This is a genomic window from Aureimonas ureilytica DSM 18598 = NBRC 106430 (assembly GCF_000382705.1).
Lineage (GTDB): Bacteria > Pseudomonadota > Alphaproteobacteria > Rhizobiales > Rhizobiaceae > Aureimonas > Aureimonas ureilytica.
The window spans coordinates 57672-113345 of record NZ_ARQE01000012.1 but is presented as its reverse complement, the minus strand read 5'-3'; the positions used below and the strand labels follow the sequence as shown (position 1 = coordinate 113345).

The following is a 55674-nucleotide window of genomic DNA, read 5'->3' as shown; positions in this document are numbered from 1 at the left end:
CCGGTCAGCGCTCGAAAGGGGAGGGCTCTCAGCCCTTGGCGGCGCCGGCGGGGGTGGCGGTGCGGTTTCCGATCATGCGCCAGTTCTTGTAGAACAGCGACTTCATCTGGTCGGCGATCATCGAGACGACCGACAGGAGCGCACTGATGAAGCCGGGCACCGGGGTCGGGCGGATCACGTCCATGAAGACATTGTAGCGGCGCGCGTCCACCTCGTTCACAGAGCGGTGGAACAGCGTGTCGTCGAAAATGTAGAGCGGGTTGTCGCGCCAGAGATGGCGCTCGCCGTTGCACTCGATGAAGACGCGGTCGCTGTCGGCGGGCTTCAGGTTGAGCAGGACGCGCAGCGTCAGGCGCAGCGGGCCGTAATGCCAGGTGGTGGATTCCTTGCCGGAAAAGACCGACACCGCGATGGTCTTCACATATTTGAACTCGCGGTTGAACTCCGGCACCGTGTCGATGTTCGGCTTGCCGTACCAGCGATAGACATACATGCCGCGCCGCCCGTCGTGGAACTTGGCGTCGATCTCGCTGGTGATCTCGTCGCGGCGAGTGCGGAACGTGTTCAGCACCGTCTCGATCTCCTCGCGCCATTCGGCGGGGAAATCATCGAGCGTGTAGATGCCCGGATTGCGGCGGCTGACGAGGTCGACGAAGAGGTTGAAGGGCGAGAGCAGCCAGGTCAGAATGCCGTTGCCCATGAAGTAGCGGCTGAGCAGCAGGCGGTTCTTGCCCTTGTTGCGCGCGACGTCGATCGCGCCGCAGACCAGCCAGAACAGGGTCAGCCAGGGCACGAACCACAGGAGCAGCGCAATCACCGGCAGCGCGATCGCCGTGCGCCGCAGCGCCTTCTTGGTGGCCTTGTTCATGGATGCAGCTCCGCCGCGCGATTCGATGCGGCATAACGCACATTTGATTTTGACATGCGCAAGGTCCCGCTCGCCACGGCGGCGAATTTTTCGCCGAGGGCACGAACGTGTCGCAGGCAGGCTGCGGAAACTCCGCGTGTTTCAACCGCTTAAGGAGGGATGCAAGACCGGCGCGAAGCCCGCCCGCAGCGCCGCCACGCTTGGTTCCGGCGTCAGCACCGCGACTGTTCGCCCGTCCAGCGGCTCGGCCTCGCGATAACCGGCGAGCGTCCATCGGTGCCGCCGCCCGGCATGGACCAGCCAGGGAGCGCCGTCGATCTCCACCATCGCGCCGTCCGGCAGGCTCGCGAGCGGGGCGGGGTGCCGGCGCTGTCGCCGGTCGTCGGTCAGCCGGGCGGCGTGCAGTTCGCGGTCGATCCGCCCGGCCGAGGGCGGCGCGTCCGCTCCTTGTGCCCCGCTGGCCGCCGCGCCCCAGGCCGCCGCGAAGCGCCGGAAGGCGGGCCGGCGGCAGAGCGCGCAGGGGCGGTGGCCGGCAGCGAGCGCCGTCGCCTCGTCCAGGAAGAAGAGTTCGGTATAGGCGCCGGGCGCCATCAGCGGGCGCGGCGTCGCGCGGTAATCGAGGCTGCAGACGATCCAGTTCGGATGTCGCCAGCGGCTGCGGCCGAGCCGCTTTTGGTCGTCGTGCAGGATGCCGCGATTGCCCATGAAGAGCCCGCGCGCGGAATCGGCGACGATCTCACCGAGCGGCGTCACGCGGTTCTGAAGCGGCATGGCTCGGCCTCCTCGCACTCCGGCTCTCGGTGAAAGGCGAGGAGACCATGCCCGCCGAAATGGGGCAAGGCGGGGCGCTCGGCGTGCTCTTAGTCCGGTGCGAGCAAACGCAATTCCGCAAGGGACTTGGCGAAGGCGCCCGCGAATTCCGCCGCGAAGTCGCCGGCGAGCGAGGAGATGGGCGAGAAGTTCGGCAGGATGATCGACCATTCGAACTCGATGGCCGGTCGGAAGGGGCGCACCTCCAGATGGCGCCAGGGCAGGCGCGAGGCGGTGAAGGGATCGACCACGGCACAGCCGAACCCGGCATCGACGAGGCTGCACAGGATCATGGTCAGCGGGCTTTCCATGCGGATCGTCGGCGCGCAGCGATGCGTCACCATCATCGCGTCGAAGGCGCGCCGCATGGAGGAGGAGGAGGCGAGGCCGACGAAGTCGCGCCCATGGAGGTCCTGCGGAATGACGACGTCCCGCTCCAGAAGCGGATGGCCCTTCGGCGCGATGAACACGGCCTCCATCGGGGGAAGTTCGTGGGTCGTGATCGCCGAATGGGGAATGCGCTCGTGGACGATGCCGAGATCGCAGCGTCCGGTGATGACCCAGTCGAGAACCGAGGGCGAGGTCATGCCGTAGAGCGTGATGTCGACGCCGGGCCGGGCGGCGGCGAAATCGGCGGTGACGCTCGGCAGGAGGCTCGTCGCCAGCGCGGGAAGCGCCGCGACGCGCAATTCGCCGCCCCGGCGCTCGCGAATGTCCTTAGCCGCCTTCTCGATCCGCTCCAGACCGACGAAGGAGCGCTCGACCTCGCGGTAGAAGGTGATCGCCTCGGCGGTCGGCATCAGCTTTCCGCCTTTGCGCTCAAAGAGTTGCAGGCCGACGGCATATTCCAGATCGCTAAGGAGCCGGCTGATCGCGGGCTGCGTGACGCCGAGAAACTGCGCCGCTTCCGTCGCCGATCCGGTCAGGATCACGGCCCGAAACGCCTCCACCTGCCTCGATTTCAACATCCCTGCCTATCCGTTCGCCAGCATAATATTTAGTTATGGAGTAGTGATGAAAACCGATTTGACGAATGGGCGCAAGTTTCGAAAGGTTACAGAATGATTGACCCCTAAACCGAGGACCTTCGATGAGCATCCCATTCCCTTCGCGTCTTCTCACGACGGTCGCCCTCGTGGCGGTGTCCGCATCGTCAGCTGCGGTGGCGCAGGAGAAGGTCCTTTACGTCGCGGCCTATGGCGGCTCCTACGAGCAGCTGATGCGCGAGCAGATCTTCCCGGCCTTCGAGAAGGAGCACGGGGTCCGCATCGAATACACGGCCGGCAATTCGACCGACACGCTGGCGCGTCTCGTCGCGACCCGCTCCGCCCCGCAGATCGACGTCGCCATCATGGACGACGGCCCGATGTATCAGGCGATCGCGCTCGGCCTGTGCAAGGAGGTCGAGGCCGCCCCGGTCTACGACGATCTCTACGACATGGCCAAGGTCAGCGGCGGCAAGGCGACGGGCCTCGGCGCGGTGGCGACCGGCCTCATGTACAACACCAAGTATTTCGCCGAGCAGGGCTGGCCCGCGCCGACCTCCTGGGCCGATCTGAAGGACCCCAAATACGCCGGCAAGCTCGTCGTGCCGCCGCTCTCCAACACCTACGGCCTCCATGCCCTGGTGATGGAAGCCGAGCTCGGCGGCGGCAACGAGCGCAACATCGATCCCGGCTTCACGGCCTTCAAGAGCGAGATCGATCCCAACGTCCTCGCCTACGAGGCCTCGCCCGGCCAGATGACCTCGCTCTTCCAGAGCGGGCAGGCCGTGCTGGGCGTCTGGGGCTCGGCGCGCATCAACTCGCTCGCCAACACCGGCTTCCCCGTGGAGATGGTCTATCCGAAGGAAGGCGCGGTCTCGCTCGGCATCATCGGCTGCCCGATCGCCGGCCGCGACACGCCGGAGGCGCAGGCGCTCCTGCAATATCTCCTGTCGCCCGAGGTGCAGGAAAAGGTGGCGCGCGGCTATGGCTACGGCCCGGTCAACAAGAAGGCCAAGCTCACCGACGAGGAAGCCAAGGGCATTCCCTACGGCCCCGAGCAGGTCGGCCAGCTGCGCGTGATCGACTGGGACTACGTGAACCCCGTCCGCGAGGAATGGAACACGCGCTGGACGCGCGAAGTGGAGCGTTGAGGGCTTAGAGCCCGTCCCGAAAGTCCGCCGGGTCGGCTCGCCGGGTCTTTTCGTCGCCCTCCTCGTTGCCGATCCTCGCCGATGCTGACCTCGCATCGACTGCGTTCGGCGCCTCGATCGCGACGATAATTCCTCGGCGATCCTCCGCCGGTGACGTTCCGGACGGGCTCAAGGACCTTTCGCCTTTTCACTCGTTCCGCCCGGCCGACGGGCGGAACCCGTCCCCCCGAGAGGTGTCGCCGATGAGCTTCCTGACGATCGAACGCCTGACCAAGACCTACGACCAGATCGTCGCCGTGGGCGGCATCTCGCTCGACATCGAGCAGGGCGAGTTCATCTCCCTGCTCGGCCCCTCCGGCTGCGGCAAGACCACGACGCTGCAGATGATCGCGGGTTTCGTGGAGGTCACGTCCGGCCGCATCGTGCTCGAGGGGCGGGATCTGGCCGAAGTGCCGCCGGCCAAGCGCGGGCTCGGCATGGTGTTCCAGAGCTACGCGCTCTTTCCGCACATGACGGTCGCGCAGAATGTCGGCTTCGGCCTCGAAATGCGCAAGGTCGGCCGGGCCGAGCGCGATCGCAAGGTCGCCGCCGCCCTGCAGCTCGTCGGCCTGTCCGCCATGGCGGACCGCTATCCCCGGCGCATGTCGGGCGGGCAGCAGCAGCGCGTGGCGCTGGCCCGGGCGCTGGTGATCGAGCCGAGCCTTCTTCTTCTGGACGAGCCCCTGTCCAATCTCGACGCCAAGCTGCGCGACGAGATGCAGGGCGAGCTGCGCGACATCCAGGAGCGCACCGGCCTCACCACGATCCTCGTGACGCACGACCAGTCCGAGGCCATGGCCCTGTCGGACCGTGTGGTGGTCATGAACCGGGGCGTGATCGAACAGGTCGGGCCGCCGGAAGCGGCCTACCAAACGCCGTCCTCGCATTTCGTCGCGAGCTTTCTTGGCCGCACCAACACGCTGGACGGCGTGCGCGCGGGCGAAACGGTGACGGTGCGCGACCAGCGCTGGACGGTGGCGGGCGAGGGCACGGGCGCGGGCGCGGCCGGGCCGATCGTCGTCGCCGTGCGCCCCGAGCGCGTGTCCTTCGGTGCCGGCGGGCTCCGGGGCGTCGTGCGCAAGCGCGTGTTCCAGGGCAGCCAATGGTTCTTCGACGTGGAAAGCGAGGCGGGGCAGGTCTTCGTTCTCGCCCCCAACGGAAGCGGCGCCCTGCCGGCCACGGGCGAAACGGTCGGCCTCGTCTGGAGCGCCGAGGACATGCGCGTTCTCGCGCGGGACGAGGCGGCGCCGCGATGAGCGCCGTGACCGCGCAAGCGCAGAAGCCGGTCGCCGCCACGACCGTTCGAAACCGGGCCTGGCTCGCCCCCTATCTCCTCAACCTGCCCGCGCTCGTCGTGGTCGGCACGCTTCTCGTCGTGCCGCTCGTGATGACGCTGATCCTGTCGCTGCATTCCTTCGGCATGTACACGGGCGTCACCGACGACATCTCGCTGAAGAACTATGCCGAGATCGTCTCCGACCCCTATTTCCACGAGATCTTCCTGCGCACGCTGCGCATCTCGCTCTTCACGACGCTCGCCGCCGCCGCGCTCGGCGCGCCGGAAGCCTATATCCTGCACAAGATGCGCGCGCCCTGGCGTTCGATCTTCCTTCTGGTGATGCTCGGGCCGCTTCTCATCTCGGTCGTGGCGCGCACGCTCGGCTGGGCCATGCTTCTCGGCTCCACCGGCGTCGTCAACCAGGCGCTGACCGGGCTCGGCCTTCTCTCCTCGCCGGTGCAGTTCATGTACACCGAGACCGGCGTCGTGATCGCGCTCGCCCATGTCCTCATGCCCTTCATGGTGATCTCGGTCTGGGCCGCGCTCCAGCGCCTCGACCCGCAGGTGGAGAACGCCGCCGTCTCGCTCGGCGCCTCGCCCTTCACCGTGGTGCGCCGGGTCGTGCTGCCGCAGATCATGCCGGGCATCCTGTCGGGCTCGATCATCGTCTTCGCGCTCGCGGCCTCCGCCTTCGCCACGCCCGCCATCATCGGCGGCCGGCGCCTCAAGGTCGCGGCGACGCTCGCCTATGACGAGTTCCTGTCGACCCTGAACTGGCCGCTCGGCGCCGCCATCGCCGTGCTTCTGCTTCTCGCCAACATCGTCATCATCATCGGCTGCAACCGGCTGGTGGAGCGGCGCTACGCGCAGGTGTTCCAATGAACCGCAACGGGCCTCTCGCTCTCGCCTTCCACACATTCGTGGTCCTGTTCACGGTGGCGCCGATCCTCGTCGTCTGCGTCGTCGCCTTCACGCCGAACGGCTATCTCTCGCTGCCGACCAATGGACTGTCGCTGCGCTGGTTCTATGCCATCGCCGACCGGCCGGAATTCCTCGCCTCGTTCCGCACCAGCCTCTGGCTCGCCGCGCTCGCCTCGACGCTCGCCGTGGGGCTGGCCATTCCGGCGGCGCTCGCCATCGGTCGGATGCAGTTCGCCGGGCGGGGCCTTCTCCTCAGCCTCTTCCTGTCGCCGCTGATGATCCCGCATCTCGTTCTCGGCATCGCGCTTCTGCGCTTCTTTTCCGAGGCCGGGCTCGGCATTTCCGGCTGGACGCTGGTGGCCGGCCACCTGATCGTGGTGTTTCCCTTCGCGATCCGGCTGATCCTCACGACCTCGGTCGGCCTCGACCGCCAGATCGAGAACGCGGCGGTCTCGCTCGGCGCCTCGCGCTGGACGACCTTCCGCCGGGTGACGCTGCCGCTCATCCTGCCGGGCGTCGTGTCGGGCTGGATTCTCTCCTTCATCCAGAGCTTCGACGAGGTGACGATGAGCGTCTTCATCTCGACGCCCCAGACCACGACGCTTCCGGTGCGGCTCTTCCTCTACATCCAGGACAATATCGACCCGCTCGTCGCCTCGGTCTCGGCCATCCTGATCGCGCTGACGGTGATCGTGATGGTGGTGCTCGACCGCCTCTTCGGAATGGAACGTCTGCTGGTCGGCCCCGGTCGCGGCTGAGTTCAGGGTGAAACACATGACAACAGAATACGACTTCGCCGTCCTCGGCGGCGGGCTGGTCGGTGCTGCCATCGGCTATGGCCTCGCCAAGCGCGGGCTCAAGGTCCTGATGCTGGACGAGGGGGACGTCGCCAAGCGCGCCTCGCGCGGCAATTTCGCGCTCGTCTGGGTCCAGAGCAAGGGGCTCGGCATGCCCGCCTACGCCACCTGGACGCGGCAATCCTCCGACCGCTGGGGGGCCTTCGCCAGCGAGCTCGAGAGCCATGCCGGCTTCTCGCTCCATTACCGCCGCCCCGGCGGCTACCATCTCTGCCTGTCGCAGGACGAGCTGGACCGGCGCGCGGCCAATATCAACCGCCTGCACAATCAGGCCGAGATCGAGCCCTACCGGATCGACGTCCTCGACGGCGACGAGGTGCGCCGGCACCTGCCCGAGGTCGGGCCGGAAGTGGTCGGCGGCACCTATTGCGCCCTCGACGGCGACGTGAACTCGCTGAAGCTGTTCCGCGCGCTCCATGCCGGCTTCGCGGCGGTGGGCGGCGCCTATCGCTCGGGGGCGCTGGTGGACGAGATCAGGGGCGGGGCCGACGGCTACGCGCTGAAGACGGCCGAAGGCACGTTCCAGGCCGGGCGGATCGTGCTCGCCGCCGGTCTCGACAATCTGCGCCTCGGCCGGATGATCGGGCTCGACGTGCCGGTCCGCCCGCTGCGCGGGCAGGTCATCGTCACCGAGAAGACCGAGCCCTTTCTCGACGTGCCGCTTTCCACCGTGCGCCAGACCGACGAAGGCGGCGTCATGATCGGCGACAGCCAGGAGGAGGCCGACGACCACGCCGTCATGCGCCACGGCATCAACGCCGTGATGGCGGATCGCGCGGTGCGCATGTTCCCGCGCCTCGGCCGGCTCAACGTCGTGCGCACCTGGTCGGCGCTGCGCGTCTACAGCCGCGACGGCTTCCCGATCTACGAGCAGTCGCCGACCCATCCCGGCGCCTTCGTCGCCACCTGCCACAGCGGCGTGACGCTCGCCGCCGCCCATGCCGAGCTTCTCGCCCCGGCCTTCGCCTCGGGCGGCCTCGCATCCGAGTTCGACGCCTTTTCCGCACGGAGGTTCCATGTTCCAGCGGCTTCCTGATCTTGCCGGCACGCCCCTGTCCTTCACGCTCGACGGGCGGACCGTCGAGGGACGCGAGGGCGATACGGTCGCCTCGGCGCTTCTCGCCGCCGGCGTCGAGACCTGCCGCACCAGCGCGGTCGGCGGCGAGCCGCGCGCGCCCTATTGCCTGATGGGCGTGTGCTTCGAATGCCTCGTCACGGTGGATGGGGTCGGCAACCAGCAGGGCTGCCTCGTGCCCCTGCGATCCGGCATGAGCGTCGAGACGCAGATCGGCCATGGCAAGCGGGAGTTGGCGCGATGAACCGGATCGCAACCGTCGGCGAACTCGCCGCAAGCTACGATCTCGTGGTGATCGGCGCGGGGCCGGCCGGCATGGCCGCCGCGACGCTCGCCTCGGCCAACGGCGCGCGCACGCTTCTCGTGGACGAGAATCCCGCCATCGGCGGCCAGATCTATCGCGGCATCGGCACGACGCCGCTGAAAAAGCGCGCGCTTCTGGGCGAGGACTACTGGAAGGGCGAGCGCATCGGCGCGGATTTCGCGGCGAGCGGGGCGAGCTACTTTCCCGGCGCGACGGTCTGGCAGCTTTCGGCCGATCTCGAACTCGGCCTGTCCTCGCGCGGGCGCACGGCGATGATCCGCGCCGGCCATGTCGTCATGGCGACCGGCGCCCTGGAGCGGCCCTTTCCGATCAAGGGCTGGACGCTGCCCGGCGTGATGACGGCGGGCGCGGCGCAGATCCTCCTGAAGACGTCGGGCGTCGCGGTGTCGGGCAAGGTCGTGCTCGCCGGCTGCGGCCCGCTCCTCTGGCTGATCGCCGCGCAGTATCTCGCCGCCGGCAAGCGCTTCGACGCTATTCTCGACACGACGCCGCGCGGCAACTGGCGGGCCGCGATCCGCGACCTGCCGCGCTTCCTCGCCTCGCCCTATCTCGCCAAGGGCCTGAAGCTCATGGCCAAGGTCCGTCGCGAGGCGGAGGTCATCACCGGCGTCACGGCGCTGGAGGCCGAAGGCGACAAGCACCTGTCCCGCGTGCGCTACACGGCCGGCGGGCAGGCCCATGTGATCGAGGCCGATCACCTGCTTCTGCACCAGGGCGTGACGCCCAACATCAACATGGCGAGCGCGGCAGGATGCGAGCTCGCCTATGACGAGACGCAGCTCGCCTGGAAGCCGAAGCTCGACGCCTGGGGCGCGACCAGCGTGCCGGGCATCGCGGTGGCCGGCGACGGCGCGGGCATTGCCGGCGCCGAGGCCGCCGCCGAACGGGGCCGCATCGCCGCGCTCGGCGCGCTGGAAGCGCTCGGGCGGCTTTCGGCGGCGGAGCGGGACCGGCAGGCCGAGCCGATCCGCACCGTCATCGCGCGCTACGACCGGGGCCGGGCCTTTCTCGACAAGCTCTATCGCCCGGCGCGGCAGTTCCGCGTCGCCGCCGAGGAAGCCATCGCCTGCCGCTGCGAGGAGGTGACGGGCGGCCAGATCCGCAAGGCGGTGACCACGCTGAACATCGCCGGTCCCAACCAGCTGAAGAGCTTCCTGCGCTGCGGCATGGGCCCGTGCCAGGGCCGGCTCTGCGGCCTCACCGTTTCGGAAACGATCGCCGAGGCGCGCGGCGTCACGCCCGAGGCGGTCGGCTATTACCGGCTCCGCGCGCCGGTGAAGCCGATCACGCTCGCCGAACTCGCCACGCTCGAGCGGAGCGAAACGGAAATCCGAACGGTGGCGCGGGGCTGAGCGTGGCGGGGAGCGACGTTCTCGTCATCGGCGGCGGCCTGCATGGCTGCTCGGCCGCCCTGCATCTGGCGATGCGCGGCGCATCCGTGACGCTGGTCGAGAAGGATTATCCGGGCCGCCATGCCTCGGGCGTCAATGCCGGGGGCGTGCGCCGGCTCGGCCGCGCCCTGCCGGAAATCCCGCTCTCCATCGCCTCGATGGAGCTTTGGCACCGCATCGCCGATCTCGTGGACGACGAGTGCGGCTTCGAAAGCCATGGGCAGGTGAAACTCGCCGAATCCGAAGCCGATCTCGCCACCTGCCGGGAGCGCGCCGAGACGCTCCGTGCCATGGGCTTCGACCACGAGGAGGTCATCGACGAGCGCGAGCTGCGCGATCTCGTGCCCGCCGCCGCGCCCCATGTGGTGGGCGGCCTCGTGTCGCGCGGCGACGGCGCGGCGCTGCCCTTTCGCACCGTGCAGGCCTTCCGCAACAAGGCCGAGCGGCTCGGCGCGCGGATCGTCGAGGGCGTCGCCGTCACCGATCTTCGGCGCGAGGGGCGGGACTTCGTGGCGCGGCTCGCCGACGGGCGCGAGCTGTCCGCGCCGATCCTCGTGAACGCGGCCGGCGCCTGGGCGGGCCGCGTCGCGGAACGCTTCGGCGAGCCGGTGCCGCTCGAGGTCGTCGCGCCCATGCTGATGATCACCGAGCGGCGCGCGCCGTTCCTGAAGCCCGTGGTCGGCGCGACCTCGCGCACCCTGTCCTTCAAGCAGTTCGCCAATGGCACGGTTCTCATCGGCGGCGGCTATTTGGGCCGCGCCGACCCCGACACCAACCGCACCGTGCTCGACTACGCCAAGCTCGGCGAGAACGCGCGCACGGTGCGCGATCTCTTTCCGGTCATGCGCGACGCGCGCGTCGTGCGCGCCTGGGCCGGCATCGAGGCGCGCATGAAGGACGGCATTCCGGTGATCGGGCCGAGCCGGACGGAGGAGGGGCTGTTCCACTCCTTCGGCTATTCGCTGCACGGCTTCCAGCTCGGGCCGATCTGCGGCGCGATCCTCGCCGAGCTCGTCACGACCGGGCGCACCAATCTTCCCGTCGAGCCCTTTTCCATCGCGCGCTTCGGCGCCCGGGCCGCCTGACCCTTTTCCGCAGCGCTCGCCCTTGTCAGGGCGGCGCACTCCCGTCCGCAGACCACAAGGAGTTCATCATGGTCCAGCGCATCCTTCAGACGCCGATCATGCATCGCATCGTCGAGCACAACGGCATCGTGTTTCTCGGCGGCCTCATCGCCGACGACCTGACGCAGACCATGGGCGGCCAGACCGCCGATATCTGCGCCAAGCTCGACAAGCTTCTGGCCGAAGCCGGCACCGACAAGACCAAGCTTCTGTCGGCCATGCTCTATGTCACCGACATGAGCCAGAAGGGCGAGATGAACGAGGCCTGGACCTCGTGGATCGCCGCCGCCGACCTGCCGACCCGCGCAACGATCGGCGTCGCCGATCTCGGCAAGAACGTCCTGATCGAAGTGGTCGTCACCGCCGCCAGGTAAGAGCCGGACGCGGGCGGGCGCGAGGCTGGAAACGGCCCGCGCCCGTCCGCGTCCTTCGCTTCGGTGCCGGACGAACGGCTCACCGTCCCATGTCATGCCGCGATCCGAGGCCGAAGCGGGCATTTCGGCACCCTTTCGAACGTTGGGACGATCCGGGCCATCCCTGGGACGAAAGCCACTTGAGGCCCTCGCGCAGGGCCCTTAAATCCCTCGCCGTCTTTCCCTCGAGTCGGGCGCGGTTTCCAGTATGCAGTCACGGGCGGCAACACGATGATCGGATCGACTATCCGTCGCGTCGCCGTTGGAATCGTAGGGGCTGGCATCCCGGGAGTTGGCATCCCGGGGTTTGGCATCCCTGGGTTTGGAAGGGGCACGGGGCGGAGCGTGCCCGGATCGCCCTGCCGGACGAAGGCCCGCCGCCCCGTGCGCGCGGATCGCGCCCGATGACGGGCACGCCCATCGCCACCACGATCGCCCTGCCGGACGGGCTGAATGCGGAGGAGACCTTCGAGCACTGGCGTCTCGCGGTCGCCAGCATCTTCGAGGCGCAGCCCGCCGCCACCGATTACCGCGAGAGCTTTCGCGGTCGGCTCCTCACCCACCATCTCGGGCGCTTCCTGATCGGCACGTCGAGCAACAGCCCGCTGCGGACGCGGCGCGACGAGGCGCTGGTCGGCGCGGTCGGCGTCGACCACATCCTGTTTCAGCTCTACGAGAAGGGCGAGGGCGAGTTCGAGGCGGAGGGGCGCGACGGACGGGTGAAGGCGGGCGATCTCGTCTGCTTCGACCTGTCGCGCCGCCACGCCGCCACGCTGTCGAAGCTCGACACGGTGAGCATCGTCATGCCCCGGACGCTGATCCATCTGCCGCCGCGCACCATCGACACGGCGCATGGCATGGTGATCGACGGCGCCTCGCCGATCGGAGCGCTGCTCGGCCAGCAGCTGACGGCGCTGGCCGCGACCGCCGCCCGCGTCACGGCCTCCGATCTCGACCCGATCACCAGTTTCGCCTCGACGCTCCTGAGCGTCGGCCTGTCCGTGGCGGGGCGGGGTAAGGTCGAGGACCCCGCGGGCGTGCTGGCGCTGACGCTGAGCTCGATCCGCGCCCATATCGAGAACAATCTCGCCGACCCCGCGCTGTCGATCGACTCGATCAGCCGGCATTTCGGCCTGTCGCGCTCGGCGCTCTATCGCATCTTCGAGCCGCTCGGCGGCATCGCCGACTATATTCGCGACCGCCGGCTGGAACGCGCCGCCCTGCGTCTGGCCTCCGTCGGCATGGGGCGCGGCGCGGTCGCGCGTCTGGGACTTGCCTGCGGCTTTCCGAGCGAGGCTTCCTTCTCCCGCGCGTTCCGCAATCGCTACGGTCTCACCCCGCGCGAGGCCATCCTCAAGGCGCGGCTGCGCATCGACGAAGCGGCCGCCGATGCGCTGGAGGCCGAGCAGAACTGGATTCAGGCCTGGCTCGAGGATCTGGCCTCCGGCCGCAACGGATAGGCCGGCGGTCGACGATCGCCGCATTGACCGGGACCGCACGCCCCTGCGACAAGCGCCGCCATGATCGTCCTCTCGACCCATGAGCGAAGCGGCGTCTTCCCGAACCGTTCAGCCGCGTGGCCTCTCGCCGCCGCCCTCGCGCCGATCTTCGAACTGGGTGAGTTGGGGGATGCGAGCTTTCCCGTGCGCTTCGCGGCGCGCCCGGTCGGCGGCGGGCTCCTGCTCAAGCTGGACGCGGGCGCGCTGCAACTTGGCCGGCCCGCGCAAGCCGAACGGCGGGGCGGCTGGGACCATCGCCTGATCCTTCATGCTCTTTCGGGGCGCTGCTCCGCCCGCGCCGAGGCGGACGACCGGACCCTTGAGGCCGGCGACACGATGCTGTTCGACATGACCCGCCCCTTCTCGATCCGCTGCGAAGCGGGGGCCGAGATCGCCTTCCTGTTCCTGCCGCGCGGCGAGCGTGGCGAGGGGGCGCCCGCGCATGGCCGCTGGCTCCGGGCGGAGGAGGGAGCGAATGCGCTGATCGGCGCGCCGATCCGCCTTCTCACCGAGGGCCCTCCCGATCTGTCTCCCATGGAGGCGCGGGCGGTCGTCGAGGCGATCGACCTCCTCGCCCGCCCCGAAGCGCGGAGCGCGGCGCAGCCTCTCGCCCGCGCTTCGGACCCTTCGTGCGATCTCGATGCCCATCTTAGTGCCGAACTCGACGTCGAACTCGCGCGGCGCGTCGAGGACGCCGATCTTTCGCCCGCCAAGCTCGCCTCGCTCCTCGGCCTTTCGCGCTCCGCGCTTTATCGCCTCGCGGCCCCGGACGGGGGCGTCGAGCGCCTGATCCAGGACGCAAGGCTGCGCCATGCGGCCGGACTCCTCGCCGGTGGCCCGGAAGCCGCGCCATCGGTCGGGGAGATCGCTCGAGCCTCGGGCTTCTCGTCGCCCGCCTTCTTCTCCCGCGCGTTCAAACGGCGCTTCGGCCTGTCTCCCGCAGCCTATCGCACGCTCTGGCAAGCCGGCGGCGAGGCGCGGATCGATCCCCGCTTTCTGCTTTGGCTCCGAGCGGAATGGGGGGAGGGCGACGCGGACGGCCCGCAGGCCCGCGGCGCGCGATGAGTTTGCCGCATGTGACGATCGTCCCTTCGCGGTCTATAAGACGGCTATCGGTCCTCCGACGGACGTTTGAATGCAGCGGCTCGACCTCAACCATCTTCCCGAACAGCAGCGCTTCGACGCGTGGAAGGATATCACCGAGCCGTTCTTCGCCGTGTCCAGAGCCGAGCCTGCCGGCGGGGCCTTCCAGTGCCGCATGGCGACGCGCCAGTGGGGCGATGCGCTGCTGATCGAAACCGATGTGTCGGGGCAGCGCTACGATCACACGGCGCAGCACGCGCGCAGCGGCGGCTGGGATCAGATCGCCTTCCAGATGTATCGGAAAGGGACCTTCAAGGGGCTCTATGGCGAGGCCATCGTGCAGGCCGGGCCGGGCGACATCAACGTCATCGACATGAGCCAGCCCTACGCCAAGGAAAGCAGCGACGAACAGGATCTCAACCTGATCCTGCCCCGAGACACGGTCGAGACGCGCTTGTCCACCCTGCGGCATGGAACGGTGCTGCGCGGCGACGGGGCCTTGGGGCGCCTTGCGGCCGCCCATCTCGCGGGCCTGTCGAATGCGGCCGAGCGCCTCGGCGAGGCGGACGCCACGAAGGCCATCGCCGCCTTTCTCGTTCTCCTGTCCGGTACGCCGCTCGCCGAAGCGGACCCGGAGGTCGTGCCTTTCGTCCGCTCCACGGCGCGGCAGATCGCCGAAATCTACCTCAGGCGGCATCTCGCGCAGCCCGAGATCGACATGATCGGGCTCGCCCGACATTGCGGCCTGTCGCGGGCATCCCTTTATCGTCTCTTCCAGGCGGACGGCGGCGTTCAGGCCTTCGTCCGGCGCGAGCGGCTGGAGCGGGCGCGGCGCTTGATCGAGGAGCGCCCGCAGGAGCCGCTCCAGGATATCGCCGACGCCTGCGGCTTCAACGACGCCGCCGGCTTCTCCCGGGCCTTTCGGAGGGCGTTCCAACTCTCGCCGGGCGAGTGGCGGCGCGAGCGATGCGAGGACAGCCGATCCGCCGCCCGCACCCCGGAAGACTGGATCGAAACGGTTCTGCGGTTTCGAAGCGGGGCCTGAACGGACGCACCCTTCCGCCGTCACGCCTCGGCGGAGGCTTGGAACGGTCCGGCGCCGACAATGCGCCCCGCTTGCCGCCCGCTCCGCCTCGGGTGCCAGCGGGGCGTCGCGCCGTCGCCGGTCGAGACGGGGCTGTCCTGAATGCGGCTGTTGTCGAGCCAGCGGCGACGCCACAGCGTCGCGTCCTCGAGACCCGTGCCGCAGGCGAGGCGCGTCGGCGGGGAAACGGCGCTCGGCGCGATGCCGAAGCGCTGGCGGAACGCCCGCGTGAAGGCGGCATCGCTCGGAAAGCCCGCGGCGGCGGCGATCCGCGCGACGCTCACCCGCTTGTCGCCCATCATGCTCAAGTAACGCTTCGCGCAGTCCAGGCGCCGCTCCCGAATGACGCCCGCGACGCCCCCGAGCGGCGCGAAGAGGCGGTAGAGCGCCGAGCGCGACAGGCCGAACTCGCGGCAGATGAGGGCCTGCGACAGGTCCGGTCGCGCCAGATTCTGGCCGATGAACGCCTGGATGGCGGCGAGCGGCAGGTCCGTCATCGCTGCGTCCCCCTGCGGCGCGGCCTTGGTGAAGAGGGTCGTGACGAGCGCGCTGACGGTTTCGGTGAGGGCCGCGCCCTCCTGCGCGCTGAGCCCCTGCGCGGCCTTGGCGAGAAGCGCGATCTGCCCGGCGAGAACGCGCCCCAGGCCCGTGTCGGCGTCGAGACGGGCGCGGTGCGCGGCCTCGATCACGGTGGGCGCGAGGCGCACGAGACTGCGCGGAACGAGAAGCGCCAGCATCCGCCCTTCGCCGACCGGCTCCCAGGCCTGTGCCAGATCGATGCAGAGGATGTCGCCGCCCGAAGCTGCGCTCGTTCGTTCCTTGTCGGGAGAAGACGCGACTTCCGGGGGGCACAGGATCAGGAGATCCTGTTCCTCGATCACGGCGCCGCCCGACCCTCTCGCAAGACCGAGGGACGCGGCCTCGCACGCATCGAGCACACCGATGGCGAAGCCGGCGAACGCCCTCAACCCCGCACGCGCCTCGCCCAATCCCTCCGCCCCGTTGCCCGAGGCGACGACGCGGCGGAAACGGGAGACGACGCTGTCGTCGGCCCGAAGGGAGGAATGAAAGGGGGCGACCTGATGGATCATGGCGACATCTGCCGATGAGATAAGACGAGGACTTGCGACGGCCTCACCCTAAAGCTCACCCGCTCCCGGGCGTTAGGCCGGGCGTCTCACCCACGACCCCCGTTCTTGTCCCTGCGTCCCGGAGCTTTGCGTCCTCGGACGGCGGGCGCAGAGCCGTCGCGAAGAGGTGAAGTTTCGAGCATCCGATGCCAAAACTTTAGACTTGAAATGATTTGGGGCCTGTGACAGCTTTTCGAGATGCCCCGGCCCAAACCGGTGGACCGGAGCCGAGCCTTCGTGCCGGGTCCCCAAGCCGCGATGCATTGCAACCGTCATCTCGAGGGAACCACGGTGCTCGGTCCAACTGCCCATGTCGACACTTTCACGCGGGACAATCTTCCTCCGATCGAGGACTGGCCGGATCTCCTTCTCGACGGGTTCGACTATCCCGAGCACGTCAACGCCGCGGTCGAACTGACCGACCGGATGGTCGAGCGCGGCTTCGGCGACAACACGGCCCTGATCGGCAATGGCCGGCGCCGCACCTACAAGGAACTGGCCGACTGGACGAGCCGGATCGCCCACGCGCTGGTGGATGTCTACGGCCTGAAGCCCGGCAACCGCGTGCTGATCCGCTCCGCCAACAATCCGGCCATGGTCGCCTGCTGGCTGGCGGCCACCAAGGCCGGCGCCGTGGTCGTCAACACCATGCCGATGCTGCGCGCCGGGGAACTGGCGAAGATCGTCGACAAGGCCGAGATCGCCCTGGCGCTCTGCGACACGCGGCTGATGGAGGAAATGGTCGCCTGCGCCAAGGACAGCGCCTTCCTCAAGCAGGTGGTGGGCTTCGACGGAACCGCCAACCACGACGCCGAACTCGATCGCATCGCCCTCGACAAGCCCGTGCGGTTCGACGCGGTGAAGACGGGTCGTGACGACGTGGCGCTGCTCGGCTTCACCTCCGGCACGACGGGCGTCCCCAAGGCCACGATGCATTTCCACCGCGACCTCCTGATCGCCGCCGACGGCTATGCGCGGGAGGTTCTGGAGGTGCGGCCGGACGATATTTTCGTCGGCTCGCCGCCGCTCGCCTTCACCTTCGGCCTTGGCGGCCTGGCGATCTTTCCGCTGCGCTTCGGCGCCGCCGCGACCCTTCTCGAACATGCGACGCCGCCGAACATGGTCGAGATCATCGAGACCTACAGGGCGACCGTCTCCTTCACCGCGCCCACGGCCTATCGCGCCATGCTGAAGGCGATGGAGACCGGCGCGGACCTGTCCTCGCTGCGCGTCGCCATCTCGGCCGGCGAGACCCTGCCCGGGGCGGTCTTCGAGGACTGGACGCAACAGACCGGCAAGCCGATCCTCGACGGGATCGGCTCGACCGAGATGCTGCATATCTTCATTTCCAACCGGTTCGAGGATCGAAAGCCCAATTCCACCGGCAAGGCGGTGAGGGGCTACGAGGCGCGGATCGTCGATGGCGACATGCGCGAGGTGCCGCGCGGAACCGTCGGCCGGCTCGCCGTCCGTGGGCCGACCGGGTGCCGCTACATGGCCGACGATCGCCAGCGCGACTACGTGCGGGACGGCTGGAATCTCACCGGCGACGCCTTCTATCAGGACGAGGACGGGTTCTTCCATTTCGCGGCGCGCTCGGACGACATGATCGTGAGCGCCGGCTACAACATCGCCGGCCCTGAGGTCGAGGAAGCGCTTCTCACCCATCCGGACGTCGCGGAATGCGCCGTGATCGGCGCGCCGGACGGGGATCGCGGGCAGATCGTGGAAGCCCATGTCGTTCTGGCGGAGGGCGTGGAGGCGGACGGATTGACGGTCAAGCGGCTGCAGGATCACGTCAAGGCGACCATCGCCCCTTACAAATATCCCCGCTCGATCCGGTTCGTGGCCGCCCTGCCGCGAACCCAGACCGGCAAGATCCAGCGCTTCCGCCTGCGCCCGGAGGCGGCGGGGCGTTGATCCCCCGGCCGCCCCGCGCGCCTCGGCGGTGATGCGTTTCGAGGGAACCCGCGTGGGCCTTCCACGCCCCGCGAAGCGCCGGCGAGGGCGATGTCAGGCCCGCGTCAGGCCCAGCCGATCTTCAGGGCGGGCCGGGCCGGGCGATCCGAAGGACGGATGATCCGCCTGCGATGTCCCGTCACCGGGCGCCGGCTCAGACTGACGATGGAGAGCCGAGCATGACCTACGATCCTTCCCAAGATGGCGCCCAGATGGATTTCCGGCGACGGATGTCCTACGGCGACTACCTCCAGGTCGATCAGATCCTGTCGGCGCAGCACCCGCTTTCGTCCGCCCATGACGAGATGCTGTTCATCATTCAGCATCAGACGTCGGAACTCTGGATGAAGCTGGCGCTCTACGAGATCGCCGCCGCGCGCCGGATGATCGCGACCGATCAGCCGCACGAGGCCATGAAGATGCTGTCGCGCGTGGCGCGCATCTTCGAGCAGCTGAACTCCGCCTGGGACGTGCTGCGAACCATGACGCCCTCGGAATACACGCGCTTCCGGGACGATCTCGGCCAGTCCTCGGGGTTCCAGTCCTGGCAATATCGCCTGATCGAATACGCGGTCGGCAACCGCAATCAGGCCATGCTGAAGCCGCACGAGCACCGGCCCGACATTCTCGCCAGACTGGAAGCCGAACTGGCATTGCCGTCCCTCTACGACGAGGTCCTGCGATGGCTCGCGCGGAGCGGCCTGCCGGTGCCGGCGGATGTCTTGAACCGGGACCAGCGGCAGGCCTGGACGGCGAACGAGGCCGTGCTCGGCGTCTGGAAGATCGTCTACCAATCCCCCTCCACGCACTGGTCGGCTTACGAACTGGCCGAGAAGCTGGTGGATTTCGAGGATTATTTCCGGCGATGGCGGTTCAACCATGTGACCACGGTGGAGCGCGTGATCGGCTTCAAGCGGGGAACCGGAGGAACAGCCGGGATCAACTATCTGAAGCGGATGCTCGACACCGTGCTCTTCCCCGAGCTCTGGCAGGTTCGCACCGAGCTCTGACGCGCGGTGCCGGGGTCCGGCTAGGGCCCCAGCTTCTGGCGCTCGGAGTTCCGCTCGATGAAGCGGGCCGTCTCGACATAGTGCCGCGTCAGGAGTTCGACCGCCTTGTCGCTCTGGCGCGCCAGCGTCGCATCCATGATGCGCCGATGCTCGTCCGACAGGTCCCGCGCCGGGGCCGCGCCGTTCCCGCCGACCAGAACCGGCAGGCGATAGCGCTGGGTCTCGACATAGAGCTGGTCGGCGATGTTGAGGAGCCGCTTCGAATGGCAGCTCTTGATCAGGGACTTGTGGAAGTCCTGATGCCGCGTTTCCAGAAGCGTGAACTCGGCGTCCGTCGGGCTTCCGGGATGGGAGCGCTGGCGCTGGGACTGGAGGTCCAGCGAGTGGAAGGCGGCGACGATCTCGGCCTCCCAGTCGTCGCCGCCCGTCTGGATCGAGCGCCGCAGGGCCTCGGATTCGATGAGGATGCGCGTGTTCGTGGCGTCCCACATTTCCTCGATCGACAGAATCTCGACGAAGAAGCCGCGCGATGCGACGCCGACCACCAGGCGCTCGGTCTGCAGGCGGTTGAGCGCCTCGCGGATGGGCGAGAAGCTCAAGCCATATCGCAGCTTCAGCGCTTCCAGGCGCAGCGGCTGTCCGGGCTGGAACGCGCCGGAAATGATGTCGCTCCGGATCTGGCGGTAGGCCGTCTCCGACAGGGTCGGCTGCTCCTTCTCGAGGGCGAGCTTCGAGGCGCCATCCGTCTCGGGGATGGTCCGGGTTCTGCGGGACACGCTCTTCACCACGACCACTTCGACCGCTCTTTCCTCAAGGACCTGCAGCGGATGCATTCGCTCGCGGTTCCGGCCATCGGCGATCCGCCCTCGGAGGGACGGCTCGGGGCGGGCCATGGCGCAGGTCCATGCCACGCGCCATGGCGAATGGGAAGCGAAGGTCGCCTTCCGTGGCGGCGGGTCGCGGCGAAGGGCCGTGCCGGCCCCGCAGGCCGAGCCGATCGTCGACGGCCGCAGCCGGCCGCAAGGCATCCTTTTCGTCTCACCGGCTCCTCCCAAACGCGATCCGACGGGGCGGTGCGACGGTCCGGCCCGCAGGGATCGCGTGATGCGCTTGTGTGTCCTCAGTTTCGCTTGCCACGCCCACATGCGCAATCCAAAAATCGAAAATCCATCTTTCTTTCGAAAATATGAGATGCTAACGAAATAGCACATCTCATACGGGGAAGGCGTCATGACCAGCACTCGAGAGAATCATCGCGAGGACGTCGCGGGGCGCGCCAATGTCGCGGACACGCCGGAGCTCCTCGCCTATTATTCCGAACTGGACGAGCTGAAGGCCGGCGCGCTCTGGACGGTCGCCAACAAGATCGAGCCCTGGCAGCCGCGATCGAGTTCCGTTCCCGTCCTCTGGCGCTATGCCGATCTGCGCGAGAAGGTCCTGCGTTCGGTGGAGCTGGTCTCCCCCGAAAAGGCCGGGCGGCGCGTCATCTATCTCAACAATCCGGGCCGGCAGGACGTGGCCGCCGCCGTGGGATGGCTCTATTCCGGCCTGCAGGTCATGCATCCCGGCGAGGTGGCCTCCGCGCACGCCCACTCCGCCTCGGCCCTGCGCTTCATCATGGAGGGCGCGGGCGCCTACACCGTGGTGGACGGTCACAAGATGACGCTCGGCGCCAACGATTTCGTCCTGACGCCGAACGGCACCTGGCACGAGCACGGCGTTTCGTCGGACGGGGCGCCCTGCATCTGGCAGGACGGGCTCGACATTCCGCTGGTGAACGCGCTCGAGGCCAATTTCTACGCGGTTCATCCCGACCTGCGGCAGGTGGTCGGCCATCCCGTGGACGACATGACGGCGACCTGGGGCAATCCGGGCCTTCGGCCGGCGGAGGGCAAATGGGCGAAGGCCTATTCGCCCATGTTCAAATACGAATGGGCGCCGACCTACGAGGCGCTCGGCCGTTTCGCCAAGGCCGCCGAGGGCTCCGCCTATGACGGCGTCTTCATGAACTACGTCAACCCGCTGACGGGCGGGCCGGTCATGCAGACGATCGGCGCCTCCATGCAGATGCTGCGGCCCGGCGAGGCGACGAAGGCCCATCGCCACACGGGCAGCGTCATCTACCAGTGCGCGCGGGGCAGCGGGTATTCCGTCATCGACGGCCGGCGCTTCGACTGGAAGGAGCGGGACATTTTCTGCGTTCCGTCCTGGGCCTGGCACGAGCATGCCAACGCCTCCGACCGGGACGACGCCTGCCTGTTCTCCTTCAACGACATGCCGGTGATGCAATCTCTCGGCCTGTATCGCGAGGAAGCCTTCCCGGAGGGTGGCGGGCACCAGCCCGTGACCGGCTGAGGGCGACGAAGCGCGCTTGGGCTCGCGCCGCGAGGCGAGGTCCCGCGCGTGAGCGGGCGCCGGGACGGGCGTCCATTCCCCATAGTCTCGAAAGGAAATCCATGCGCCTAGTCACCTATCGCAGTTCGGTCGAGGCCGAGGCGCGCCTCGGCGTTCTCCAGGGCGATCTCGTGGTCGACGTGGAAAGCCTCGGCGAGGACCTGGGCCTCGCCCTGCCGCGCAGCATGCTGGATCTCATCGATCTGGGACCGGTCGGCCTGTCGCGCCTCGCCGAAGCGCTTGCCGGTTGCGATGGGCGGTTCGCGGCGGGCACGGCGTTTCCGGCCGTCAATGTCAGGCTGCTCGCGCCGATCCCGCGGCCGCGCAAGAACATCTTCGGGATCGGTCTCAACTATGTCGAGCACGTGGCCGAGTCCGCCCAGTCGCTCGACACGTCCAAGGACCTGCCCAAGCAGCCCGTGATCTTCTCGAAGCCGCCGACCACCGTGATCGGCCCGGGCGACGCCATCGAGCACAATGCGAGGATCACGCAGCAGCTCGACTGGGAGGTGGAGCTTGCCGTGATCATCGGTGCCACGGCGCGCCGGGTCAGCCGCGAGCGCGCGTTGGACCATGTCTTCGGCTACAGTGTCATGATCGACGTCAGCGCCCGCGACAACCGCCGGGCGGGGCAGTGGATCTTCTCCAAGGGCCAAGACACCTACGCGCCGTTCGGCCCCTGCATCGTCACCGCCGACGAGATCGCCGACCCCCATGGTCTCGACCTCTGGCTCACCGTGAACGGCGTCGAGAAGCAGCGCTCCAACACGCGCCACATGCTGTTCGACGTTCCGACGCTGATCTCCGACATCAGCTCCGGCATCACGCTGGAGCCGGGCGACATCATCGCCACCGGAACCCCGGAAGGGGTGGGCGCCGGTCGCACGCCGCAGGAATGGATGTGGCCGGGCGACGTCGTCGAGGCCTGCGTCGAAGGGATCGGCACCATCCGCCATCCGGTGGTCGCCGTCTGACAAGGGGTCGCGGGGTGGCCGCGCTTCATCTGCCGAACTCACGAAAGGGGACTCTCATGCCGCATTCCGTTACCCGACGCTGCCTCCTGGGCCTGCTGGCGGCCAGCGCCTTCGTGGGTTCCTTCCCGGCCCATGCCGAGGATCGCAAGCCGGTCACGATCGGGTTCATCACCACCTTGTCCACGCCGGCCGGCTATATCGGGCAGGACCTGCGCGACGCCTTCAACCTCGCGATCAAGGAATCGGGAGGCACGCTGGGCGGCGTGCCGGTCGATCTGAGGGTCGAGGACGATGGCCTGAAGCCCGCCAACGGCAAGCAGATCGCCGACAAGATGGTGGCCGACGGCGTGAAGCTGTTCAGCGGCGTCAACTTCTCCAATGTCCTTGCCGCCGTCCTGCCGAGCGTCCTGAACGGCGACGCCTTCTATGTCAGCAGCAATCCCGGCCCCTCGACCTTCGCCGGCGAGCGCTGCAACCCGAACTACTTCGTCGCCTCCTACCAGAACGATGCGTTCCACGAGGCGGCCGGGCTCGGCGCGAACGAACTCGGCTTCAAGAAGGTGGTGATCCTCGCGCCGAACTATCAGGCCGGACGCGACGCGCTCGAAGGCTTCAAGCGCGCCTACAAGGGCGAGGTGGCCGGCGAGATCTACACCAAGCTCGACCAGTCCGACTTCTCCGTCGAACTCGCCCGCATCAAGTCGCTCGCCCCGGACGCGATCTATCAGTTCCATCCCGGCGGCGCCGGCATCAACTTCGCCAAGCAATACGCCAATTCCGGCATGGCGGCCTCGGTCCCGATGATCATCCCGAGCTTCTCCATGGACGCCCGGATGATCGATGCGACCGGCGAGGCGGCATCCGGCGTCTATGCCTCGGCGCTCTGGACGACGGAAACCGACAATCCGGCTTCCAAGGCCTTCGTCGAGGCGTTCCGCCGGGACTACGGCCGCGACCCGACCCTCTATGCCGCGCAGGCCTACGACACGGCGATGCTGATCGGGACGGGCCTCAAGGCGGTGGACGGCGACCTCGCCGACAAGGACGGGTTCCGCGCGGCCCTCCGAAAGGCCGACATCGCCTCGGTGCGCGGAAACTTCAAGTTCGGTCCGAACCAGCACCCCATCCAGGATTACTACCTCACCCGGTTCGAGAAGAACGGCGAAGGCAAGATCGTCCAGAAGATCGTCCGGAAGGTCGCGTCCGACTACGGCGACGTCTATGCCGCCAAGTGCACCATGCCCTGACGCGCCGCCTGCCGTGACGGGCGCCCGACCGTCGCTTCGCTGACGGCCGCCGCCGCCCCTCTTTCATCGCCGCCCGCCGCGCCGCCCCCCGGGGCGGGGCGGCCGCCACTCACCGAACCAGAGGACGGCGCATGCTGCTTTTCGTCGAGCAGATTCTCAACGGGCTGCAATACGGCGCCATGCTCTTCATGCTGGCTTCGGGGCTGACGCTGATCTTCGGCATCATGGGCGTGATCAATCTCACCCATGGCTCCTTCTACATGGTCGGCGCCTATTGCGCCGCCTACGCCATTCTCGCCTCGGGCAGTTTCTGGGTGGGGCTGGCCGCCGCGCTCCTGGCCGCCGGCCTCTACGCCGTCGCCGTCGAACTCGCCGTGATCCAGTGGCTCTACCGGCGCGATCATCTCTACCAGGTGCTGGCGACGCTCGGGATGATCTTCTTCACCAACGAGGCGGTCAGCATCCTGTTCGGCCGGCAGCCTCCCTTCGTGGACATCCCCCCGGCGCTGCAGGGGGCGGTGACGGTGTTTCCCGGCCTCGACTACCCGGTCATGCGCCTCAGCTTCATTCTGGTGGGCGCGCTCGTGGCGATCGGTCTCTGGGCGCTCGTCAACAAGACCCGCATCGGCATGCTGATCCGGGCGGGCGCCGACGACCGGGAGATGGTGGACGCGCTCGGCATCAATGTCCGGCGGCTCTACACGCTCCTGTTCGGCCTCGGCGGCGCGCTGTGCGGCCTTGCCGGCGTCATGGCGGCTCCGCTTCTCGCCGTGGAGATCGGGATGGGCGAGCGCGTGCTCATCACCACCTTCGTCGTGATCGTGATCGGTGGCGTGGGATCGGTGAAGGGCGCCTTCGTGGGGGCGCTCCTGGTCGGCATGGTGGACAGTCTCGGCCGGGCCTACCTGCCGCAGATCATGCTGCTGCTCCTGCCGCCGGCGACCGCCGACACGCTCAGCGCCGGCCTCGTCTCGGCCAGCGCCTACGTGCTGATGGCCATCGTTCTCCTGTTCCGGCCCCTGGGCCTTCTGCCGAAGCGGAGCTGAGCCATGCAGCCTGTTCGAACGATGGTGATCCTCGCCGGCCTCCTCGCCTTCGCACTGGTGCCCTTCGTCGCCGATCTCGGCGGCCTGAACTCCCTGGAAGGCTTGGCGACGCGCATCGTGATCTACGCCATCGCCGCCGTGAGCCTCGATCTCATCATCGGCTACGGCGCGCTGGTGAGCTTCGGCCACGCGATGTTCTTCGGTCTCGGCGGCTATGTCGTCGGCATCGTCGCCTATCACACCAGCATGGGCGAGCCGCTGCTGGGATGGGATGGCTCCAACGCGGCGCTCGTGGTCTGGCCCATCGCGCTCGCGGCCTGCGTCCTCCTGGCGCTGGCGGTCGGCTGGCTCGCCCTGAAGACGGCCGGCGTGCAGTTCATCATGATCACGCTCGCCTTCGCGCAGATGGTCTTCTTCGTGCTCGTCTCCCTCCAGACCTATGGCGGCGACGACGGACTGCTGATCGATGCCCGCAACACGCTTCCCGGCGTGGAGACCAGCGACGCCACGAGCTTCTACTATCTCTGTCTGGCCCTCCTGGTCGCCTGGACGGGCTTCTGCATCATGGTCGTGAATTCGCGCTACGGCCTGATCCTCCAGGCCCTGCGCCAGAGCGAGCGGCGCGCCGTCAATCTCGGCGTTCGGCCTCTCACCTTCCGTCTGGCCGCCTTCGTGATCTCGGCCTTCGGCACCGGGCTCGCCGGCATTCTCTGGGCCAATTACGCCCAGTTCGTCACCCCCGACATGGCCGCCTGGACGAAGTCGGGGGAATTCATGGCCATCGTGGTGCTCGGCGGGCTCGGCACGCTTCTGGGGCCGATCGCGGGCGCGGCCATCTTCATCGTCCTGGAGCAGATTCTGACGGGATGGACCGAGCACTGGATGCTCGTCATGGGTCCGATCCTGACGCTGATCGCCCTGTTCGGGCAGAGGGGCGCCCTGGGCCGCGTCCTGGAGAGGTCGCATGGCTGAACTCGGAGAAGCCGTTCTCTCGATCCGAGGGCTCACCAAGCGCTTCGGCGCTCTGGTGGTCACCAACGAGGTCGATCTCGACGTCCGGCACGGCGAACTTCACGCGCTGATCGGGCCGAACGGGGCGGGAAAATCGACGCTGATCGCGCAGATCTGCGGCGAAATCCTGCCCAATGGCGGGCGGATCGTCTTCGACGGGCACGACGTCACCCAGCTTCCGGCCTATCGGCGGGCGCGCATGGGCATCGGACGGTCCTTCCAGATCACGCAGCTCTGCAACGATTTCACGGCGCTGGAAAACGTGCTCCTGTCGCTGGAGGCCGTGGCGGGCGGATCGGCCGACATCTTCCGCAATCCGCGCCGGAACCTTGATCACCGGGAGCGCGCTCTGGCCTGGCTGGAGCGCGTCGGGCTGGAGGCGCTGCAGGGGCGCCTCGTTTCGAGCCTCGGCCATGGCCAGCGGCGCCAGCTCGAAATCGCCGTCGCGCTCGCGCGCGGTCCCCGTCTGATCCTTCTGGACGAGCCGATGGCCGGCATGGGGCCGGAGGAATCCGCGCAGCTCACCGCACTGCTGCTCGACCTCAAGAAGGATTATCCGATCCTCCTGATCGAGCACGACATGGACGCCGTGTTCGCGCTCGCCGACCGGATCAGCGTCCTCGTCTACGGCCGCGTGATCTTCACCGGCTCGGCGAGCGAGATCCGGGCCCATCCCGAGGTCAAGGCCGCCTATCTGGGAGAAGAAAGCGTTGCTGAAGCTCGATAAGGTGGAGGCCGGCTACGGCCAGGCGCGCGTCCTCTTCGGCATGTCGCTGGAGGCCAGGGGCGGGGAGATCGTCTCCCTGATCGGCCGCAACGGCATGGGCAAGTCGACGACGGTCAAGTCGATCATGGGGCTGCTGAAGCCGACCGGCGGCACCATCACCTTCGAGGAGAAGGTGCTGAACAGATTGCCGCCGAACGCCATCGCCCGGCTCGGCATCGGCCTCGTGCCCGAGGGGCGCCGGCTCTTCGCCTCGCTGAACGTCGAGGAGAACCTCGTCGCCACCTCGCGCCCCGGCGGCTGGACGGTGGATCGGGTGATGGACCTCTTCCCGCGCCTGCGGGAGCGGCGCGGCCAGATGGCCGGCACGCTGTCGGGCGGCGAGCAGCAGATGCTCTCCATCGGACGGGCCCTCCTGACCAACCCCAAGCTCCTGATCCTCGACGAGGCGACCGAAGGGCTCGCCCCGATCATCCGGACCGAGATCTGGCGTTGCCTGCACGGGCTGAAGGAACTCGGCCAGACCATCCTCGTGATCGACAAGAACCTGTCGGAAATGGCGACGCTCGTGGATCGGCACAACATCGTCGACAAGGGCTGCGTGGTCTGGACGGGCACGCCGAGGGAGCTTGCGGCCGACGCCGGCCTTTCCAGCCGCTATCTGGGAGTCTGACATGGGCGCCGAGGGTTTCAGGGACTACGCGCCGGCCGATCTCGACATCCAGTACGACGCGCGCGGGAGCGTGCGCTCCTTCGACGAGGAATATGCCGCGCTCGTCGCCGCCAGCCGGCGCGTCTCCGCGGCGCTGCCGCCCGAACGCTTCGTCTATGACGAGGCATCGGGCCAGACGCTGGACTTCTATCGCGCCCGGGGAGCCGCGCCGCTCTTCGTCTGGATTCATGGCGGCTATTGGCGCGCGGGCCAGGCCGCCGACAACGCCTTCGTCGTGCCCGGCCCGCATGCCCACGGCTTTCATGTGGCGTTGCTCGATTACGCAAAGGCGCCGGAGGTGACGATCGACGAGATCGTCCGCGAGGTTCGTGCGGCCATCGCCTGCCTTCACGCGCGACGACACGCGCTCGCCATTTCGGACGAGCGGTTCGTGGTGGGCGGCACGTCCGCCGGCGGGCATCTCACCGCCATGCTTCTGGCCGACGACTGGCAGCGCGACTTCGGCGTTCCGGCCGACATCGTCGGCGTCGCGCTCGACCTGTCCGGCCTCCACGACCTGACGCCCCTGCGGCAGACCCGCGTCGACGACTGGCTGCGCCTGGACGAGGGGATGATCCGGCGCAACAGTCCGCAAGCCCATATCCCCAAGGTGTCGAGCGCGCATCTCGTGGCCTCGGTCGGCGGTCTGGAAACCGCGGAGTTCCGGCGCCAGACCGCCGACTACGCCGCGGCCTGGCGCGCGGCCGGCCACGAAACGAGCGTGATCGACATGCCCGACCGCAACCATTTCGACCTGCCCCTGACGCTCGCCGATCCCGAGGGCCCGCTGATGCGGGCGGTGCTGCGGGCCGCCGGGCGCGACCGCCCGCGCGCCTGATCCCCAGGCTCCGGCAGGGGAGGGGCCGCGCCTCGATCCGCCGCAAAGCCCGTTTCGCAGTCCTCCGACGGCGCGTGAAACGCGGCTCCCGACCTTTCGCGAAGGCCCGTCATGCGGCCGTCCGACCCTCAAGACAGACCCAAGGAGATCCTCCGTGCTCGAACTCCCCGCGTTCAAGGCGGCGGCCGTGCAGACGGCGCCCGTCTTCCTCGATACGGATGCCACCGTCGACAAGGTCGTTCGCCTCGTCGCGGAGGCGGCGGACAACGGGGCGCGTCTGATCGCCTTCCCGGAAGTCTTCGTCTCGGCCTATCCCTACTGGAGCTGGATCGGCAATCCGATCCAGGGAGGCCCCTGGTTCGAGAAGCTGGCGCGATCGGCCATCGAGATTCCGGGACCCGAGATCGCCAAGATCGCGGACGCCGCGCGGCGGCACCGGATCAATGTCGTGATCGGGGTGAACGAGCGCAGCGCCTACGGGATCGGCACGATCTACAACACGATGGTCGTCATCTCGGACGAGGGCCGCATCCTCGGCCGCCATCGCAAGCTGGTTCCCACCTGGGCGGAGAAGCTGACCTGGACGCCGGGCGACGCATCCGCTCTGCGGGTCCACGAGACGTCGGTCGGGCGCCTGGGATGCCTCGCCTGCGGCGAGAACACCAACACGCTGGCGCGCTTCGCGCTTCTCGCCGAGGGCGAGCTGGTCCATGTCGCGAGCTACATCTCCCTGCCTGTCGCGCCCAAGGACTACGACATGGCCGAGGCGATCAAGGTCCGCTCGGCCGCCCATAGTTTCGAGGGCAAGCTGTTCACGATCGTCTCGTGCTCCACCATCTCGGAGGAGGCCATCGCGATGCTGGAGGTGGATTTTCCGGGCGCGCGGGAAGCGCTGACCCGCCGCAACAGCGCCTTCTCCGGCTTTCTGGGGCCCGACGGGCGCGTCATCGGCGAGCCGCTGATCGACGCGGAAGGGATGATCTATGCCGAGATCGACCTGTCCCGCTGCATCCAGCCGCGGCAGATGCACGACATCGTCGGCCACTACAACCGCTTCGACATTTTCGACCTGCGCGTGAACCGGCGCTCGCTCCAGGCGGCGCGCTTCGTGGACGATCCCGGCCCGGACACGCGCGAACTCGACGGCCTGCGGGCCGAGGACCAGGAGAACCAGCCATGAGCGATGCCCGTTCCTTTCGCATCGGCCAGATCGTACCCTCCTCGAACACCACGATGGAGACCGAGATTCCGGCGGTCTTCCGCTCGCGCGAACTCCGCCATCCCGAACGCTTCACCTTCCATTCGAGCCGCATGCGCATGAAGCACGTGACCAAGGACGAACTCGTCCGGATGGACGCCGACAGCGACCGCTGCGCGCTGGAACTGTCCGACGCCCGCATGGACGTGCTCGGCTATGCCTGTCTCGTGGCGATCATGAGCATGGGCCTTGGCTATCACAAGGTCTCGGAGGAGCGCCTGCATCGGCGAACCGCCGAGAACGGCGGCGCGGCGCCGGTCGTCTCCAGCGCGGGCGCCCTGGTCGAGGGGCTTCATGCGCTCGGAGCGAAGAAGGTCGCGATCCTGGCGCCCTACATGAAGCCGCTGACGCGGCTGGTGATCGACTATATCGAGAACGAGGGCATCGAGGTGGTCGACAGCATCTCGCTCGAGATTCCCGACAATCTCGAAGTCGGGCGCCAGGACCCGAGGGCTCCGAGCGAGATCACCAAGCGCCTCGACACGTCCCATGTCGATGCGGTCGTGGCCTCGGCCTGCGTGCAGATGCCCTCGCTGCCCTCGATCCAGCCGATCGAGGATCGCCTGGGCTTGCCGGTGATCTCCTCCTCGGTCGCCACGACCTACGCCATGATGAAGCGCCTCGGTCTCGCGACCGACGTGCCGGGCTACGGCGCGCTCCTGTCGGGTCGCTACTGAACGCGAGGGGCGAGCGGTGATGCCGCTCGCCCCCGCTCTGCGCCCGCCGGCATCGAGACCCAGCCGGCTTTCCGCTCCAGCATGGATTCATGCGGCATCCTCGCCAACCGATCCTCGGCCTCCCAGGCGGAGCTGTGGCCGCATTCCCCGAAGACCTCGCAGCGCTCGACGCCTTCCGACATTCTGAGCATCCGGACGCGCAGGAGCGGGCCGACGAATGCCGGCACGCCGACCGGATGGATCGGCAGCGTCGGCTTCGTCTCCTTGAGCTCCTTGTTGATCCCGCTGTTCTCGAGGCCGGCGCGGTAGGTCGCGAGGCACCCGCGCAGGCCGCCCTGCGCCGAGAGGCGCGCGCTCCATTCCAGGATCGCCTCGTCGCCGATGGCGGTCGGGCTCCAGGTCTCGGCCTTGATCCAGATTTCCCAGAACTCACGCTCGCCGCCCTGGATCAGGGTTTCTGGCACGCGCGAAATCCATAAGAAGGGAAAAGGTGCCGGCCGAGCCGGATCTCGAAGGAAATCACCCGTCCACCGCAGCCCTGCAGCTTGGCTCCCTGGTCTCGTTCAGCGAGAACGTCACAGCGGACCCCGATCTGGCGGTGCCGTTTCTCCACTCGTTCCCGTGCGGCGATCCGAACTGGAGCCTCCCAAGGCCGCGCGCATCCGAACGGCCCTGCAACGGCAGATGCTGGATTGGACAAGCGCTTTTCGGAATCGCCGCCGGATCGCTCGCCGTTCCTCGATGAGATTTTGCTGTGGCCACGACACGAAGCATGGTCCGCAAGCTCCGTCTTGGCGGCCGCCCGCCGGAGCGGGCGGTCGTTGCGTCAGATGGCGAGCTGGCGGCGCATGTCTTCCAGGCGCTCCATGGCGATCACGCCGTCGTGGATGGTCGGGGCCGGGGTCGTCTCGCCCTGGAGGGCCGGCACGACGTCGGCCAATAGCGCGTGGTAGCCCTTGTAGTCCTCGTTGGCGGCGGCGGTGAAGTTGGGCTTCCAGGTGAGGGAGTCCTCGGCGTCGAGAAGCGTGGCGGCGGGGTCGGCGACCTTGAAGGGCGGGTTGCGGTGCCAGCGCACCTCCACCACGTCCTCGACCTCCAGGCGCTGGTGGTCGCCCATGATCTCGATGCGCTCGACCGGCGTGCCGCGCGACTGGACCGTGCCCATGACGATCGTGCCGATCGCGCCGCATTCGAAGTCGAAGCCGACATGGAAGAGGATGCGGCCGGGCGTCTTCTCGACCTTGCGGGCGGCGATCCTGGTGACCGGCGAGACGAGATGCGAGACGAGGTCCATGTAGTGGACGCAGTGATGCAGGAGGAAGCCGGTGTAGTCGACATTGCCGGCGAAATAGCCGGGCGCCGTCATGTAATAGCCGGTGAGGCCGAGGACATCGCCGAAGCGGCCCGACTTCAGGACGTTGTGGGCGATCTTGTTGCCGACGGAATAGCGCTTCATGAAGCCGACGAGAAGCGGCTTGCCGGAGCGGCGCGAGGCCTCCGCCAGTTGCCGCGCCCCGGCCGCCGAGCCGGAGGGCGGCTTCTCCATGAAGACCGGCAGGCCTTTTTCCAGCGCCGCGAGGCCGAAGGCGAGATGCTGGTCGGGGCCGACGGCCATGCCGACGGCGTCGAGGCCGGGGGTGGCGATCAGCTCGTGCGCGTCCGTCGTGAGGCGCTCGACGCCGAACTGGCGACCGGCCTGGGCGAGGCGCTCGGCGTCGATGTCGCAAAGGGCGACGATCTGGACGTCGTGGCGCAGCAATTGTGGCAGCAGCATCTGCGTCGCGTGGATGCCGCAGCCGATCCAGCCGATCCGAAGGGTCATCGTCTGAACTCCGTCAATGCGATGTGGGACTTGATGAACCGGGCGCTGGCGGCGAGGCGTTCGCTTTCGTCCTCGTGCGGCGGGCGCCATTGCGCGAAGGGCACGCCGAAGCGGTCGTCGTTGCGCCGGAACGGCTCCAGCGAGACCGGTCCGCGATAGCCGACCTCGTTGAGCGCCCGGAAGACCGACACCCAGTCGACCGAGCCGGTGCCGGGAAAGCCGCGATGGTTCTCGTTGGCCTGGAAATGGGCGATGCGCTTGGCCCCAAGCCGGATGGCCTCGGCGATCGAGGCCTCTTCCATGGCCATGTGGAACGTGTCGAGCATAAGCTGGACGCTGGCGTGATCCACCGCGTCGAGAAGCTCGATCGCCTGGGCGGTGGTGCAGAGAACGTCGCTCTCGAAGCGGTTCAGCGGCTCGACGGCGAGCGTCACGCCGCTGCCCTCCGCATGCGCGCCCGCGATCTGAAGCCCCTCGACGCAGCGCGCCTTGCGCGCCCAGCGCTCGTTTTCGGAAACCGGCGCGGGCGCTCGGCCCGCGAAGACCAGCGGATTGCCGGTCAGCGGGCCGCCGACGATGGTGGCCCCGAGTTCCACGGCCGTATCCACGGCATAGCGGAGATAATCGACGCCGCCCTGCCAGTTCGGCTTCTCGACCGCGGAGAGATTGCGCTGGAGGTTGACGCGCGCGGCCAGAACCACGCCGAGCCCGGCGTCGGCGAGCGCCTGGGCGGTTTCGCGCGTGTCCAACTCGCCCTTCTCGGGGACGAGCAGTTCGACGAAGTCGTAGCCGAGCGACTTCATCGTCGCAAAAAGCGGGAAATGCTCGGCCGTGAAGGGCCTGGCATATTGCATCGAGATCAACCCGACCGGGTTCATGGCAGGAGTGTTCCTTGGATTGGGGAAGGGGGGCGGAGCGGCGTGGGGGCTTCGGGTCAGCCCTTGACCGCCCCTTGCGTGAGGCCGCCGACGAGCCGGCGCTGGACGAGAAGGAAGAGGATGGTGACGGGCAGGGCGCCGACGACGCCGCCGGCCGCGAGCAGGCCCCATTCGATCTGGTATTCGCCGATCAGGGTCTGGATGGCGACGGTGACGGTGCGCACGTTCCGCCCGCCGAGCGTCAGGGCATAGAGATACTCGTTCCAGGCGGTGATGAAGATGTAGATGCCGGTCGAGATGATGCCGGGCAAAGCGAGCGGCAGGACGACGCGGCGCATGGCCGTCAGCCGCGAGCAGCCGTCCATCATCGCCGCCTCGTCGAGGCTCTTGGGGATCGCGCCGACATAGCTCGTCAGCATCCAGACCGCGAAGGGAATGGCGGTCGTGGCATTGGCGATGATGAGCGCGACATGCGTGTCGAGAAGGCCGAGCCGGCGCATCATCACGAAGAGCGGCAGGATCAGAAGCACGATCGGGAACATGTTCACGAGCAGGAACTGCAGCATGAACGCCCGCCGCCCGGCAAAGCGGAAGCGCGAGAAGGCATAAGCCGCCGTCACCGAAACGAGAAGGCCGAGCGCGACGGTGCCGAGCGCCACGATGAGGCTATGGCCCATATTGCCGAGGAAGGAGGTCTGGCGCAGGAGCCGCGAGTAATTGTCGGCGCTCCACCCGGAGGGTTTGAGCGAGACGCCTTGCGCGACGATCTCGGCCGAGGGGGTGAGCGAGGTCAGGATCATCCAGGCGAAGGGGCCGATCGCCAGGAGCACGATCAGCGCGACGGGAATATGCGTCGTCAGGAGACGCTTGAGAAAGCTGTCCTTCTTCATCGTTCGACCTCCCGCATGGTGCGCGCGATGTAGATCGCGACGAAGCTGCCGAGAATCAGGGTGAAGGTGACGGCGATGGCCGAGCCGTAGCCGAAATCGAGATTCTGCCGCGCCTTGACGAAGGCGTAGAGCGGCAGGGTCGTGGTGGCGTAGCCGGGGCCGCCCGAGGTCATGACGAAGATCACGTCCATGGAATTGGCGACCCAGATGACCCGCAGGAGCCCGGCCGTGGCGAGCACCGGCGCGATGCCGGGCAGGGTGATGTGGCGGAACTGGCGCCAGGCGCTGGCCCCGTCGATCGAGGCCGCCTCGTACTGGCTCTTCGGAATGCCCTGGAGCGCGGCGAGGATCATCACCGCGAAGAAGGGGAAGCCCTGCCAGGTGAGGGTGGCGATGATCGCGTAGATCGCGATCGAGGGATCGGCGAGCCAGGGAACCGCCGTCGTGATGACGGAGAGAGTGAGAAGCAGATCGTTGAGGACGCCGATATTGGGATCGTAGATCCAGCGCCACATCAGCGCGATCACGACGCTCGGCAGCGCCCAGGGGATGATGACGAGCGCGCGGGCGAGGCCCCGCCAAGCGAATTCGCGGTTGAGGAGGATCGCGGCGAGAAGGCCGAGCCCCATCTGGAGCGGCACGGTCAGCCCGATCCAGAGCGCCGTGTGGCCGAGCGCTTCCCAGAACACGGGATCGGCGAAGAGCTTGACGTAGTTGGCGAGCCCCACGAACCGGCTGGCATTCGGCCGGAACAGGATCAGCTCGTAGAAGCTCGTGATCACCGCCTCCGCCATCGGCAGGAAGACGACGATCGCGACCACGATGACGGCGGGCGCGAGGAGCGCATAGGGCATCAGCCGGGCGCGCGAGAGGCGCCGCCTCGGCGCGCCTTCGAGCGCTGCGAGATCGTCGATGGTTGTCATGGGACCTCAAGCCTTCGGGTTCGCCGAGGGAAGGGGGCGTCGGCGGGAAGGCCGACGCCCGTCGGACGGTCTGGTCGGTTACTGCGTGAAGAGCGCCTGCAGCTTCTTCATCATGTCGGCCGGCGTGATCTGGCCGGTCATCGCCTGCTGCATGCTGGCCTGCCACTCGGTGTTCACGAAGTCGGCCGTGGCGGAAGACTGCGGCAGGACGGCCGCGAAGGGCAGGGATTGCAGCGTCGCGTCCACGAAGCGCTTCTCGTGACCCGTCCAGTTGGCGGAGCCGGTCTTCGTCACCGGCAGCTGGTTCGTCGCCTTCACGAACTCGACATTGTTCTCGGGCTCGGCGAGGAAGGAAATCCACTTCCAGGCGGCGTCCTTGTTCTCGGAATTGGCGAAGATCGCGAGAGACTCGTCGCCATACGACGTCCACGCCTTGCCGTCGCAGGCCGGAACAGGCACGGCCGAGACCTTGTCGCCGAGGGCGGCCACGAGGTCCTTGGACGAGCCGATATGGTGGATCGTCATCGCGGTCTTGCCGGACTTGAAGGCGCCGATGATCTCCTGGAACCCGTCATTGGGGGAGGAGGGCGGGATCGACTTGTCCTTGGCGAACATGTCGACCAGCCATTCGTTGGCGGCGATCGCTCGCGGATTGTCGAGGCCGCCCGGCTTCAGCTCGGCGCCGCGCGAGAAGACGAACGTGCCCCACTGGTCCCAGCCGCCCTTGCCGCCCCGGAAACCGAAACCGTAGGTGTCGGGCGCCTTGGTCAGCGTCTTGGCGGCGGTGCGGAACTCCTCGCAGGTCTTGGGTGGCTGGAGGCCGGCGGCCTGGAAGAGGTCCGTTCGGTAGTAGAGGTAGAGAACGACATACTGGATCGGCAGGTAGTAGTTGTTCCCGTCCGGCCCGGCGTTCAGCGTCAGGAGGTTGTCGAGAAGCTCGGCCTTGCCCGGCCAGGCGTCGATGCGCTCCTTCAAGGGCTCGAGCGCGCCCATTTCCAGGAGGCGGGGCTGGGCGAAGAGCTTCACCATCGCCGCGTCCGGCGCGTTGCCGCCGACGAGCGCGGTGTAGAGATTGTCGTAATAGCTGTTCCAGGGAACGTTCTCGGCCTCGATCTCGATGCCGGGATTGGCCCCCTCGAACTTCTGCACCAGGGCCGACATCGGATTTTCCGGATTGTCGAAATGGTACCAGAAGCGGACGGTCTCGGCTTCAGCGGCCGAGGCGCCGAGCGTGGTGAAGAGGGCGAGCGCGGCGGTGAGCGCCTTCAGTCGTGTCATGGTCATTCCTCCCGGTCGTGCCGTCTAGATGCGGCTTTTGACGAAGTCTGCGGCCTGCCCCAGCGCCTCCCGCGCCTGGGGCAGGTCATGGCTCATCTGCAGGAACCCGTGGACGACGCCGGGCACGATCCGCGTGCGCTCCGGCCGGCCCAGCGCGGCGAGCCGCGCTTCGAGGTTCAACGTGTCGCTGAGAAGCGGATCGATGCCGGCCGCCATCAGGTGCAAGGGCGGCAGGGCGGCCAGCGCGGCGTCCTCGGCAAGCAGCGGGGCGACGAGGGGCGTTGCCCGCGCCGCCGCATCCGCGACGTAGAAGTCCCAATAGCGCTGCATCTTGGCGCGCGTCAGGCCCGGCCCGTCCGTGAAGGTCCGGTAGGACGGCGTGTCGAAATCGGCGTCATAGACCCCGTAGAAGAGAAGCGCGGCGTCGGCCTGTGTCCTGCTTCCTTCATGCAGGAGGGCCGAGACGCAGAGCCCCGCGCCCGCGCTGTCGCCGGCGAGGATCAGCGGCCCCCGGCGCACGCCGATCTCCGCCGTCGCCGCGAAGGCTGCGCGCCAGGACGCCACGACGTCGAGAAGCCCGGCGGGGAAGGGATGTTCGGGCGCGAGGCGATAATCCGGCAGGATCACCGGCAGGCCGGTCTCGGCGGCGAGGACGCGCGCGCAGCGCTCGTGCGTTTCAGGGCTGCAGAAGGCGAAGCCGCCGCCGTGAACGAAGAGGATCGCGCCCGCCCGCGCGTCCGGCGGCACGAGGACGAGGAGCCGCACGTCGGCCGAGCCGAGGGCCGGATCGGCGGGAACATGAACCGTTTCGACGCGCTCCATCACCGGCAGGGCGACGTTCCAGCGCCGGTTGCCGAGCTCGGCGGCGCGTCGCCCCTCGGCAGGGGAAAGCAGCGTCGGGTCGGGCTGCGGGCCGTCCTCGGCCAGAACCCGCGCCGCGAGCGCGGCCATTTCGGGCGCGAGATCGGTGGGGAAGCTTTCGGTGCGCGCGTTCATTGGACCTGATCCGGGAAGACGTTCGGCCCGAAGTCGACGATCGTCGCGATATGGTGGAACAGCGCGGCGGAGGCGGCCTTGAGGTCGCGCGCCTCGATGGCGGCGACGATGGGTTCGTGCCGCTGGGCGGTCTGCAGGAGATCGCGCCCTCCCATGGAACGGGAAATCTTGAAGCGGTGATTGTGGATCAGGCAGCGCCGCAGGATCGGGTCGAGTGCGGGCAGCCCGGCATCGGCGAAGATGCGGCCATGGAACTCGCGGTCGATCGAGGCCAGTTCCAGCTCGTCCGCCTTCGTCGCAGCCGCCGTCATGTCGGCCAGAAGCGCCTTGAGGTCGGCCACCAGCGTGCGGCTCGGATGCTGGAGGACATGCACGATACCCCGGCATTCGATGGATTGGCGAATGCGGAACAGCTCCACCGCTTCCTCCACGGTGCAGGCGGAGACCTGCGTGCCGCGATAGCCGTTGCGCAGGACGAGCCCTTCGTCCTGCAACTGAAGCAGCGCCTCGCGCACCGTGCCCTGGCTGCAGCCGAAGCGGGTGGCGAGTTCCAGTTCCACCAGCGGCTGTCCGGCCGGAAGGTCGCCTAGCATGATCGCGCGCTTCAAGGAAACGAAGGCGGCGGCGGACTTGCCCGTCGGAACCCGCTCCGTCCGGCTGCGCCTGCGCTCTCCCTCCGCGTCCGGCTCGATCATCGCCAACTCCCCGCTTGTCATTATCGATATCATTATTGATAATAGAGCAAAGATCAAGCGGTTTGGGAGGACCCATGTCAGCCATCTCATTGAAGGCCATCCGCAAGGATTATGGCTCGGTCAATGTCATCCGCCGCATCGATCTGGAGATCGGCAGCGGGGAGTTCGTGGTGCTGGTCGGGCCGTCCGGCTGCGGGAAGTCGACGCTCCTGCGCATGATCGCGGGCCTCGAGGAGATTTCCGGCGGCGATCTCGTCATGGGTGGGCGCAGCATCGGCCATCTGCCGCCGGCCGAGCGCAACATCGCCATGGTGTTCCAGGATTATGCGCTCTATCCGCATATGAGCGTCGAGGACAACATGTCCTTCGGCCTCAAGATGCGCGACGGCGACCCGGCGGATATTTCGCGCAAGGTCAAGGACGCCTCCGCCATCCTGAAGCTCGACCCGTTCCTGGCGCGCCTGCCGGCGCAGCTGTCCGGCGGCCAGCGCCAGCGCGTGGCCATGGGCCGGGCCATCGTGCGCGATCCGCAGGCTTTCCTGTTCGACGAGCCGCTGTCCAATCTCGACGCGGCGCTGCGCGTCGAAATGCGTCTGGAGATCGCCAAGCTGCACCGGCGCATCAAGGCCACCACCGTCTATGTCACGCATGATCAGGTCGAGGCGATGACGCTGGCCGACCGCATCGTGGTCATGAACGGCGGCAACATGGAACAGGTCGGCCCGCCGCTCGAACTCTACCGGCGCCCGAACACGCTCTTCGTCGCCAAGTTCATCGGCAGCCCGACCATGAACACGCTGGAATGCGACGTGACCGGCCACGGAGAGGGACGCATTCGCCTCCAGCTTCCCGCCGGCGAAATCGCCCTGCCGCTCGCGAGCGCCTCGACGGGGCAGGGGCGGGTGACGCTCGGCATCCGGCCGGAAGACCTCGCGGTCTGCGAGCCGGGCGAGGCCTGGTTCGCGGGCGAACTCTCCGTCGTGGAACGGCTCGGAAGCCAGACCTTCGGCTATCTCGACATCGGCGGGGAGCGCATGATCACCGTCGAATTTCCCCGCACCAGCGACATCGCGGTGGGCCAGCGCCTCTGCGTGGCGGGGCGGCCCGAGCATGTCCACCTCTTCGATCCCGCGAGCGGTCAGCGCCTGAACTGATCGCCGGCCTTCGGTGGCCGCCGACCCGCAGGGACATTGAAGCGTTGCGGAAAGCCATCGTGATCAAGGTTAGGGTGCGGGTCGGCTCAGGTGCCGCGTCTCAAGCAAAGCGAGGAAAAACCCATGTCGATCGCGACGCCGGACCGCCGCATCACCGGCGCGATCGAAGGCCGGCCCGTTGAAGCGTTTCGCCTCTGCGGCGGCGGCACGGAACTCGAGGTGATCGGCTTCGGCGCCATCCTGACGCGGCTGACGCGGCCCGACCGTCACGGCGTGGTCGAGGATATCGTGCTCGGATATGACGACCCCGCAGACTATGAAACGATGCCCGGCAACGCAGGCGCCCTCTGCGGGCGGCTTGCCAATCGGCTCGCCCACGGCCGGTTCGAACTCGACGGGCAAGTGTTTCAGCTCGCGCGCAACAGCGGCGCGCATCATCTGCATGGCGGCGTTCGGGGCTTTGGAAAACGCTTCTGGAGCGCGCATCCCGATCCGTCGGCGAACGCCGTCGAGTTTCGCCTCGCGAGCCCCGACGGCGACGAAGGCTATCCCGGCGCCCTCGATGCGTCGGTGACCTACGGTGTCGCTGCGGACGGGGCCGTCTCCATCGCGATGCAGGCGCGGGCCGACCGAAACACGATCGTCAACCTCGTCCACCACGGCTACTGGAACCTCGCGGGTCATGCGAGCGGCAGCGTCCTGGAGCAGCAGCTGCAGATCGAGGCGGATCACTACACGCCGGTCCGGCCGGACAAGATCCCGACCGGCGAGATCCTATCGGTCGAAGGCGGCCCGTTCGACTTCCGGCGGTTCAAGGCGATCGGTGCAGATATCGCCGAAGCCTCGATCGATGGCGGCTACGATCACAATTTTTGCCTGAGGGGCCGCGCTAGAGGGCTGCGGCGCTGCGTGTCGGCCTGGGACCCCGGCAGCGGTCGCCGGATGGACATCCATTCCAACCAGCCGGGCCTTCAACTCTATACGGCCAACCATCTCGGACTGGCGCCGGCACGGGGCAAAGGCGGCGCCGTCTATGAGAAATACGCCGGCTTCGCCCTCGAAACGCAAGCCTATCCGAACGCCCCCAACTGTCCGGATTTTCCGTCCGTGATGCTACGGGAGGGGGAAACGTACCGGCATGAGATGCTGATCGTGTTTCCGGAGGCCGGGGGCTGACGCGGCGCAAGGGGGCAGGCGGACGGACGGCGCTCTCGGCCGTGCCGCCGACCTTGGGGGCCAAGCACCACGCCCGCGCGGAGAATGGCGAGCAGTGGCATGGCTGCGCTCGGCGGCGAGCGTCAGCCGGCCGCACCCGCCTTCGCCGCGAGCCAGGCCTCGTATTCCGGGCGGGCCTCCTCGGTGAGGGGGTAGTAGCGCTTGAGCTCGCCCCCTTCCATGAGGCGCTCCTTCGAGAAGGCCTCCCACTCATGATGCTTCGACGCGCGGGCGATCAACGTCGGGGCAAGCTGCGCCGGCACGACCACCGCGCCGTCATCGTCGGCGATGATGATATCGCCCGGCATCACGAGGCAGCCGCCGCAGGCGATGGGCACGTTGACGCCGAAGGGCATGATGTCGGTCTGGGTATGGAAGTTGGGCGTCAGACCCTTGATCCAGTAGCCGAGGTCGAGGTCGCCGTAATTGGGATAATCGCGCAGGCACCCGTCGATCACCACGCCGATGCCGCCCTTCCCACGAAAATAGGTCAGCATCATCTCGCCGAAAATGCCGCTGCGCATGTCGCCGCGCGCGTCCACCACCACCACGTCGCCCGGCTGCGTGTGGTAGAGCACATGCCGGTGCAGCTGCTTTTCCGGGTCGGCATATTCGTCGGCGTCGTACTGGTCCTCGCGCTTGGGCATGAACTGAAGCGTCAGGGCCGGCCCGACGATCCGGCGGCCGGGCGAGCGCGAGACCGGGCCGAAAATATGCGAGTTGCGCACGCCCATCTTGGAAAGCTGGCTGCTGGCGGTCGCCGCGCCGATGGCACCGAGCGCCTCGATGATCTCCGGCGACGGACGGGTGATGTCATGGGTTTCGATCGTCATGTCTGCGGCGCGGATCGCGCCCCTCCCGTTGCGATGCGTGTGGTTTTGGCGGGGCGTGGCGTCAGCGCAGAAGACCCTGCCCGCCGTCGATGAAGACGGGGCTGCCGGTGATATGCGCGGCGGCGTCCGAGGCGAGAAAGGCGATCGTCGCGGCGACGTCCTCGGCTCTGCCGGGCTTGCCCCCGGTGATGGGAATGTCGCCCTCCGGCCAGGTCACGGGTACGCGCGCCAGGTCCTGGTTCCGCTTGATGGTGGAATCGGCGATATCGGTCGCGATGAGGCCGGGACAGACGGCGTTGACGCGGATGCGGTGCCGGCCGAGTTCCAGGGCCAGCTGCTGCACCATGGCGAGCTGCGCCGCCTTGCTGGCGGCATAGGCCGTGGCCCCCGCGGTGGAGAAGGTGCGCGTGCCGTTGATCGAGGACACGACGACCACCGAGCCGCCGCCGGCCGCCTTCAGATGCGGGACGGTGAAGTGCAGCGTCAGATAGGTGCCGCGCAGATTGACCGCGATCGTCCGGTCCCATTCGTCGGGTTTCAGATCGTCGATCGGCGCCCAGACCCCGTTGATGCCGGCATTGGCGACGACGATGTCGAGCCGCCCGAAGCGCGCCATGAAGCGCTCCACGGCCTCCCGCATCGCCGCTTCGTCCGAGACGTCGGCAACGAGCGGGAGTGCCTCTCCCTCCGCCGCCTCGATCTCCGCGACCACCGCTTGGATATCGTGAGCCGAGCGCGCGAGGACGCCGACCCGCGCCCCGCGCGCGGCCAGAAGAAGAGCCGAAGCGCGGCCAATGCCCGATCCCGCGCCCGTCACCAGGGCGCATCGACCCTCGAGGTCCCGAACCGCCACGCCCATTCCCGCCCTTACTCCCATTCCGTCAACCAAACAAAGTTTGGCGTATGAAAAACAAGTTGACGAAACCGGAGTGGAAATTCAAGCTCTAAAAAGGCCAGCCGGACGCCGTAGGGCGGCGCGGGATTTAGGCTGGAGCGGCCGGGAGGGCCGCAACAAAGACCGCCCGTCGGCCGCGCGTCGGCTGGACAGGTGGCGAACAGGCCCTTGGGAGAAACGAATGGACTATACCAGACTCGGCCGCTCGGGCCTCGAGGTCTCGCGCATCTGCCTCGGCTGCATGACCTTTGGCGATCCCGACCGTGGAAACCCGAAATGGACGCTGGTGGAGGAGGCGAGCCGGCCCCTGATCCGCAAGGCCGTGGAAGAGGGCATCAACTTCTTCGACACCGCCAACATCTATTCCAACGGCCATAGCGAGGAGATTGTCGGCCGGGCTCTGAAGGACTTCGCCCAGCGCGACGAGATCGTCATCGCCACCAAGATCAACTCGCCGCTGCGCGAGGGGCCGAACGCCAAAGGCCTCTCGCGCAAGGCGATCATGCAGGAGATCGATCACAGCCTGCGCCGGCTCGGCACGGATTATGTCGACCTCTATCAGATCCATCGCTGGGACCCGGTGACGCCGATCGAGGAAACGCTGGAGGCCCTGACCGACGTCGTGAAGGCGGGCAAGGTCCGCTATATCGGCGCCTCCTCCATGCATGCCTGGAAGTTCGCCAAGGCGCTTTACCTGTCGGACCGCAACGGCTGGGCGCGTTTCGTTTCCATGCAGAACCACTACAACCTCCTCAACCGCGAGGAGGAACGGGAGATGATCCCGCTCTGCGTGGCCGAAGGCGTCGGTCTCATCCCCTGGTCGCCTCTGGCGCGCGGGCTCCTGGCGCGCGAGGACGGGCATGAGTCCGTGCGCAAGGGCACCGATATCCTGCGGCCGGTTCTCTACGGCGATACGGAGGAGGCCGACGGCCGGGTCATCGACGCCGTGGCGAGCGTGGCGGGGCGCCACGGCGTGCCGCGCGCGCGCATCGCCATCGCCTGGCTTCTGTCGCGCGCGGGCCTCGCGGCGCCCATCATCGGAGCCAGCCGGGAAGGCCAGATCGAGGACGCCGTCAAGGCCGTCGACATCCGCCTGACGGAAGAGGACGTGCGCGAGCTGGAGGCCCATTACGTGCCGCATCGGATCATGGGCTTCGAGTAAGCGCGGCTTCCGCGCCTAGCCCTGCGCTCGGCACGTTGCCGGGCGCGGGTCTGCGCCGATCGGTCGAAGGCGATGACGGACTCGGGTCAGGTCTTGCATCGGGTCAGCGAGGTCGCCTGACCCTTCGAGCAAGCCGGGTTGGCTGATGGGGGGCGACCTTGCCGATCGCTCCACCCTCTCCGGCCGTTCCCGCTCCCGTCGCGGCGCGCGGGTCTACCCGCCGGCCGAGCCCGGCCCGCGCGATATCCGTCGAAGGCTCATGAAAACCCTTATGCGGGCAGGGCTTCGTCGGCCTTCGCCAGGTCGAGGGCGCGCGCGAGCCAGGTCTTCGGCGCGACCGGACCCGTCGATTCCCGCACGACGATTTCCGACACGAGCGACAGGCGCACCGGCGGGCGGGACGCGCCCTCCGGGCCGATCAGGCGGTCGGCGATGCAGCGCACCATGGCGCCGCCCATCTCCACCTGCGCGGTGCGCACGGTGGTCAGGCGCGGCGACACCTGCATGGCGGAGACGAAATCGTTGAAGCCGACGACGGAAATGTCGTCGGGCACCCGAATGCCCAGTCGCAGAAGCTCCGAGATCACGCTGACGGCGATGCCGTCATGGGCGCAGAACAGGGCGGTCGGCGCGCCGCCGGCGCGCAGATAGGCGAAGAAGGCGCGCCGGAAGCCCAGCCCCTCGTCGAAGACGATGTCCTCGACGGCGGCGCCGAGATGTTGCTGCACGCCGTCGCGAAAGCCCCGGAGCCGCTCGTGCCGGCCGAGCGGCGCGACGCTGCCGTGAACGAAGGCCATGTCGGTGTGACCGAGGCTTGCAAGCAGGCCGGCGACGCCGAAGCCGGCTTCCCAGTCGGCGCCGACGACCTGATCGATCGGCTCCATCGGCGCGACATAGCTCGCGCAGACGACCGGCAACCCGGTGGACAGGGCCGCCGCCGTCCATTCGGCCGGGCGGGGAACGGCGAGAATGATCCCGACGATCGACGATTCCATCTGCCGCGCGTCGCCCAGATGGCGCACCTGCCGCGGCACGATCGCAAAGCCCAGCCGGTCCGCCTCCTGCTCGGCGCCATGCATGATGTTGAGCCACAATTCGCTGCTGACGGGGTCGATCTCCTGGCGGACGAACAGGATCTGGCCCGTCGTGATGGGCACGTCCTGGTTGATCCGGTAGCCCATCGCCTGCGCCGCGCGGAACACGCGGCTGCGCGTCGCCTCGCCCACACCGGGCTTGCCCGACAGCGCACGCGAGACCGAGAACTTGGACAGACCGAGCTTGTCAGCCAGATCCTGTATCGTGACCCTGTTTCCAGCCATGTGTGTTGCGCTTCTGTTTGGGTGCCGCATCCTGCTCTAAAGGCGCTGGAAACGCCAGGGCAAGCAAATTCCGAACCGCAACCTCCTTGCGCCATTGTTTTGTTGGTATTAGCATATGAACTAACAAAACCAAACAAACATCGGAATGCGTGGTGTGCTCGAACCGCCGCTTGGCGGCGCCGAGTGCCATCGGGAGGCTGCATGGCGAAGCACGTCGTGGCGCGCGTCGAGGATGTGCCTTCGGGTTCGAGCCTGCGCGTCCAGGCGCACGGCCGGGCCATCGCGCTCTTCAATGTCGACGGAGCCTATTACGGCATCGCCGACGCGTGTCCGCACCAGGGCGGCCCGCTCAGCGTCGGCGTGACCGTCGGGCTCACCCTGTCCGACACGCCCGGCCGGTACAGCCATTCGAACTGCCGCCTCATGGTGCGCTGTCCGTGGCATGCCTGGGAGTTCGACCTGAGGACGGGGCGTTCGGTCTGCGACCCGCGCACCATGCGCGTGCGCGCCTTCGCGCTCGACGTGGTGCCGGGGGAGGCGGTCGAGGACAGCCTGCTCCGGGCCGAGACCTTCGAGGTGTCGGTGGACGGCCAATACCTCGTCGTCGAAATCTGAAAAAGGCCGGGCGGAGCGTCCGGGGGAGGGTTCGTTGATTTCGGGAAGCATCGACTGCGACATCCATCCGGCCGTGCCCGGCATCGCTGCGCTCCTCTCTCATATGGACGATTACTGGCGCGAAAGCTTCACCTCGCGTGGGCAGGACGGTTTTCAGTCCGCGAGCTACCCACCGAGCGCGCCGCTCGCCTGCCGCCCGGATTGGCGGCAAGAGGGCGTCGTGCCGGGCAGCGATCTGGAGGCGCTGCGGCGAGAGGCGCTGGACGGCTTCGGCAGCGAGCTCGCCATCTGCAACCCGTTTTTCGGCGGCGCCTTCGCGCTCAGCGAGACGATGGCGGCGGCCTTGTGCGCGGCGACGAACGACTGGATCGCCCGCGAATGGCTGGACCGTGAGCCCCGTCTTCGCGCCTCGATCCTCGTGCCGGCGCAGAACCCGCATCTGGCGGCGCAGGAGATCGAGCGCGTCGCGGAGGATCATCGCTTCGTGCAGGTTCTCCTGCCGGTCTCGCTCGACATGATGCTCGGCAAGTCCTTCTACGATCCGATCTTCGAGGCGGCGGTGCGCCACAAGCTGCCGGTCGGCCTCCATGCGGGATCGATGTATCGCTTCGCGCCGAGTTCCACCGGCTGGCCGACCCATCAGCTTCAGGACTATGCGGGGCAGACGCAGGGGTTCGAAAGCCAGCTCCTCAGCCTCATCCATCACGGCACGTTCCTCCGCTTTCCCGAGCTGACGATCGTTCTCATCGAGTCCGGCGTGACCTGGCTGCCCGGCTTCCTGTGGCGGGCGCGCAAGACATGGCGGGCGCTGCGCCCGGAAGTGCCCTGGATCTCGGAATCGCCGGCCGAGATCGTTCGCCGGCACGTGCGCCTGACGGCCCAGCCGATCGATGCGCCGGCCGACCCCGCGATCCTCGAACAGGTGATCGAGCAGATCGGCAGCGACGACATGCTGCTCTTCGCCTCGGACTATCCGCACTGGCAGTTCGAGGGCGACGCGGTTCTGCCGCCGGGCATTCCCGCCCGGCTTCTGGAGAAGATCCGCCGCGACAACGCGCTCGCGACCTATCCCCGCCTTTCGGAGGCGCGCCCATGAGTGCGGCCGCCCCCGCCCCGGACATCGCCTCGAACGCGGCGTCCCGGCCATCCCTCATCGACAGCGACGTCCATCCCGCCTTGCCGCATCGAAAGGCGCTCTACCCGTATCTCGCTCAGGAATGGCGCGACTTTCTGGACACGTTCGGCGCCCTGACCCACGGGGTCTATGCCGGGCGCGGCGCCTATCCGCGCTTCACGCCGGAAACCGCCCGGCGCGACGCCTGGCCGCCGAACGGCCAGCCGCCGGGCTCCGATCTCGCCTTCCTGCGCGAGCAGCATCTCGACGCGCACAACATCCATCGCGCCATCCTTCTGCCGATCGTCAACGCCAACAATCCGCGCAACACCGATCTCTCGACGGCGATGTGCGCGGCGACCAACGACTGGCAGGTGGACGCCTTCACCTCGCGCGAGCCCCGATTGAAGGCTTCGATCCACATTTGCGCCGAAGATGCGGAAGGGGCGGTCGCCGAGATCGAGCGGCGCGCCGAGAGGTCCGATTTCGCGCAGGTCCAGCTCGGCTCGCGTTCGCTGGAGCCGATCGGGCGCAAGCGATACTGGCCGATCTTCGCGGCGGCCGAGCGCCACGACCTGCCGATCGGCTTCCATATCGGCGGCCCTTCCGCCTTTGCGCCGACGCCGGGCGGCTGGCCGGACTATTACGTGGAGGACCACCACGTCCTGATCCACAGCGCGCAGGCGCAGCTCGCGAGCATGATCCTCGAAGGAATCTTCGAGATGTTTCCCAGGCTTCGCATCGTGATCATCGAGGCCGGCTTTGCCTGGGTCCCGTCCTTCACCTGGAGGCTCGATGCCCATTGGCGCAAGATGCGGGCCGAGACGCCGCGCTGCGTGCATCCGCCGTCGCATTATATCCGCCGCAACGTCTGGTTCACGACGCAGCCTTCGGAAGAACCCGAGCGCAAGGGCGATCTGCGGCGCCTCTTCGAGTGGATCGGCTTCGATCGCATGATGTTCGCCACCGATTACCCGCACTGGGACTTTGACGACCCGGACCGCGCCTTGCCGATGCGCCTGTCGCCGGAAGAGCGGCAGATGATCTTCCACGACAATGCCAGGGCCTTCTACGCCCATCTCGACTGATCCTTTCCCATCCATCGCCCTGTGCCTCCCGCTCGAGCCGCCTTGACGGAGCGTCGGAGCGCGACCGGCCCCACGCTCCGAGGACCGCCCATGAAGAAGCTGATCAACGACCCTTCGGCCTATGTCGACGAGATGCTCGACGGCCTCGTCGCCGCCCAGCCCTCGTTGCGGCGCGACGGAACCGCCGGCCGCGTGGTGCGCCGCGCCGCCGGCATTCGCCCGGGCAAGGTCGGCATCGCCTCGGGCGGCGGCAGCGGCCACCTCCCGCTCTTCACGGGCTATGTCGGGCCGGGCCTTCTCGATACGTGCGCGATCGGCAATGTCTTCGAAGGGCCGAACGCGGCGAGCTGCATGGACGCCATTCGGCTCGCGGATGGCGGGCGCGGCGTCCTGCGCCTCTATGGCAATTACGGCGGCGACCGCATGAATTTCGACATGGCCGGCGAAATGCTGGAGGACGAAGGCGTCGAGACGACCACGGTTCTCGGCACCGACGACATCGCGAGTGGCACGCCGGACGACATCGGCCGGCGTCGGGGCGTCGCGGGGATCGTCTATGCCTACAAGGCGGCCGGCGCGTCGGCCGAAGCCGGCGCCGACCTCGGAGAGGTCACCCGCGTTGCCGCCAAGGCCGTCGCCGCCACGCGCACGATCGGCGTGGCGCTGGCACCCTGCCGCCTGCCGGCCGCCCGCGAGCCGAGTTTCACCTTGGGCGACGACGAGATCGAGATGGGCATGGGCATCCACGGCGAACCCGGCATCTGGCGCGACAAGCTGAAACCCGCCGACGCCATCGCCGACGAGATGGTGGACCGGCTGCTCGCCGATCTGCCCGCGCCGGACGGCCGGGTTTCGGTTCTCGTGAACGGCCTCGGCGCGACGCCGCTGGAAGAGCTGTTCATCCTGTATCGCCGGGTCGCCGAGCGCCTGGGCTCGCTCGGTCTTTCGATCCATCGTCCCCTGGTCGGCAATTTCGTGACGTCCATGGAGATGGCCGGCGCTTCGATCAGCCTTTTTCATCTCGACGACGAACTCGCCGCGCTTCTGGACGCCCCCGCCGAGTGCCCCTTCTGGAGGGTCGGCTGATGGACGTGACGGTCGGCGCCATCGCGGCCGGAGCGGCGCGCGCACGAAAGGCGCTTCTGGATCTGGAGCAGACATTGAATGCCGCTGACGCCAAGCTCGGCGATGGCGACACCGGCTCGATGCTGGTGCGCCTGTCCGAAGCCATGGCGGCTTCCGGTGTCGAACGGGCGGCAAGCCCCAGCGAAGCCTTCGGCGCGCTCGCCCGTGCCGCGATGGCCGCGACGGGGTCGAGCCTCGGCACGCTGGTCGCGACCGCGCTGATGACGCTGTCGAAGCGGACCAGGGGGCGGGACGGCGTGGACTGGACGGAGCTATCGGGCCATCTCGCCGCCGCGCGCGACGCCTGCCTCGCGCGCGGCGGCGCCGCGCTCGGCGACAAGACGGTGCTCGACGCGCTGGATGCGCTGGCAACGGCGCTCGACGGCGTGAGCGACGCGCCATCGGCCCATGGGAACGCCGCGGCGGCCGGCGAAGCCGTGCTCGCGGAGTTTCGCGATCGGCCCTGCCGCATGGGGCGAGCGAAGTTCTTCGCCGAACGCAGCGTCGGTCTGGACGATCCGGGGATGCTTGCGCTGGTACGGGTCTCGTCCGCCCTATCGATGCTGGACCAAACAGAAGAGCAACGAACCTAACAAAATCTGGAGCGTTCGCTCCGGCCACGTTGCATCCGACGCGAGACGGGCCGCCAATGGCCGAGGCAAAAGTCGATCGACGACATGGCAGCGCAGATCGGGGCTCGCGCATGAACCCCGAATTTGGGACGGCCCAGGCGGGAAGCCTCGGGCATGCCCGCCTGCTGCCATGCGGATGAGGGCCCGTGATCGTTCGAGTTGGGATCAATGCCCGAGCGCGGTCTTTTTACCTAACTAGAGCAACAAATACCTTGCGATCTGTTTGGCATTAAGCCAAGCTTATTGAAACAAAGAGGAAGTGCCGGACCTGCCCAAAAGGGAGCGAACCGGCCTCGACAGGCCCGGGCAACAAGGGGTCCGGGCGACAAGGGAGGGTCCGATGGCTATCCAGGAAGCCGGCACCGCTGCGCGTCTCGACCCGTTCGTGGAAGAGGGCAGGGGCGAGGATGATGCCGGCGCGGAGCGTCGCAACCGTCTGACCAAGATCTACGACCGCGTCTTCGTGCCGTTGACGGTGCTGCCGACCGTCTTGCTCAGCCTGTTCGTCTTCGGCGTTCCGCTGTTGTTTTCGCTGATCCTGAGCTTCCAGGGGTGGTCGATCAGCAAGCCGCTTCTCGGCGGCGAGTTCGTCGGCTTTCGCAACTACGAGGACCTCTTCGCCGACCCGCTGTTCCGCTCCAGCCTCATGCTCACGATCGGCTATACCGCGATCACGGTTCTGGCGGAGCTTCTGATCGGCCTGGGCATCGCGATGCTCCTCAACGCCCGCGTGCCCTTCATCCGCTTCTTCCGCACGGCCCTGATCGTGCCCATGATGATCACGCCCATCGTCGCGGCGCTGACCTGGAAGCTGCTTCTCGATCCGAACTACGGGCTCGTCAACGCGCTGCTCGGCACCCGCACGGTCTGGCTCGGCGATCCCGATCTCGCGCTCATCGCGGTCGGCATCGTCAATGTCTGGCAGAACGCGCCCTTCGTCGCGATCCTGCTTCTGGCGGGGCTCCAGTCGCTGCCGAGCGAGCCTCTGGAAGCGGCGGCCGTCGACGGGGCGAACCGCTGGCAGAGCTTCCGTCATGTGACGCTGCCCTTGCTGATGCCCTATGTCGTGGTCGCCCTGCTGCTGCGGACGATCTTCGAGTTCCGCTCCTTCGAGAACGTCTGGGTCATGACGGGCGGCGGGCCGGCCAACGCGACCAAGCTTCTCTCCGTCTACACGTTCGAGGCCTCGTTCCTGGCCTTCGACCTGACGCTCGCCGCCGCCGCGTCCTGGGTCATGCTCCTGATCGTGCTCGTCTTCTGCGTGTTCTTCATCATGGCCTCGCGCCGAAAGGAGGTGGCGTGATGGCCCGTTCCGCCCGTGCCCGCCGCCGCAACATCATCGGCAAGACGCTGGTCTATGCCGGGCTGTGCAGCCTCCTCGTCCTGTTCCTCATGCCGCTCCTGTGGATCGTCGGCATCTCCCTCAAGACGCGCGAGCAGATCTTCACCAATCCGCCGGTCTTCTTCTGGGTCCCGACCTTCGAGAACTATGTCGAGGTTCTCACCCGCAGCGACTTCATGGCGTCCTTCGTCAATTCGCTGATCGCCACGACCGCCTCGGTGCTCCTGTCGCTGGTGATCGCGGTGCCGGCGTCCTACACGCTCGCCCGGTTCCGCTTTCGCGGGCAGAACGTCGCGATGATCGCGCTTCTCGTGATGCGCATGCTGCCGCCCATCGCGATCCTCTTGCCGATCTTCGTCCTGTTCCAGGCGATGGGTATTTCCAACACGCGCTTTGCCATCATCCTCGCCTACACGACGCTCAGCCTGCCGCTGATCGTCTGGGTGATGAAGGACTATTTCGCGAGCCTGCCGAAGGAGCTGGAGGAGGCCGCCTATATCGACGGCGCCTCGCGCATGCTGACCTTCGTCAAGATCGCGCTGCCCTTGGCGCGGCCGGGCATCGTCACCGCCTCGATCCTGTCGCTTCTGCTGGCCTGGAACGACTTCATCTTCTCGGCGATCCTGACCAGCAACCAGACGCGGACGTCGCCCGTGCTGCTCGCCAGCTATGCCGGCGGCGAAACGGGGACGAACTGGGGCGCCATCACCGCCTCCGGCATGCTCGTCATCATCCCCGTCATCATCTTCTCGCTCATTGTCCAGAAGCACCTCGTCCAGGGGCTTTCGTCGGGAGCGGTCAAGTAATCCGAAGCAACAACGCGGTGGGAGGACCAAGTTGATGAACGAGACCAAGCGGCCGAACGGCTCAAGTGCGATGCCGACGATGAACAGGCGCAGCCTCATGCTGGGCGCGGCCGGGCTGGCGCTGGGCGCCACGGCGTTCGGGGCCTATCGCCCCGCGCTCGCCCAGAGCAAGCCCAGCAAGCTCACCGTGATCGGCGACACCGCGCCCTGGAAGGGCACGATCATCCAGGACGCGATCCCCGCCTTCACCCGCGAGACCGGCATCGAAGTCGAATATGTCCAGCTGCCCAACGAGCCCATGGTGACGCGGGCGCGCGCCGAGCTGACGGGCGGCGGCACCACGAGTTTCGACGTCGTGCAGATGGGCGCGTCGATGATCGGCTGGATGCATCCCTACATGGCCGACGTGAACGAGCTGATGAAGACGGCGGGCGGTCGCTACGCCGCCGATTTCGGCATGGACGAGTTCTCGCCCGCCTCGATCGACCTCGCGAGCTACGACGGCGTGCAGCGCGGCATCCCCTATCGCAGCACGACCTATATCCTGCACTATCGCAAGGACCTTCTGGAGGCCGCCGGCATCGCGCAGCCGCCGCGCACCTTCGCCGAGTACCGCGAGGCCGCCAGGCGCCTCACCGAGGCGGGCGCGCCCAATCGCTACGGCGTCGGCATCTGCGCCCGCCAGGGCGGCGCGATCGTCGATCATTTCGGTCCCTATCTCCTGTCCAGCGGCGGCGGCTTCTACGACCTCGCCAAGCGGGACATCTGGATCAACAACGAGAACTCGGTGGCGGCGCTCGACTATGTCGCCGGCCTCATCAACACCGACAAGTCGATCCCGCCGGACGCGCTGACCTGGGAGTGGGACGAGATCATCGCCAACGCCCAGAACGACCGCTACGCCATGGGCCTCGTCCTCAACGCCTCGGCGACGCCGATCAACAAGGCGGAGGCCTCGCGCACGCGCGGGCTCTGGGCCTATTCCACCGTGCCCGGCGCGCAGTCGGCGGCCGACAGCCGCTCCTCGCTCGGCGGCTGGTGCTTCGCCGTTCCCGAGCGGAGCGCCAACAAGGAATGGGCCTTCGAGTTCGTCCAGTTCATCACCAGCCGCGAATGGGCCAAGCGCTCGATGGAGAAGGGCAACGCCTCGGCGCGCCTGTCCGTCCTGAACGACCCCGAAATCGCGGGGTCCTACGCCTGGGCCTCGACCGCAGCCGAGCAGCTGAAGACGGCGCGTGCCAACCCGCGCGACCCGAACTGGGGCGCGCTCGAAGCGCAGTTGCGGGCCGGCCTGTCGAAGGCCTATCTCGGCCAGGCCTCCGCCAAGGACGCTCTGGACGAGGTGGCGTCCGGCTGGGAGCGCGCCATGCGCCGCGCCGGCTGACCCTTGGCCGACCATTGCCGGGCGCGACGAGCGCCCGGCGAAGCTTCAAAGACACTCGGGAGAAGAACGGCATGGCTTCGGTAGATTTGCGCGGCGTACGAAAGTCGTTCGGAAGCGTGGACGTCATCCACGACATCAACCTGTCGATCGCCGATGGCGCCTTCGTCGCACTGGTCGGCCCGTCCGGCTGCGGCAAGTCCACGCTTCTGCGCATAATCGCCGGGCTCGAGGAAACCACCGATGGCGACATCGCCATCGGCAATACGGTGGTCAACGACCTGACCCCGCGCGAGCGCAACATCGCCATGGTGTTCCAGAACTACGCGCTCTATCCGCACATGACGGTTCGCGAGAACATGGGCTTCAACCTGAAGCTCGCGGGCAAGAAGCCGGCCGAGATCGAGGCGCGGGTGGGCGAGGCCGCGCGGATGCTGGGGCTCCAGCCCCTTCTCGACCGGCGTCCGTCCCAGCTGTCGGGCGGCCAGCGCCAGCGCGTCGCGATGGGACGCGCCGTGGTGCGCAACCCCAAGGTCTTCCTGTTCGACGAGCCGCTCTCCAATCTCGACGCCAAGCTCCGCGTGCAGATGCGTGCCGAGATCAAGCTCCTGCATCAGAAGGTTCGCACCACCTCGATCTACGTCACCCACGACCAGATCGAGGCCATGACGCTCGCCGACCATATCGTCGTCATGCATGGCGGCCGGATCGAGCAGCAGGGCAGTCCGCTCGCGCTCTACCGCAAGCCGGCCAACCTCTTCGTCGCCGGTTTCATCGGCACGCCGGCGATGAACTTCCTGGAGGCCACCGCGACGCAGGACGCCGGCGCGCCGGCCGCGCGTCTGGCGGACGGGCAACTGATCCGCGTCGCGCCCACCGCGCGCGTCGAGGACGGCCAGCCCATCACATTGGGCCTTCGCCCCGAACATCTTCTCGCCCAGGGCCAGGGGGCGCGGCTCGCCGGGCCGACGCGCTTCGTCGAGCCGAGCGGCGCCCTGACCCATGTCACCTTCGAATTCTGCGGGCAGGATGTCGTCGCGCTGATGGATGGCGAGCGCGACGTCGATCCCGGCAGCCCCTTCGAGGCCTCGATCGCGCCCGAGCAGGTGCATGTCTTCCATCGCGGCACCGGCGCGCGGTTGAACCACTGAACCAACCGAACCGAACCAACCGGCGGGCTTTGCGCCGGACGTTTCAATCGAATGCGAAGCGGGCATTTCCCGGGGGAATGCTTCAGCCAAGGAGTACACCTGTGACCGAGCATCTTCTGGGCGGGCACCTGCGCAACCCGACTTCGGCCGAGCTGATCGAGAATGCCGCGAGCCTCAATTCGCGCCCGAGCGAGTTGCGGATCACCGACATGCGGATCGCCGTCGTCACCGGCATCTGCTACTATCCGCTGATCCGCATCGAGACGAACCAGGGGCTCTACGGCCTCGGCGAGATCCGCGACGGGGGCCATCCCGAGAGCGCGCTCCAGCTCAAGCATTTCCTGCTCGGCCAGAACCCCTGCAATGTCGACATGATCTTCAACGTCATGCGGCGCTTCGGCGGCCATGGGCGGGAAGGGGGCGGCGTATCGGGAATCGAGATCGCGCTGTGGGATCTCGTGGGCAAGGCCTACGGCGTGCCCTGCCATCAGTTCTTCGGCGGGCGCTATCGCGACCGCGTGCGCATCTACAGCGACACGCCCGCGCCCACCGAGATGACGCCGGACGCCTACGCCAAGGCCGTGAAGGCGCGCGCCGACATGGGCTTCGATTTCATCAAGTTCGATCTGCCGCCGCGTTTGTTCGAGGCGACCGCCGATGGCCTGATGGGCTCGCCCACGCGCCACGAATACGACCTCGCGAAAGCGGTCCGCGTTCCCGGCTCCGGTCCGGGCGCGCGCATTTCGGAAAAGGGGATCGAGGCCGCCGTCGAAACCGTGCGGGCGGTTCGGGCGGAGGTCGGCAGCGACGTGTCGCTCTGCGTCGATCACTTCGGCGAGGGCTATGTCACCGCCGACGAGGCGATCCGCATCGGTCGGGCGCTGGAGCCCTTCAATCTCGCCTGGGTGGAGGACCCCGTCTCCTGGTCCGACATCGCCGGCCACCGGAAGGTGGCGGACGCGCTTCTGACCCCCGTTGCCGGCGGCGAGGACCTTTATCTCTGGGACGGCTTCCGCGAGGCGATCGAGACGCGCGCCTTCGACATCCTTCACCCTGACCTTCTCACGTCCGGCGGCATGCTGGAGACCAAGCGCATCGCCGACTACGGCAATCGCTACGGCCTGCCGACGGCGCTGCATTCCTGCTGCTCGCCGATCGGCTTCATGGCCAATGTCCACTGCGCCGCCTCGATCCAGAACCTGATGGCGGTCGAGCATCACGGCCTCGACGTGCCCTTCTGGGGCGATCTCGTGACGGGCCTTGCCGACGACTACCTCACCGACGGCTATGTCGAGGTGCCGACCGCCCCGGGCCTCGGCCTCGATCTCAATCTCGACGTGGTGGAGGCCAATCTGCGCGAGCCGAACACCCTGTTCCAATCGACCGAAGCCTGGAGCAAGCGCAAGATCGGCTTCGAGCGCGTCGATCCTCCGCGCTACCAGACCCAGTTGGTCCGCTAGGCTCCACTGGGCCAGTCCATCGGCTCGACATCGAACCGGACGGGCCGTGCTGCAAACGGGGGGCACAGTCGCGGCCTGCCCGTTGGGCGGCGCGGCGCACGTCCGAGCGCATGGCGGGCTTGTCGACTGAGCCATGAGCGGCGAACGCTGCCGCTCCCCTGGCGTCCATGGACACGCGCGGCCTGTTCGAGATCCCGGTGCCGGGACAGCGGCCGGACGGCCCGGGAATCGGTCGGGCCGCACGCGCGCCAGACGTTTCCAGTCAGCTGAGGACGAAACGTACAAAGCGCGGGTGGAAACGGGATGGTTCGCAGCTCTCGACGAGAAATGGCGCGCCCGAAAGGATTCGAACCTCTGACCCCCAGATTCGTAGTCTGGTGCTCTATCCAGCTGAGCTACGGGCGCCGATGAAGCGATGGGGCGTGAGCCCGACCGTTCAACTCGTCAAATATAGTATGGCGCGCCCGAAAGGATTCGAACCTCTGACCCCCAGATTCGTAGTCTGGTGCTCTATCCAGCTGAGCTACGGGCGCCGATGAAGCGGTGAGGCGTTGGCCTCGGCCGTTCGTGAGCGCTTGGTACCCCCGAGCCGTGGCGAATGCAAGCGGCTAGACGAAAGAAAAATGACGAAGCCCGAACGGGGCGCATCGGGAGCCGGAAAGCCCGGCGTTCGGGCATGGCGAGGAGGGGGCGGGCGCCCGGCCGGCGGCGTCAGGCGGGCTCGCGCGGCAGGTCGATCTCGAATCGCGCGCCCGCCGCCGTCTCGTTCGACAGGGCGATCCGCCCGCCATGGGCCTGGACGATCTCGGCCGTGATGGCGAGGCCGAGCCCCGTGCCGCCAGCCCGCGTCGAGCCTCGGAAGGCCTGGAACAGATTCTCCTGCGCCCGGGGGCTGACGCCCGGACCCGTGTCCTCCACGGTGATGCGATCGGAGGCGGGGAGGGCGGTGGCGGAGATCGTGACGCGGCGTACCAGCGCTTCGGCCTCGTCGCTCTCGATCGACTGGACCGCGTTG

At 67.8% G+C, this 55674-nt stretch carries 54 protein-coding genes and 2 tRNA genes (1 of these 56 cut by a window edge); 37 read left to right on the top strand and 19 right to left on the bottom strand.

The genetic code is table 11. The features are described from left to right. Window positions 1-28: 28 nt before the first annotated feature. The 3 genes from B146_RS26850 to B146_RS0120745 form a co-directional block, all read right to left on the bottom strand. Entirely contained in the window at window positions 29-868 is an 840-nt protein-coding gene (locus B146_RS26850) for an aspartyl/asparaginyl beta-hydroxylase domain-containing protein (protein ID WP_019998406.1), read from the bottom strand. 141 nt (window positions 869-1009) lie between these two features. Continuing rightward, window positions 1010-1639 carry a hypothetical protein gene (locus B146_RS0120750; protein WP_019998405.1) on the bottom strand — a complete coding sequence of 210 codons (630 nt, stop codon included), beginning with the start codon at window positions 1637-1639 and terminating at the stop codon, window positions 1010-1012. An 89-nt stretch (window positions 1640-1728) separates the two neighbouring features. After that, entirely contained in the window at window positions 1729-2646 is a 918-nt protein-coding gene (locus tag B146_RS0120745) for a LysR substrate-binding domain-containing protein (protein ID WP_019998404.1), read from the bottom strand. 122 nt (window positions 2647-2768) lie between these two features. Between B146_RS0120745 and B146_RS0120740 the strand changes: the two genes are divergently transcribed. From B146_RS0120740 to B146_RS0120685, 12 genes are all read left to right on the top strand, one after another. Then, entirely contained in the window at window positions 2769-3815 is a 1047-nt protein-coding gene (locus B146_RS0120740) for an ABC transporter substrate-binding protein (protein ID WP_019998403.1), read from the top strand. A gap of 242 nt (window positions 3816-4057) precedes the next feature. Next, complete coding sequence (locus B146_RS0120735; protein WP_019998402.1) at window positions 4058-5110, top strand: ABC transporter ATP-binding protein; 1053 nt, start codon at window positions 4058-4060, stop codon at window positions 5108-5110. Continuing rightward, complete coding sequence (locus B146_RS0120730; protein WP_019998401.1) at window positions 5107-6015, top strand: ABC transporter permease; 909 nt, start codon at window positions 5107-5109, stop codon at window positions 6013-6015. The genes B146_RS0120735 and B146_RS0120730 overlap by 4 nt, the downstream gene beginning before the upstream one ends. Next, window positions 6012-6812: an ABC transporter permease gene (locus B146_RS0120725; protein ID WP_019998400.1), complete on the top strand. Its 801-nt coding sequence runs from the start codon at window positions 6012-6014 to the stop codon at window positions 6810-6812. The genes B146_RS0120730 and B146_RS0120725 overlap by 4 nt, the downstream gene beginning before the upstream one ends. A 16-nt stretch (window positions 6813-6828) precedes the next feature. After that, window positions 6829-7947, top strand: a complete 1119-nt coding sequence (locus B146_RS0120720) for an NAD(P)/FAD-dependent oxidoreductase (RefSeq protein WP_019998399.1) — start codon at window positions 6829-6831, stop codon at window positions 7945-7947. Then, entirely contained in the window at window positions 7928-8230 is a 303-nt protein-coding gene (locus B146_RS0120715; RefSeq protein ID WP_019998398.1) for a (2Fe-2S)-binding protein, read from the top strand. The genes B146_RS0120720 and B146_RS0120715 overlap by 20 nt, the downstream gene beginning before the upstream one ends. Beyond that, entirely contained in the window at window positions 8227-9663 is a 1437-nt protein-coding gene (locus tag B146_RS0120710; RefSeq protein WP_019998397.1) for an FAD/NAD(P)-dependent oxidoreductase, read from the top strand. Before B146_RS0120715 ends, B146_RS0120710 begins: the two co-directional genes overlap by 4 nt. 2 nt (window positions 9664-9665) lie before the next feature. Beyond that, a complete protein-coding gene (locus tag B146_RS0120705; protein ID WP_019998396.1) occupies window positions 9666-10787 on the top strand; it encodes an NAD(P)/FAD-dependent oxidoreductase in 1122 nt (373 codons plus the stop codon). Window positions 10788-10855: 68 nt separating this feature from the next. Beyond that, window positions 10856-11200, top strand: a complete 345-nt coding sequence (locus B146_RS0120700) for a RidA family protein (RefSeq protein ID WP_019998395.1) — start codon at window positions 10856-10858, stop codon at window positions 11198-11200. Window positions 11201-11643: 443 nt separating this feature from the next. Further along, window positions 11644-12699: an AraC family transcriptional regulator gene (locus tag B146_RS0120695; protein WP_019998394.1), complete on the top strand. Its 1056-nt coding sequence runs from the start codon at window positions 11644-11646 to the stop codon at window positions 12697-12699. A 60-nt stretch (window positions 12700-12759) separates the two neighbouring features. Then, on the top strand, window positions 12760-13803 hold the full coding sequence (locus B146_RS0120690) for a helix-turn-helix domain-containing protein (RefSeq protein ID WP_019998393.1): 1044 nt from the start codon (window positions 12760-12762) through the stop codon (window positions 13801-13803). A gap of 70 nt (window positions 13804-13873) precedes the next feature. Then, window positions 13874-14866 carry a helix-turn-helix domain-containing protein gene (locus B146_RS0120685; protein ID WP_019998392.1) on the top strand — a complete coding sequence of 331 codons (993 nt, stop codon included), beginning with the start codon at window positions 13874-13876 and terminating at the stop codon, window positions 14864-14866. Between the two features lie 20 nt (window positions 14867-14886). Here the strand turns inward: B146_RS0120685 and B146_RS27990 are convergent, their stop codons facing one another. Next, window positions 14887-15996, bottom strand: coding sequence for a helix-turn-helix domain-containing protein (locus tag B146_RS27990; protein ID WP_019998391.1), 1110 nt, complete (start codon window positions 15994-15996; stop codon window positions 14887-14889). A gap of 330 nt (window positions 15997-16326) precedes the next feature. On the opposite strand from B146_RS27990, the gene B146_RS0120675 reads away from it, so the two are divergent. Next, window positions 16327-17955: an AMP-binding protein gene (locus B146_RS0120675; protein ID WP_026358812.1), complete on the top strand. Its 1629-nt coding sequence runs from the start codon at window positions 16327-16329 to the stop codon at window positions 17953-17955. Window positions 17956-18173: 218 nt separating this feature from the next. Next, window positions 18174-19004, top strand: coding sequence for a tryptophan 2,3-dioxygenase (kynA, locus tag B146_RS0120670; RefSeq protein ID WP_019998389.1), 831 nt, complete (start codon window positions 18174-18176; stop codon window positions 19002-19004). 20 nt (window positions 19005-19024) lie between these two features. Here kynA and B146_RS0120665 read toward each other — a convergent pair whose 3' ends face one another. Continuing rightward, window positions 19025-19780, bottom strand: coding sequence for a GntR family transcriptional regulator (locus B146_RS0120665; RefSeq protein WP_026358811.1), 756 nt, complete (start codon window positions 19778-19780; stop codon window positions 19025-19027). Window positions 19781-20234: 454 nt separating this feature from the next. On the opposite strand from B146_RS0120665, the gene B146_RS0120660 reads away from it, so the two are divergent. The 10 genes from B146_RS0120660 to B146_RS0120615 all read left to right on the top strand — a co-directional run bounded on the left by B146_RS0120660 (window position 20235) and on the right by B146_RS0120615 (window position 29885). Further along, complete coding sequence (locus B146_RS0120660) at window positions 20235-21359, top strand: cupin domain-containing protein (RefSeq protein WP_019998387.1); 1125 nt, start codon at window positions 20235-20237, stop codon at window positions 21357-21359. 101 nt (window positions 21360-21460) lie between these two features. Continuing rightward, on the top strand, window positions 21461-22372 hold the full coding sequence (locus tag B146_RS0120655; RefSeq protein ID WP_019998386.1) for a fumarylacetoacetate hydrolase family protein: 912 nt from the start codon (window positions 21461-21463) through the stop codon (window positions 22370-22372). A gap of 56 nt (window positions 22373-22428) precedes the next feature. Next, window positions 22429-23619 (top strand): ABC transporter substrate-binding protein, encoded by a 1191-nt coding sequence (locus tag B146_RS0120650; protein ID WP_019998385.1) that lies wholly within the window; start codon window positions 22429-22431, stop codon window positions 23617-23619. A gap of 131 nt (window positions 23620-23750) precedes the next feature. After that, window positions 23751-24665: a branched-chain amino acid ABC transporter permease gene (locus B146_RS0120645; protein ID WP_019998384.1), complete on the top strand. Its 915-nt coding sequence runs from the start codon at window positions 23751-23753 to the stop codon at window positions 24663-24665. 3 nt (window positions 24666-24668) lie between these two features. After that, window positions 24669-25637: a branched-chain amino acid ABC transporter permease gene (locus tag B146_RS0120640; protein WP_155897623.1), complete on the top strand. Its 969-nt coding sequence runs from the start codon at window positions 24669-24671 to the stop codon at window positions 25635-25637. Continuing rightward, complete coding sequence (locus B146_RS0120635; protein WP_019998382.1) at window positions 25630-26403, top strand: ABC transporter ATP-binding protein; 774 nt, start codon at window positions 25630-25632, stop codon at window positions 26401-26403. Before B146_RS0120640 ends, B146_RS0120635 begins: the two co-directional genes overlap by 8 nt. Then, window positions 26387-27073 (top strand): ABC transporter ATP-binding protein, encoded by a 687-nt coding sequence (locus B146_RS0120630; protein ID WP_019998381.1) that lies wholly within the window; start codon window positions 26387-26389, stop codon window positions 27071-27073. The genes B146_RS0120635 and B146_RS0120630 overlap by 17 nt, the downstream gene beginning before the upstream one ends. Before the next feature lies 1 nt (window position 27074). Continuing rightward, complete coding sequence (locus B146_RS0120625) at window positions 27075-27950, top strand: alpha/beta hydrolase (RefSeq protein ID WP_019998380.1); 876 nt, start codon at window positions 27075-27077, stop codon at window positions 27948-27950. A 154-nt stretch (window positions 27951-28104) separates the two neighbouring features. Continuing rightward, entirely contained in the window at window positions 28105-29130 is a 1026-nt protein-coding gene (locus B146_RS0120620) for a carbon-nitrogen hydrolase family protein (protein ID WP_019998379.1), read from the top strand. After that, on the top strand, window positions 29127-29885 hold the full coding sequence (locus B146_RS0120615; protein WP_019998378.1) for a maleate cis-trans isomerase family protein: 759 nt from the start codon (window positions 29127-29129) through the stop codon (window positions 29883-29885). The genes B146_RS0120620 and B146_RS0120615 overlap by 4 nt, the downstream gene beginning before the upstream one ends. Here B146_RS0120615 and B146_RS26840 read toward each other — a convergent pair. The 8 genes from B146_RS26840 to B146_RS0120575 all read right to left on the bottom strand — a co-directional run bounded on the left by B146_RS26840 (window position 29879) and on the right by B146_RS0120575 (window position 37367). Beyond that, window positions 29879-30349, bottom strand: coding sequence for a hypothetical protein (locus tag B146_RS26840; protein WP_019998377.1), 471 nt, complete (start codon window positions 30347-30349; stop codon window positions 29879-29881). The genes B146_RS0120615 and B146_RS26840 overlap by 7 nt on opposite strands. Before the next feature lie 362 nt (window positions 30350-30711). Continuing rightward, on the bottom strand, window positions 30712-31707 hold the full coding sequence (locus B146_RS0120605) for a Gfo/Idh/MocA family protein (RefSeq protein ID WP_019998376.1): 996 nt from the start codon (window positions 31705-31707) through the stop codon (window positions 30712-30714). Beyond that, window positions 31704-32585 carry a sugar phosphate isomerase/epimerase family protein gene (locus B146_RS0120600; protein WP_019998375.1) on the bottom strand — a complete coding sequence of 294 codons (882 nt, stop codon included), beginning with the start codon at window positions 32583-32585 and terminating at the stop codon, window positions 31704-31706. Before B146_RS0120600 ends, B146_RS0120605 begins: the two co-directional genes overlap by 4 nt. Window positions 32586-32641: 56 nt before the next feature. Further along, window positions 32642-33475, bottom strand: a complete 834-nt coding sequence (locus B146_RS0120595; protein ID WP_019998374.1) for a carbohydrate ABC transporter permease — start codon at window positions 33473-33475, stop codon at window positions 32642-32644. Continuing rightward, window positions 33472-34329 carry a carbohydrate ABC transporter permease gene (locus tag B146_RS0120590; RefSeq protein WP_407638550.1) on the bottom strand — a complete coding sequence of 286 codons (858 nt, stop codon included), beginning with the start codon at window positions 34327-34329 and terminating at the stop codon, window positions 33472-33474. Before B146_RS0120590 ends, B146_RS0120595 begins: the two co-directional genes overlap by 4 nt. 147 nt (window positions 34330-34476) lie before the next feature. Further along, window positions 34477-35682, bottom strand: coding sequence for an ABC transporter substrate-binding protein (locus tag B146_RS0120585; protein WP_019998372.1), 1206 nt, complete (start codon window positions 35680-35682; stop codon window positions 34477-34479). Window positions 35683-35700: 18 nt separating this feature from the next. Continuing rightward, window positions 35701-36672, bottom strand: coding sequence for an alpha/beta hydrolase (locus B146_RS0120580; protein ID WP_019998371.1), 972 nt, complete (start codon window positions 36670-36672; stop codon window positions 35701-35703). Then, entirely contained in the window at window positions 36669-37367 is a 699-nt protein-coding gene (locus tag B146_RS0120575; RefSeq protein ID WP_019998370.1) for a GntR family transcriptional regulator, read from the bottom strand. Before B146_RS0120575 ends, B146_RS0120580 begins: the two co-directional genes overlap by 4 nt. 74 nt (window positions 37368-37441) lie before the next feature. Between B146_RS0120575 and B146_RS0120570 the strand changes: the two genes are divergently transcribed. Next, window positions 37442-38521 (top strand): ABC transporter ATP-binding protein, encoded by a 1080-nt coding sequence (locus B146_RS0120570; protein WP_026358809.1) that lies wholly within the window; start codon window positions 37442-37444, stop codon window positions 38519-38521. Between the two features lie 123 nt (window positions 38522-38644). After that, on the top strand, window positions 38645-39697 hold the full coding sequence (locus B146_RS0120565) for an aldose epimerase family protein (RefSeq protein ID WP_019998368.1): 1053 nt from the start codon (window positions 38645-38647) through the stop codon (window positions 39695-39697). 122 nt (window positions 39698-39819) lie between these two features. On the opposite strand, the gene B146_RS0120560 is transcribed toward B146_RS0120565, so the two are convergent. Together B146_RS0120560 and B146_RS0120555 are read right to left on the bottom strand one after the other, a co-directional pair. Continuing rightward, entirely contained in the window at window positions 39820-40569 is a 750-nt protein-coding gene (locus tag B146_RS0120560) for a ribonuclease activity regulator RraA (protein WP_019998367.1), read from the bottom strand. A 61-nt stretch (window positions 40570-40630) separates the two neighbouring features. Further along, entirely contained in the window at window positions 40631-41428 is a 798-nt protein-coding gene (locus tag B146_RS0120555; protein ID WP_019998366.1) for an SDR family oxidoreductase, read from the bottom strand. A gap of 217 nt (window positions 41429-41645) precedes the next feature. Here B146_RS0120555 and B146_RS0120550 point away from each other — a divergent pair, with 217 nt between their 5' ends. Then, a complete protein-coding gene (locus tag B146_RS0120550; RefSeq protein ID WP_019998365.1) occupies window positions 41646-42626 on the top strand; it encodes an aldo/keto reductase in 981 nt (326 codons plus the stop codon). Between the two features lie 269 nt (window positions 42627-42895). Here B146_RS0120550 and B146_RS0120545 read toward each other — a convergent pair whose 3' ends face one another. Further along, window positions 42896-43945: a LacI family DNA-binding transcriptional regulator gene (locus tag B146_RS0120545; RefSeq protein ID WP_019998364.1), complete on the bottom strand. Its 1050-nt coding sequence runs from the start codon at window positions 43943-43945 to the stop codon at window positions 42896-42898. 201 nt (window positions 43946-44146) lie between these two features. On the opposite strand from B146_RS0120545, the gene B146_RS0120540 reads away from it, so the two are divergent. The 10 genes from B146_RS0120540 (at window position 44147) to B146_RS0120495 (ending at window position 54659) form a co-directional block, all read left to right on the top strand. After that, entirely contained in the window at window positions 44147-44560 is a 414-nt protein-coding gene (locus tag B146_RS0120540; RefSeq protein ID WP_019998363.1) for a Rieske (2Fe-2S) protein, read from the top strand. 34 nt (window positions 44561-44594) lie between these two features. Continuing rightward, window positions 44595-45656: an amidohydrolase family protein gene (locus B146_RS0120535; RefSeq protein WP_019998362.1), complete on the top strand. Its 1062-nt coding sequence runs from the start codon at window positions 44595-44597 to the stop codon at window positions 45654-45656. Continuing rightward, window positions 45653-46762 carry an amidohydrolase family protein gene (locus B146_RS0120530; protein ID WP_019998361.1) on the top strand — a complete coding sequence of 370 codons (1110 nt, stop codon included), beginning with the start codon at window positions 45653-45655 and terminating at the stop codon, window positions 46760-46762. The genes B146_RS0120535 and B146_RS0120530 overlap by 4 nt, the downstream gene beginning before the upstream one ends. Window positions 46763-46852: 90 nt before the next feature. Continuing rightward, window positions 46853-47848: a dihydroxyacetone kinase subunit DhaK gene (locus tag B146_RS0120525; protein WP_019998360.1), complete on the top strand. Its 996-nt coding sequence runs from the start codon at window positions 46853-46855 to the stop codon at window positions 47846-47848. Further along, entirely contained in the window at window positions 47848-48480 is a 633-nt protein-coding gene (locus tag B146_RS0120520; RefSeq protein WP_019998359.1) for a DAK2 domain-containing protein, read from the top strand. Before B146_RS0120525 ends, B146_RS0120520 begins: the two co-directional genes overlap by 1 nt. A 379-nt stretch (window positions 48481-48859) precedes the next feature. Continuing rightward, the gene (locus B146_RS26835) at window positions 48860-49822 is read left to right on the top strand and encodes a carbohydrate ABC transporter permease (protein WP_019998358.1); all 963 of its coding nucleotides are present in this window, start codon (window positions 48860-48862) and stop codon (window positions 49820-49822) included. Beyond that, window positions 49822-50667, top strand: a complete 846-nt coding sequence (locus B146_RS0120510; RefSeq protein ID WP_019998357.1) for a carbohydrate ABC transporter permease — start codon at window positions 49822-49824, stop codon at window positions 50665-50667. Before B146_RS26835 ends, B146_RS0120510 begins: the two co-directional genes overlap by 1 nt. A 34-nt stretch (window positions 50668-50701) precedes the next feature. Further along, entirely contained in the window at window positions 50702-52051 is a 1350-nt protein-coding gene (locus tag B146_RS0120505; RefSeq protein ID WP_019998356.1) for an ABC transporter substrate-binding protein, read from the top strand. A gap of 71 nt (window positions 52052-52122) precedes the next feature. Continuing rightward, entirely contained in the window at window positions 52123-53199 is a 1077-nt protein-coding gene (locus tag B146_RS0120500) for an ABC transporter ATP-binding protein (RefSeq protein WP_026358807.1), read from the top strand. A 101-nt stretch (window positions 53200-53300) separates the two neighbouring features. Continuing rightward, entirely contained in the window at window positions 53301-54659 is a 1359-nt protein-coding gene (locus B146_RS0120495) for a mandelate racemase/muconate lactonizing enzyme family protein (protein ID WP_019998354.1), read from the top strand. 328 nt (window positions 54660-54987) lie between these two features. Here B146_RS0120495 and B146_RS0120490 read toward each other — a convergent pair. From B146_RS0120490 to B146_RS0120480, 3 genes are all read right to left on the bottom strand, one after another. Next, window positions 54988-55064 (bottom strand) — tRNA-Arg (locus B146_RS0120490). 51 nt (window positions 55065-55115) lie between these two features. After that, window positions 55116-55192: transfer RNA gene (locus tag B146_RS0120485), tRNA-Arg, on the bottom strand. 178 nt (window positions 55193-55370) lie between these two features. After that, window positions 55371-55674 carry the 3' end of a sensor histidine kinase gene (locus B146_RS0120480; protein ID WP_019998353.1) on the bottom strand. It continues 1139 nt past the right edge of the window, so 304 of the gene's 1443 nt are visible here — the last part of the coding sequence; its start codon lies off the right edge, out of view; the stop codon is at window positions 55371-55373.

What these genes read in the sequence shown, in the direction of transcription:
- B146_RS0120725 (WP_019998400.1), top strand. Translation starts at nt 6,012, where the DNA reads ATGAACCGCAACGGGCCTCTCGCTCTCGCCTTCCACACATTCGTGGTC.
- B146_RS0120655 (WP_019998386.1), top strand. Translation starts at nt 21,461, where the DNA reads ATGCGCCTAGTCACCTATCGCAGTTCGGTCGAGGCCGAGGCGCGCCTC.
- B146_RS0120710 (WP_019998397.1), top strand. Translation starts at nt 8,227, where the DNA reads ATGAACCGGATCGCAACCGTCGGCGAACTCGCCGCAAGCTACGATCTC.
- B146_RS0120525 (WP_019998360.1), top strand. Translation starts at nt 46,853, where the DNA reads ATGAAGAAGCTGATCAACGACCCTTCGGCCTATGTCGACGAGATGCTC.
- B146_RS0120750 (WP_019998405.1), bottom strand. Translation starts at nt 1,639, where the DNA reads ATGCCGCTTCAGAACCGCGTGACGCCGCTCGGTGAGATCGTCGCCGAT.
- B146_RS0120615 (WP_019998378.1), top strand. Translation starts at nt 29,127, where the DNA reads ATGAGCGATGCCCGTTCCTTTCGCATCGGCCAGATCGTACCCTCCTCG.
- B146_RS0120555 (WP_019998366.1), bottom strand. Translation starts at nt 41,428, where the DNA reads ATGGGCGTGGCGGTTCGGGACCTCGAGGGTCGATGCGCCCTGGTGACG.
- B146_RS0120585 (WP_019998372.1), bottom strand. Translation starts at nt 35,682, where the DNA reads ATGACCATGACACGACTGAAGGCGCTCACCGCCGCGCTCGCCCTCTTC.
- B146_RS0120530 (WP_019998361.1), top strand. Translation starts at nt 45,653, where the DNA reads ATGAGTGCGGCCGCCCCCGCCCCGGACATCGCCTCGAACGCGGCGTCC.
- B146_RS0120660 (WP_019998387.1), top strand. Translation starts at nt 20,235, where the DNA reads ATGACCAGCACTCGAGAGAATCATCGCGAGGACGTCGCGGGGCGCGCC.
- B146_RS0120565 (WP_019998368.1), top strand. Translation starts at nt 38,645, where the DNA reads ATGTCGATCGCGACGCCGGACCGCCGCATCACCGGCGCGATCGAAGGC.
- B146_RS0120550 (WP_019998365.1), top strand. Translation starts at nt 41,646, where the DNA reads ATGGACTATACCAGACTCGGCCGCTCGGGCCTCGAGGTCTCGCGCATC.
- B146_RS0120640 (WP_155897623.1), top strand. Translation starts at nt 24,669, where the DNA reads ATGCAGCCTGTTCGAACGATGGTGATCCTCGCCGGCCTCCTCGCCTTC.
- B146_RS0120730 (WP_019998401.1), top strand. Translation starts at nt 5,107, where the DNA reads ATGAGCGCCGTGACCGCGCAAGCGCAGAAGCCGGTCGCCGCCACGACC.
- B146_RS0120510 (WP_019998357.1), top strand. Translation starts at nt 49,822, where the DNA reads ATGGCCCGTTCCGCCCGTGCCCGCCGCCGCAACATCATCGGCAAGACG.
- B146_RS0120635 (WP_019998382.1), top strand. Translation starts at nt 25,630, where the DNA reads ATGGCTGAACTCGGAGAAGCCGTTCTCTCGATCCGAGGGCTCACCAAG.
- B146_RS0120700 (WP_019998395.1), top strand. Translation starts at nt 10,856, where the DNA reads ATGGTCCAGCGCATCCTTCAGACGCCGATCATGCATCGCATCGTCGAG.
- B146_RS27990 (WP_019998391.1), bottom strand. Translation starts at nt 15,996, where the DNA reads ATGATCCATCAGGTCGCCCCCTTTCATTCCTCCCTTCGGGCCGACGAC.
- B146_RS0120520 (WP_019998359.1), top strand. Translation starts at nt 47,848, where the DNA reads ATGGACGTGACGGTCGGCGCCATCGCGGCCGGAGCGGCGCGCGCACGA.
- B146_RS0120580 (WP_019998371.1), bottom strand. Translation starts at nt 36,672, where the DNA reads ATGAACGCGCGCACCGAAAGCTTCCCCACCGATCTCGCGCCCGAAATG.
- B146_RS0120560 (WP_019998367.1), bottom strand. Translation starts at nt 40,569, where the DNA reads ATGACGATCGAAACCCATGACATCACCCGTCCGTCGCCGGAGATCATC.
- B146_RS0120685 (WP_019998392.1), top strand. Translation starts at nt 13,874, where the DNA reads ATGCAGCGGCTCGACCTCAACCATCTTCCCGAACAGCAGCGCTTCGAC.
- B146_RS0120545 (WP_019998364.1), bottom strand. Translation starts at nt 43,945, where the DNA reads ATGGCTGGAAACAGGGTCACGATACAGGATCTGGCTGACAAGCTCGGT.
- B146_RS0120590 (WP_407638550.1), bottom strand. Translation starts at nt 34,329, where the DNA reads ATGCCCTATGCGCTCCTCGCGCCCGCCGTCATCGTGGTCGCGATCGTC.
- B146_RS0120740 (WP_019998403.1), top strand. Translation starts at nt 2,769, where the DNA reads ATGAGCATCCCATTCCCTTCGCGTCTTCTCACGACGGTCGCCCTCGTG.
- B146_RS0120695 (WP_019998394.1), top strand. Translation starts at nt 11,644, where the DNA reads ATGACGGGCACGCCCATCGCCACCACGATCGCCCTGCCGGACGGGCTG.
- B146_RS0120600 (WP_019998375.1), bottom strand. Translation starts at nt 32,585, where the DNA reads ATGAACCCGGTCGGGTTGATCTCGATGCAATATGCCAGGCCCTTCACG.
- B146_RS0120605 (WP_019998376.1), bottom strand. Translation starts at nt 31,707, where the DNA reads ATGACCCTTCGGATCGGCTGGATCGGCTGCGGCATCCACGCGACGCAG.
- B146_RS0120715 (WP_019998398.1), top strand. Translation starts at nt 7,928, where the DNA reads ATGTTCCAGCGGCTTCCTGATCTTGCCGGCACGCCCCTGTCCTTCACG.
- B146_RS0120505 (WP_019998356.1), top strand. Translation starts at nt 50,702, where the DNA reads ATGAACGAGACCAAGCGGCCGAACGGCTCAAGTGCGATGCCGACGATG.
- B146_RS0120570 (WP_026358809.1), top strand. Translation starts at nt 37,442, where the DNA reads ATGTCAGCCATCTCATTGAAGGCCATCCGCAAGGATTATGGCTCGGTC.
- B146_RS26835 (WP_019998358.1), top strand. Translation starts at nt 48,860, where the DNA reads ATGGCTATCCAGGAAGCCGGCACCGCTGCGCGTCTCGACCCGTTCGTG.
- B146_RS0120650 (WP_019998385.1), top strand. Translation starts at nt 22,429, where the DNA reads ATGCCGCATTCCGTTACCCGACGCTGCCTCCTGGGCCTGCTGGCGGCC.
- B146_RS0120540 (WP_019998363.1), top strand. Translation starts at nt 44,147, where the DNA reads ATGGCGAAGCACGTCGTGGCGCGCGTCGAGGATGTGCCTTCGGGTTCG.
- B146_RS0120745 (WP_019998404.1), bottom strand. Translation starts at nt 2,646, where the DNA reads ATGTTGAAATCGAGGCAGGTGGAGGCGTTTCGGGCCGTGATCCTGACC.
- B146_RS0120690 (WP_019998393.1), top strand. Translation starts at nt 12,760, where the DNA reads ATGATCGTCCTCTCGACCCATGAGCGAAGCGGCGTCTTCCCGAACCGT.
- B146_RS26850 (WP_019998406.1), bottom strand. Translation starts at nt 868, where the DNA reads ATGAACAAGGCCACCAAGAAGGCGCTGCGGCGCACGGCGATCGCGCTG.
- B146_RS0120625 (WP_019998380.1), top strand. Translation starts at nt 27,075, where the DNA reads ATGGGCGCCGAGGGTTTCAGGGACTACGCGCCGGCCGATCTCGACATC.
- B146_RS0120720 (WP_019998399.1), top strand. Translation starts at nt 6,829, where the DNA reads ATGACAACAGAATACGACTTCGCCGTCCTCGGCGGCGGGCTGGTCGGT.
- B146_RS0120500 (WP_026358807.1), top strand. Translation starts at nt 52,123, where the DNA reads ATGGCTTCGGTAGATTTGCGCGGCGTACGAAAGTCGTTCGGAAGCGTG.
- B146_RS0120645 (WP_019998384.1), top strand. Translation starts at nt 23,751, where the DNA reads ATGCTGCTTTTCGTCGAGCAGATTCTCAACGGGCTGCAATACGGCGCC.
- B146_RS0120595 (WP_019998374.1), bottom strand. Translation starts at nt 33,475, where the DNA reads ATGAAGAAGGACAGCTTTCTCAAGCGTCTCCTGACGACGCATATTCCC.
- B146_RS0120735 (WP_019998402.1), top strand. Translation starts at nt 4,058, where the DNA reads ATGAGCTTCCTGACGATCGAACGCCTGACCAAGACCTACGACCAGATC.
- B146_RS0120575 (WP_019998370.1), bottom strand. Translation starts at nt 37,367, where the DNA reads ATGATCGAGCCGGACGCGGAGGGAGAGCGCAGGCGCAGCCGGACGGAG.
- kynA (WP_019998389.1), top strand. Translation starts at nt 18,174, where the DNA reads ATGACCTACGATCCTTCCCAAGATGGCGCCCAGATGGATTTCCGGCGA.